General features: G+C 63.8%; 54 protein-coding genes and 1 pseudogene (1 of these 55 only partly in view). 31 read left to right on the top strand and 24 right to left on the bottom strand.

The genetic code is table 11. From position 1 onward, the window contains the following. The 12 genes from NKH91_RS13890 to NKH91_RS13835 form a co-directional block, all read left to right on the top strand. Positions 1-772 carry the end of a sensor histidine kinase gene (locus NKH91_RS13890; RefSeq protein ID WP_352484482.1) on the top strand. It extends 1013 nt beyond the left edge of the window, so only the last 772 of its 1785 coding nucleotides appear in the window; its start codon lies beyond the left edge, outside the window; it ends in the stop codon at positions 770-772. Positions 773-803: 31 nt separating this feature from the next. Next, positions 804-1250, top strand: coding sequence for an HPr kinase/phosphorylase (locus NKH91_RS13885; protein WP_023718279.1), 447 nt, complete (start codon positions 804-806; stop codon positions 1248-1250). 164 nt (positions 1251-1414) lie between these two features. Then, positions 1415-1816 (top strand): PTS sugar transporter subunit IIA, encoded by a 402-nt coding sequence (locus NKH91_RS13880; RefSeq protein WP_023718280.1) that lies wholly within the window; start codon positions 1415-1417, stop codon positions 1814-1816. After that, positions 1813-2109: an HPr family phosphocarrier protein gene (locus tag NKH91_RS13875; RefSeq protein ID WP_023718281.1), complete on the top strand. Its 297-nt coding sequence runs from the start codon at positions 1813-1815 to the stop codon at positions 2107-2109. Before NKH91_RS13880 ends, NKH91_RS13875 begins: the two co-directional genes overlap by 4 nt. Positions 2110-2277: 168 nt before the next feature. Further along, positions 2278-3678 carry an adenosylhomocysteinase gene (gene ahcY, locus NKH91_RS13870; protein WP_352495247.1) on the top strand — a complete coding sequence of 467 codons (1401 nt, stop codon included), beginning with the start codon at positions 2278-2280 and terminating at the stop codon, positions 3676-3678. A 188-nt stretch (positions 3679-3866) separates the two neighbouring features. Next, on the top strand, positions 3867-6428 hold the full coding sequence (locus NKH91_RS13865; protein WP_352484479.1) for a sensor histidine kinase: 2562 nt from the start codon (positions 3867-3869) through the stop codon (positions 6426-6428). Between the two features lie 8 nt (positions 6429-6436). Further along, on the top strand, positions 6437-7948 hold the full coding sequence (gene tsaE / locus NKH91_RS13860) for a tRNA (adenosine(37)-N6)-threonylcarbamoyltransferase complex ATPase subunit type 1 TsaE (RefSeq protein ID WP_352847667.1): 1512 nt from the start codon (positions 6437-6439) through the stop codon (positions 7946-7948). A gap of 35 nt (positions 7949-7983) precedes the next feature. Continuing rightward, a complete protein-coding gene (locus NKH91_RS13855; protein ID WP_352847670.1) occupies positions 7984-8742 on the top strand; it encodes a nucleotidyltransferase family protein in 759 nt (252 codons plus the stop codon). After that, positions 8739-11876 (top strand): double-strand break repair protein AddB, encoded by a 3138-nt coding sequence (addB, locus tag NKH91_RS13850; RefSeq protein WP_352847673.1) that lies wholly within the window; start codon positions 8739-8741, stop codon positions 11874-11876. The genes NKH91_RS13855 and addB overlap by 4 nt, the downstream gene beginning before the upstream one ends. Next, entirely contained in the window at positions 11873-15385 is a 3513-nt protein-coding gene (addA, locus tag NKH91_RS13845) for a double-strand break repair helicase AddA (protein WP_352847675.1), read from the top strand. The genes addB and addA overlap by 4 nt, the downstream gene beginning before the upstream one ends. Before the next feature lie 73 nt (positions 15386-15458). After that, complete coding sequence (gene trxA, locus NKH91_RS13840; protein WP_023677558.1) at positions 15459-15782, top strand: thioredoxin; 324 nt, start codon at positions 15459-15461, stop codon at positions 15780-15782. 133 nt (positions 15783-15915) lie between these two features. Continuing rightward, positions 15916-16197 (top strand): cupin domain-containing protein, encoded by a 282-nt coding sequence (locus NKH91_RS13835; RefSeq protein ID WP_023718287.1) that lies wholly within the window; start codon positions 15916-15918, stop codon positions 16195-16197. Positions 16198-16243: 46 nt separating this feature from the next. Here the strand turns inward: NKH91_RS13835 and NKH91_RS13830 are convergent, their stop codons facing one another. From NKH91_RS13830 to NKH91_RS13800, 7 genes are all read right to left on the bottom strand, one after another. Beyond that, positions 16244-16495 (bottom strand): VOC family protein, encoded by a 252-nt coding sequence (locus tag NKH91_RS13830; RefSeq protein WP_352884844.1) that lies wholly within the window; start codon positions 16493-16495, stop codon positions 16244-16246. Next, the gene (locus NKH91_RS13825; protein ID WP_352950977.1) at positions 16459-16662 is read right to left on the bottom strand and encodes a VOC family protein; all 204 of its coding nucleotides are present in this window, start codon (positions 16660-16662) and stop codon (positions 16459-16461) included. The genes NKH91_RS13830 and NKH91_RS13825 overlap by 37 nt, the downstream gene beginning before the upstream one ends. A 62-nt stretch (positions 16663-16724) precedes the next feature. After that, complete coding sequence (locus tag NKH91_RS13820; protein ID WP_352847680.1) at positions 16725-18050, bottom strand: bifunctional folylpolyglutamate synthase/dihydrofolate synthase; 1326 nt, start codon at positions 18048-18050, stop codon at positions 16725-16727. 62 nt (positions 18051-18112) lie between these two features. Beyond that, positions 18113-19039 (bottom strand): acetyl-CoA carboxylase, carboxyltransferase subunit beta, encoded by a 927-nt coding sequence (gene accD, locus NKH91_RS13815; RefSeq protein ID WP_352847682.1) that lies wholly within the window; start codon positions 19037-19039, stop codon positions 18113-18115. 95 nt (positions 19040-19134) lie between these two features. Continuing rightward, the gene (trpA, locus tag NKH91_RS13810) at positions 19135-19974 is read right to left on the bottom strand and encodes a tryptophan synthase subunit alpha (protein ID WP_352484473.1); all 840 of its coding nucleotides are present in this window, start codon (positions 19972-19974) and stop codon (positions 19135-19137) included. Positions 19975-19976: 2 nt separating this feature from the next. Further along, the gene (gene trpB / locus NKH91_RS13805) at positions 19977-21227 is read right to left on the bottom strand and encodes a tryptophan synthase subunit beta (RefSeq protein ID WP_352847685.1); all 1251 of its coding nucleotides are present in this window, start codon (positions 21225-21227) and stop codon (positions 19977-19979) included. Between the two features lie 33 nt (positions 21228-21260). Next, positions 21261-21920: a phosphoribosylanthranilate isomerase gene (locus tag NKH91_RS13800; protein WP_352847788.1), complete on the bottom strand. Its 660-nt coding sequence runs from the start codon at positions 21918-21920 to the stop codon at positions 21261-21263. 167 nt (positions 21921-22087) lie between these two features. Here NKH91_RS13800 and NKH91_RS13795 point away from each other — a divergent pair, with 167 nt between their 5' ends. Further along, a complete protein-coding gene (locus tag NKH91_RS13795; protein ID WP_023718294.1) occupies positions 22088-22306 on the top strand; it encodes a hypothetical protein in 219 nt (72 codons plus the stop codon). Positions 22307-22314: 8 nt separating this feature from the next. On the opposite strand, the gene NKH91_RS13790 is transcribed toward NKH91_RS13795, so the two are convergent. From NKH91_RS13790 to NKH91_RS13775, 4 genes are all read right to left on the bottom strand, one after another. Next, positions 22315-23073, bottom strand: coding sequence for a M48 family metallopeptidase (locus NKH91_RS13790; RefSeq protein ID WP_352847687.1), 759 nt, complete (start codon positions 23071-23073; stop codon positions 22315-22317). A 98-nt stretch (positions 23074-23171) separates the two neighbouring features. Beyond that, complete coding sequence (locus NKH91_RS13785; RefSeq protein WP_352495238.1) at positions 23172-23648, bottom strand: DUF2852 domain-containing protein; 477 nt, start codon at positions 23646-23648, stop codon at positions 23172-23174. 116 nt (positions 23649-23764) lie between these two features. Further along, the gene (locus tag NKH91_RS13780; protein WP_352847690.1) at positions 23765-24907 is read right to left on the bottom strand and encodes a benzoate/H(+) symporter BenE family transporter; all 1143 of its coding nucleotides are present in this window, start codon (positions 24905-24907) and stop codon (positions 23765-23767) included. A gap of 4 nt (positions 24908-24911) precedes the next feature. Further along, positions 24912-25682: an alpha/beta hydrolase gene (locus tag NKH91_RS13775; protein ID WP_352484469.1), complete on the bottom strand. Its 771-nt coding sequence runs from the start codon at positions 25680-25682 to the stop codon at positions 24912-24914. A 214-nt stretch (positions 25683-25896) separates the two neighbouring features. Between NKH91_RS13775 and infC the strand changes: the two genes are divergently transcribed. The 7 genes from infC (at position 25897) to NKH91_RS13740 (ending at position 32547) form a co-directional block, all read left to right on the top strand. Beyond that, positions 25897-26433, top strand: coding sequence for a translation initiation factor IF-3 (gene infC / locus NKH91_RS13770; protein WP_023677573.1), 537 nt, complete (start codon positions 25897-25899; stop codon positions 26431-26433). A 202-nt stretch (positions 26434-26635) separates the two neighbouring features. Continuing rightward, positions 26636-27277, top strand: coding sequence for a methyltransferase family protein (locus NKH91_RS13765; protein WP_023718299.1), 642 nt, complete (start codon positions 26636-26638; stop codon positions 27275-27277). A 178-nt stretch (positions 27278-27455) separates the two neighbouring features. Further along, a complete protein-coding gene (rpmI, locus tag NKH91_RS13760) occupies positions 27456-27659 on the top strand; it encodes a 50S ribosomal protein L35 (protein ID WP_006201248.1) in 204 nt (67 codons plus the stop codon). A gap of 147 nt (positions 27660-27806) precedes the next feature. After that, on the top strand, positions 27807-28208 hold the full coding sequence (gene rplT / locus NKH91_RS13755; protein WP_006201247.1) for a 50S ribosomal protein L20: 402 nt from the start codon (positions 27807-27809) through the stop codon (positions 28206-28208). 96 nt (positions 28209-28304) lie between these two features. Beyond that, complete coding sequence (pheS, locus tag NKH91_RS13750) at positions 28305-29390, top strand: phenylalanine--tRNA ligase subunit alpha (protein ID WP_352847692.1); 1086 nt, start codon at positions 28305-28307, stop codon at positions 29388-29390. Between the two features lie 106 nt (positions 29391-29496). Next, complete coding sequence (pheT, locus tag NKH91_RS13745) at positions 29497-31905, top strand: phenylalanine--tRNA ligase subunit beta (RefSeq protein WP_352847694.1); 2409 nt, start codon at positions 29497-29499, stop codon at positions 31903-31905. 39 nt (positions 31906-31944) lie between these two features. Continuing rightward, positions 31945-32547: a nucleotidyltransferase family protein gene (locus tag NKH91_RS13740; RefSeq protein WP_352484467.1), complete on the top strand. Its 603-nt coding sequence runs from the start codon at positions 31945-31947 to the stop codon at positions 32545-32547. A 269-nt stretch (positions 32548-32816) separates the two neighbouring features. On the opposite strand, the gene NKH91_RS13735 is transcribed toward NKH91_RS13740, so the two are convergent. Further along, positions 32817-33812 (bottom strand): aldo/keto reductase, encoded by a 996-nt coding sequence (locus NKH91_RS13735; protein ID WP_352847696.1) that lies wholly within the window; start codon positions 33810-33812, stop codon positions 32817-32819. A 105-nt stretch (positions 33813-33917) separates the two neighbouring features. Here NKH91_RS13735 and NKH91_RS13730 point away from each other — a divergent pair, with 105 nt between their 5' ends. The 5 genes and pseudogenes from NKH91_RS13730 to NKH91_RS13710 all read left to right on the top strand — a co-directional run bounded on the left by NKH91_RS13730 (position 33918) and on the right by NKH91_RS13710 (position 38950). Further along, a complete protein-coding gene (locus tag NKH91_RS13730) occupies positions 33918-34808 on the top strand; it encodes a LysR family transcriptional regulator (RefSeq protein ID WP_352847698.1) in 891 nt (296 codons plus the stop codon). 60 nt (positions 34809-34868) lie between these two features. Beyond that, a complete protein-coding gene (locus NKH91_RS13725) occupies positions 34869-35447 on the top strand; it encodes a cytochrome b (protein WP_352847700.1) in 579 nt (192 codons plus the stop codon). A 68-nt stretch (positions 35448-35515) separates the two neighbouring features. Beyond that, positions 35516-36091 (top strand): YceI family protein, encoded by a 576-nt coding sequence (locus tag NKH91_RS13720; protein ID WP_352484690.1) that lies wholly within the window; start codon positions 35516-35518, stop codon positions 36089-36091. 154 nt (positions 36092-36245) lie between these two features. Next, positions 36246-37232, top strand: coding sequence for a Gfo/Idh/MocA family protein (locus NKH91_RS13715; protein ID WP_352484691.1), 987 nt, complete (start codon positions 36246-36248; stop codon positions 37230-37232). Between the two features lie 59 nt (positions 37233-37291). Next, positions 37292-38950: pseudogene (locus tag NKH91_RS13710) on the top strand (FAD-binding dehydrogenase). Between the two features lie 11 nt (positions 38951-38961). Here NKH91_RS13710 and NKH91_RS13705 read toward each other — a convergent pair. Then, on the bottom strand, positions 38962-39708 hold the full coding sequence (locus NKH91_RS13705) for a GntR family transcriptional regulator (RefSeq protein WP_352847704.1): 747 nt from the start codon (positions 39706-39708) through the stop codon (positions 38962-38964). A 99-nt stretch (positions 39709-39807) separates the two neighbouring features. On the opposite strand from NKH91_RS13705, the gene NKH91_RS13700 reads away from it, so the two are divergent. The 3 genes from NKH91_RS13700 (at position 39808) to NKH91_RS13690 (ending at position 41668) form a co-directional block, all read left to right on the top strand. Further along, positions 39808-40362 (top strand): autotransporter, encoded by a 555-nt coding sequence (locus NKH91_RS13700; protein ID WP_023718309.1) that lies wholly within the window; start codon positions 39808-39810, stop codon positions 40360-40362. Between the two features lie 155 nt (positions 40363-40517). Continuing rightward, positions 40518-41303 (top strand): DUF899 domain-containing protein, encoded by a 786-nt coding sequence (locus tag NKH91_RS13695; protein ID WP_352484694.1) that lies wholly within the window; start codon positions 40518-40520, stop codon positions 41301-41303. A gap of 98 nt (positions 41304-41401) precedes the next feature. Then, on the top strand, positions 41402-41668 hold the full coding sequence (locus NKH91_RS13690; RefSeq protein ID WP_352495233.1) for a hypothetical protein: 267 nt from the start codon (positions 41402-41404) through the stop codon (positions 41666-41668). Between the two features lie 46 nt (positions 41669-41714). Here the strand turns inward: NKH91_RS13690 and NKH91_RS13685 are convergent, their stop codons facing one another. The 7 genes from NKH91_RS13685 to bcoG all read right to left on the bottom strand — a co-directional run bounded on the left by NKH91_RS13685 (position 41715) and on the right by bcoG (position 49607). Then, positions 41715-42653 (bottom strand): alpha/beta hydrolase, encoded by a 939-nt coding sequence (locus tag NKH91_RS13685; RefSeq protein ID WP_352847709.1) that lies wholly within the window; start codon positions 42651-42653, stop codon positions 41715-41717. 219 nt (positions 42654-42872) lie between these two features. Then, positions 42873-43655 (bottom strand): carnitinyl-CoA dehydratase, encoded by a 783-nt coding sequence (locus NKH91_RS13680; RefSeq protein WP_352484699.1) that lies wholly within the window; start codon positions 43653-43655, stop codon positions 42873-42875. Next, on the bottom strand, positions 43648-45726 hold the full coding sequence (locus NKH91_RS13675; RefSeq protein ID WP_352484700.1) for an acetate--CoA ligase family protein: 2079 nt from the start codon (positions 45724-45726) through the stop codon (positions 43648-43650). Before NKH91_RS13675 ends, NKH91_RS13680 begins: the two co-directional genes overlap by 8 nt. A 64-nt stretch (positions 45727-45790) precedes the next feature. Beyond that, complete coding sequence (locus NKH91_RS13670) at positions 45791-46954, bottom strand: acyl-CoA dehydrogenase family protein (RefSeq protein WP_023718315.1); 1164 nt, start codon at positions 46952-46954, stop codon at positions 45791-45793. A 4-nt stretch (positions 46955-46958) separates the two neighbouring features. Continuing rightward, positions 46959-48032, bottom strand: coding sequence for a carnitine 3-dehydrogenase (locus NKH91_RS13665; protein ID WP_352847711.1), 1074 nt, complete (start codon positions 48030-48032; stop codon positions 46959-46961). Then, entirely contained in the window at positions 48029-48658 is a 630-nt protein-coding gene (locus NKH91_RS13660; RefSeq protein ID WP_352847714.1) for an HD domain-containing protein, read from the bottom strand. The genes NKH91_RS13665 and NKH91_RS13660 overlap by 4 nt, the downstream gene beginning before the upstream one ends. Positions 48659-48695: 37 nt before the next feature. Beyond that, complete coding sequence (gene bcoG, locus NKH91_RS13655) at positions 48696-49607, bottom strand: 3-dehydrocarnitine:acetyl-CoA trimethylamine transferase BcoG (RefSeq protein WP_352847717.1); 912 nt, start codon at positions 49605-49607, stop codon at positions 48696-48698. Between the two features lie 76 nt (positions 49608-49683). Here bcoG and NKH91_RS13650 point away from each other — a divergent pair, with 76 nt between their 5' ends. Beyond that, positions 49684-50664, top strand: a complete 981-nt coding sequence (locus NKH91_RS13650) for a GlxA family transcriptional regulator (RefSeq protein WP_352847719.1) — start codon at positions 49684-49686, stop codon at positions 50662-50664. Positions 50665-50670: 6 nt separating this feature from the next. On the opposite strand, the gene NKH91_RS13645 is transcribed toward NKH91_RS13650, so the two are convergent. Together NKH91_RS13645 and NKH91_RS13640 are read right to left on the bottom strand one after the other, a co-directional pair. Further along, entirely contained in the window at positions 50671-50880 is a 210-nt protein-coding gene (locus NKH91_RS13645) for a hypothetical protein (protein WP_023718320.1), read from the bottom strand. Positions 50881-51046: 166 nt separating this feature from the next. Then, positions 51047-51703 (bottom strand): O-methyltransferase, encoded by a 657-nt coding sequence (locus NKH91_RS13640; protein ID WP_352847722.1) that lies wholly within the window; start codon positions 51701-51703, stop codon positions 51047-51049. Positions 51704-51796: 93 nt separating this feature from the next. On the opposite strand from NKH91_RS13640, the gene NKH91_RS13635 reads away from it, so the two are divergent. Beyond that, on the top strand, positions 51797-52429 hold the full coding sequence (locus tag NKH91_RS13635; protein WP_352484707.1) for a TetR/AcrR family transcriptional regulator: 633 nt from the start codon (positions 51797-51799) through the stop codon (positions 52427-52429). A gap of 126 nt (positions 52430-52555) precedes the next feature. Here the strand turns inward: NKH91_RS13635 and xylA are convergent, their stop codons facing one another. After that, positions 52556-53881 (bottom strand): xylose isomerase, encoded by a 1326-nt coding sequence (gene xylA, locus NKH91_RS13630; protein WP_352847725.1) that lies wholly within the window; start codon positions 53879-53881, stop codon positions 52556-52558. A gap of 111 nt (positions 53882-53992) precedes the next feature. On the opposite strand from xylA, the gene NKH91_RS13625 reads away from it, so the two are divergent. Continuing rightward, positions 53993-54355, top strand: coding sequence for a nuclear transport factor 2 family protein (locus tag NKH91_RS13625; RefSeq protein WP_352847727.1), 363 nt, complete (start codon positions 53993-53995; stop codon positions 54353-54355). A 209-nt stretch (positions 54356-54564) separates the two neighbouring features. Here the strand turns inward: NKH91_RS13625 and xylB are convergent, their stop codons facing one another. Next, complete coding sequence (gene xylB / locus NKH91_RS13620) at positions 54565-56019, bottom strand: xylulokinase (protein ID WP_352847730.1); 1455 nt, start codon at positions 56017-56019, stop codon at positions 54565-54567. Positions 56020-56159: the final 140 nt, after the last annotated feature.

The following is a 56159-nucleotide window of genomic DNA, read 5'->3' as shown; positions in this document are numbered from 1 at the left end:
CGGCAATTTGTCGATCGCCGTGCGCGACATGACCAATGCGCTCTACGCCCGCATTGAGGCGATCGAAAGTTTTGCCGCGGATGTCTCGCATGAATTGAAGAACCCACTCACCTCGCTGCGCAGCGCGGTGGAGACATTGCCGCTGGCCAAGAACGACAATTCGCGCAGCCGGCTGATGGATATCATCCAGCACGATGTGAGGCGCCTGGACCGCCTGATCACCGATATTTCCGATGCCTCCCGTCTCGATGCCGAACTGGCGCGGGAAGACGCGGGAACTGTCGACCTGAAGAAGTTCATCACCGATCTGGTCGCCGTCTCGCGCGAGGCCACACGCAACAAGAAGGCGGTCGAGATCGAATTCAAGGTCGCCAAACTGCCGCAGGGCGTGAAAGGCTACTTCGTCGTCGGCCATGATCTAAGGATCGGCCAGGTGATCACCAACCTGATCGAGAATGCCCGCTCGTTCGTTCCCGAAGAACGTGGCCACATCACCATATCGCTGGCGCGCGCCGGCAAGTTCAACATCGTCACCGTCGACGACAATGGCCCCGGCATCCGGGCCGACAACATCGATCGCATTTTCGAGCGGTTCTATACCGACCGGCCGGCCGGCGAGGCGTTCGGCCAGAACTCGGGCCTTGGCCTGTCGATATCCCGGCAGATCGTCGAAGCCCATGGCGGCACGTTGAGCGCCGAGAACATCCCGGGCACCAAGCCTGGCGAGATCAAGGGCGCCCGCTTCGTGGTGACGCTGCCGGCCGAAGGCTGACGGATGAATTCCAATCACGCCTGGTCCTATTGTGCAGCCTGAAAACATTCACGGCACCGCCATCCTGATAGGTGATTGCGGCATTCTCATCACCGGACCGTCCGGCTTGGGCAAAACGACGCTGGCGCTCGCCTTGATCGATCATTGCAGCCAGCGCGGGCTGTTTTCGCGGCTGATCGGCGATGACCAGCTCTATGCTGCCGATTGCGAGGGGCGGCTGGTCTGCCGCGCACCAGTCAGCATAGCCGGCCTCGTCGAGGTGCCGGGATTCGGCCCCAAGCCGATACCATTCGAGCCAAGCTGCGTGATCGACCTCATTATCCGGCTGGTGCCAGCCGGCAAAATGGCCCGCTTCCAGGAAGACTGCAGCGAACTCGTTTTCGGCGTACCAGTGCCGCGCATCGATCTTGCCGGGCGCAATGTCGCGGCGGCCTTGCCGGCAGTGATGTCGCGCCTGTCGATTGCGCCTTTCCTTTGATCCGATTTGGATTTTTTGCTGCAATGCGTCAAATTGGTCTGGGCCGGCGCAATTTTGGGCTTGTCAACGGGCCTTGCGTCGACAAGATAGCGCTCCCGCCACCTGGAACGGTCGGCGAGCATAAAATGCGCCTGTGAAGCGGCGATGACGGGAGCCACCAAAGAATGATCGGACTCGTGCTTGTAACGCACGGTCAACTGGCCGCCGAGTTCCGCAATGCCGTGGAACATGTCGTTGGGCCACAAGACAATTTCGAGACCGTGGCGATCGGTGCCGACGACGATATGGAACAACGCCGCCGCGACATTATCGACGCAGTCGGCCGCGTCGATACCGGATCAGGCGTCATCGTTTTGACCGACATGTTCGGCGGCACGCCCTCCAACCTCGCCATTTCCGTGATGGAATCCGGCCGCATCGAGGTCATTGCCGGCATGAACCTGCCGATGCTGATCAAGCTGTCCAGCGTTCGCAAAGGCGACAACATGGCGGCCGCGCTGGATGAGGCGCAGGCTGCCGGCCGCAAATACATCAACGTCGCCAGTCAGCTCCTGAGCAGCAAATGAGCGCGCTGTTGCCGGAAAAGGACAAGATCGTTCGCGACTTTCCGATCGTCAACCAGCGCGGCCTGCACGCGCGCGCCTCGGCCAAGTTCGTTCAAATTGCCAGCGGCTTCAATGCCACGGTCCAGGTCGAGAAGGACGGCGTCAAGGTCGGCGGCACCTCGATCATGGGCCTGATGATGCTGGCGGCGAGCCCCGGCTATTCGATCCGCGTCACCGCCAGCGGCCCGCAGGCCGAAGAGGTCATCGATGCGCTGGAGCAACTGGTTGCTTCCCGTTTTGGCGAGGAATGCTGACGGCGCTCTCTCGTGTTGGTTGCCGCTGAAGACATGCACGGATAAAGATTTCTTTATATCCCATTGTCGTCCGACTCCCGATCTGCTAGTCAGGCCGGCAACTCGCGCCCTCCCACACGCCTTCGGGGCGGGGCGCGTCCCGCAATCAATTCGCATCGGAGCACTGCCATGACGGGTAGCAAGGATTATGTGGTCGCCGACATCGCGCTTGCCGGCTGGGGCCGCAAGGAGATCGAGATCGCCGAAACCGAAATGCCGGGCCTGATGGCCTGCCGCGAGGAATTCGGCGACAAGAAGCCGCTCAGGGGCGCGCGCATCACCGGCTCGCTGCACATGACCATCCAGACCGCGGTGCTGATCGAAACGCTTAAGGCGCTCGGCGCCGATATCCGCTGGGCTTCCTGCAACATCTTCTCGACCCAGGACCACGCTGCCGCGGCCATTGCCGAGGCCGGAATTCCGGTGTTTGCCGTCAAGGGCGAGACGCTGGAGGATTATTGGGTCTACACCGACAAGATCTTCCAGTGGGCCGATGGCGGCACCTCCAACATGATCCTCGACGACGGTGGCGATGCCACCATGTACATCCTGATCGGCGCCCGCGCCGAGGCCGGCGAGGATGTGCTGTCCAATCCGGGCAGCGAAGAGGAAGAGATCCTGTTTGCCCAGATCAAGAAACGCATGCAGGCATCGCCCGGCTTCTTCACCAAGCAGAAGGAAGCGATCCGCGGCGTCACCGAAGAGACGACGACCGGCGTCAACCGGCTCTATCAGTTGCAGAAAAAAGGCCTGCTGCCGTTCCCGGCGATCAACGTCAATGATTCCGTCACCAAGTCGAAATTCGACAACAAATATGGCTGCAAGGAATCGCTTGTCGACGGCATTCGCCGCGGCACCGACACGATGATGGCCGGCAAGGTCGCGGTCGTCTGCGGCTATGGCGACGTCGGCAAGGGCTCGTCGGCTTCGCTCAAGGGTGCCGGTGCCCGCGTCAAGGTCACCGAGGTCGATCCGATCTGCGCGCTGCAGGCAGCGATGGACGGTTTCGAGGTGGTCACGCTCGAAGACGCGGCACCGACGGCCGACATCGTCATCACCACCACCGGCAACAAGGACGTCGTTACCCTCGACCACATGCGCCTGATGAAGGACATGGTGATCGTCGGCAACATCGGTCACTTCGACAACGAGATCCAGGTGGCGTCGCTGCGCAACCTGAAATGGACCAACATCAAGCCGCAGGTCGATATGATCACCTTCCCGGACGGCAAGCGGATGATCCTTTTGTCGGAAGGCCGTCTGCTCAACCTCGGCAACGCCACCGGCCACCCGAGCTTCGTCATGTCGGCGTCCTTCACCAACCAGGTGTTGGCCCAGATCGAGCTGTACACCAAGCCCGGTCAGTACGAGAACCAGGTCTATGTCCTGCCGAAGCATCTCGACGAAAAGGTCGCGCGCCTGCATCTCGACAAGCTCGGTGCCCGCCTGACCGAACTGTCCGGCGAACAGGCCGCCTATATCGGCGTCACCCCGCAGGGACCGTTCAAGCCGGAACACTACCGCTATTAACCACGGCGAAACTTGCCACTAGATATTGAAGCCGGGCGATTGACTTTTCGCCCGGCTTTATTTTTGCGCTGATTGATTCTTCACGCCGATTCGCGCAAGCGCTATGGTGCTGATTCGCGGTCCGGGGACGAGGCCCGGGCGCACGCATCAGGGCGGTCCTGCATTCAGGCGGCGAAGAGGACCAAGACATGCCGGGGGATAACCCGCCTTGCGCGGGACAGGCCGTTTCCGGCGGCCATAACGATTCGATCACGGGCTCCGCTGCCAGAGGCGGCAGCCTTTTATGCCGTGCCGGCAGCCGTGTCGGGGTGCTGCTTGCTTCTTCCGCGCTGGTTGGTCCGCTGCTTGGCTTTGCCGCACATGCCCAAACCCGCGTGGCGCAAAAGGCCGGGCTGTCGGTCAGCACGGTCGAGGTCATGCAACTCGCCATGTTTGTCGGCGTCATGGGGGCGGCATTGCTGTCGGCCATCTTTCTGATCCGCGAAAGGGCGCGCACCGCGGCGGAAAATGCCGAGCTCAGGACCCGCATCGCCGACGTCAATGCCGCGCTGCAGCGCTCCGAGGCGCTGCTCCATTCCCGCGACCAGCGCGTGGTCGTATGGGCCGCCGAAAACAAGAAACCCGAGCTTGTCGGAACATTGCCGATCGAGAGCGGCGCGCCGGAGGACCGGGCGGCCTTCCTGGCTTTCGGCCGCTGGCTGATGCCGCGTTCGGCGGCCGCGTTGGAACATGCCGTGGCGGCGCTGCGGGACAAGGCAAAGCCCTTCGATCTGGTCATCGAATCGCAGGCCGGCCAGCCGCTCGAGGTTCACGGCCGCAAGAGTGCGGCGCATGTATTGGTTCGCTTCGTCTCGCTTTCGGAGACACAGCGAAGCCAGGCCAGGCTGAAGATCGAGAACCAGCGCTTGGCCGCCGACCATGAGACGCTGATCGGACTTCTCGATGCGCTCAAGATGCCGTCATGGCTACGCACCGTCGACGGGCGGCTGAAATGGGTCAACCGGGCCTATGCCGAAGCGGTCGAGGCCGAGAATGCCGAATCGGCGGTTCGTGACAGCAAGGAATTCCTCGGCGGCCAGGCGCGCGACACGATTGCTGCGCAGCACAAGTCGCACCCCGTCTTCGAACAGACGCTCTCCACTGTGATCGAAGGCGACCGCCGTATGTTTGCCGTGACCGACTTTGCCGGGGCGGATGGTTCGGCTGGTCTTGCCTGCGACATCAGCGCCATCGAGGCCATTCGCGCCGAGTATGAGCGGACCGTGCAGAGCCACGCCGATACGCTCGATCAGCTCAACACTGCCGTGGCGATTTTCGATACCGACGAGAAATTGCGGTTTTTCAATCAGGCGTTCCAGAAACTATGGGGCCTCGACAGCGGCTTCCTGCACAGCGCGCCGGACAACGCCTTGCTGCTCGACCGCCTGCGCAGCGAAGGCAAGATTGCCGAGCAGCCCGAATGGCGGCGCTGGAAAGAGAGCTTGCTCGGCGCTTATCGCGCGGTTGAATCGCAGGAGCATTGGTGGCATCTGCCGGACGGCAAGACCATTCGCGTCGTCGCCAACCCGCAGCCCAAGGGCGGCGTCACCTGGGTGTTCGAGAACCTGACCGAGAAGATGGACCTTGAAAGCCGCTACCAGACCGCCGTCCGGGTTCAGGGCGAGACGCTCGACAACCTTGCCGAAGGCGTCGCTGTATTCGGTCCCGACGGCAGGCTGAGATTGTCCAACCCGGCCTTCGCAGCACTGTGGGGGCTGGATGCCGATGCCTCAAAACCCAACGTCCATGTCTCGACGATCCGCGACCTTTGCGACCGCCGTGCCGTCGACAGTCCGTGGGGCGGGTTCGTTGCCGCCATCACCGGCTTCGACGACGAGCGCCGCGACCGCCACGGCCAGACCGAATTGAACAACGGCACCGTTTTGCGCTACGCCGTCATCCCCTTGCCCAACGGCCAGGTGATGATGACCTTCGTCGACGTTACCGACAGCGTCAATGTCGAGCGGGCGCTGAAGGACAAGAATGAGGCGCTGCAAAAGTCCGACCAGATCAAGAACGAATTCGTGCAGCACGTCTCGTATGAGCTGCGCTCGCCACTCACCAACATCATCGGCTTTACCGAGCTTCTTTCACTGCCGTCGACTGGTCCGTTGAACCAGAAGCAACGCGAATATATCGGGCATGTCGGCTCGTCCTCCTCGGTCCTGCTCACCATCGTCAACGACATCCTCGATCTGGCGACGGTGGATGCCGGCATCATGGAACTCGACATTTCCGAAGTTCACATCGATCGAACCATTACAGCCGCCGCCGAACTGGTCGCCGACCGACTGGAGGAACATGCGATCAAGCTTAGGATCGACGCAGCGGCCGCGCCGAAAACCTTCCACGGCGACGAAATCCGGGTCCGCCAGATCCTCTACAATCTGCTCAGCAATGCCGCCAATTACGCGCCGGAGGCGAGCACCATAACGCTCGCCTGCCGCCAACTTGCCGACGGCGTGGAATTTTCCGTTCACGATGACGGCCCTGGCATGCCGCCGGACCTGCTTGACTCGGTGTTCCGGCGCTTCGAGCCGCGCACCAATGGCGGCCGCCGCCGCGGCGCCGGGCTCGGCCTGTCGATCGTCAAGAGCTTTGTCGAACTGCATGGCGGCAGCGTCCGCATCGAGACCGGCAGGGACAAGGGCACTACGGTTGTTTGCGCCTTTCCCGACACGCCGTCCGGCATCCGCGCGGCGGCCGAGTAGCGCGTTCGATGGCGGTATTTGTGCTGGAGCGTTTTCTCGCCGACGAGGCTGCGACGGCAAGGCTTGGTGAGGACCTCGCCATGTCGCTGCGCATTGGCGACGTGCTCGCTCTCAAGGGCGATCTCGGCGCCGGCAAGTCGACCTTGGCGCGGGCGCTGGTCAAGGCACTGGCCGACGATGCCGGCCTCGACGTGCCGAGCCCGACCTTTACGCTGGTCCAGAGTTACGACACGCGTGTGCCGGTCCATCATTTCGATCTCTACCGCTTGGGCGCGGCATCCGAGTTGGACGAGCTGGGTTTCGACGAGGCGCTGACGCAAGGGGCCGCACTGGTCGAATGGCCGGAACGGGCAGAGGCATATTTGCCGAAAACCTCGGTGCTGGTCGAACTTCTCCAGCAGGGCGACGGCCGATTGGCGAGACTATCGGGAGGGGGCGCCGCCTTCGAGCGCGCGGCGCGATCGCTGGCCATGCGCGATTTTCTCGGCCAGGCCGGTTGGGGCGAAGCGCAGCGGCGATATTTCATCGGTGATGCCTCGGCTCGCTCCTACGAGATCGTCACGCTCGCCGGATTTCCGCCGCGCGTGCTGATGAACTCGCCAAGGCTGGTGCTCGGACCGCCAGTCCGCGACGGCAAACCCTATGCCGAGATCGCCCACACCGCGCAATCCGTTTCGGCGTTCGTCGCCATTGACCGTGCCTTGCGGGCCGGCGGCGTCAGCGTCCCGGAAATCCATGCCCAGGATCTCGACCAGGGTTTTCTGCTGCTGGAGCATCTCGGGTCCCAAGGGTTCCTGGACAAGCGCGGCCAGCCGGTGGCCGAGCGCTACGCGGCGGCGGCCGAACTGCTTGCCATGATGCACGGCAAAACATGGCCGGCCAGCATGCAGGCCGGCCCCGGCGTCTTCCACGAGGTGCCGCCTTTCGATCGCGACGCCATGATGATCGAGGCCGAATTGCTGGTCGACTGGTATGTCCCTGCGATATCAGGCGCTCCGCCAAGCGAGGCGTTGCGCGCCGGTTATCGCAGCGAATGGAATGCGGTGCTCGATCGGCTCGAGGGGCGCGAATACACGCTAATGCTGCGCGACTTCCATTCGCCCAACCTGATCTGGCGCGGTGACCGTTCCGGTCACGATCGTCTCGGCGTCGTCGATGTCCAGGATGCGCTCATCGGTCCGTCAGCCTACGACGTCGCCTCGCTCGCCATGGACGCGCGCGTCACCATTTCACCTGAAATCGAAAAGCACACGCTCGCCGCCTATATCGCCGCGCGACGCGACGCCGGCGTCTTCGACGAAGACGAATTCCGCGAAACCTATGCAATCATGGCCGCACAGCGCAATTCCAAGATCCTCGGCATTTTCGTGCGGCTCGAAAAACGCGACAGCAAGCCTTATTATCTGAAGCATCTGCCGCGCATCCGCGATTATCTTCGCCGGGCGCTGGCGCATCCGGCGCTGGCCGGGCTGCAGGATTTCTACATCGCCCACGGCTTGCTGGAGGAACGCTCGATTTGAAGGCTAAGGATTTGGGCCTGAAAGCGTCGGGACCGATGCCGACGACCGCCATGGTGCTTGCCGCCGGGCTCGGCAAGCGCATGCGGCCGATCACCGAGACCATGCCGAAGCCGCTGGTCAAGGTCGCCGGCAAGACATTGCTCGACTGGGGGCTGGACAGCCTAGCCGAAGCCGGTGTCGCCAAGGCCGTCGTCAACGTCCATTACCTGCCGCAACAGATCGTGGACCATGTAGCCCGCCGCAGTGCGCCGAGAATCGTCATCTCGGATGAGAGCAGCGGCCTGCTCGACTCTGCCGGCGGCATCGTCAAGGCATTGCCCAAGTTAGGGGCACCCTTCTATGTGCTCAACGCCGACACCTTCTGGATCGACAGCGGCGTTTCCAATCTCAGGCGACTTGCCCTTGCATGGGAGGGCGCGACAATGGACATTCTGCTGATGCTTGCGGATCTCCAGTCGGCAACCGGACATAGCGGCGGCACCGATTTCCTGATGGCGCCGGACGGCGCGTTGCGGCGTGCGAACAACGATCCGGCCGGCCTGATCTATGCCGGCGCCGCAATCGTCCATCCGCGCATCTTCAAGGACGCGCCGGCCGGCCCGCTGTCGCTCAACGCCTATTTCGATGCGGCAATCGCCGCCGGCCGCCTGTTCGGCATGACGATGCGTGGCCATTGGATCACTGTCGGTACACCCGACGCGATCCCGCGGGCGGAAGCAGCGGTCGCCGCCGCGCTTGCCGGCACGCCCGATGCTCTTGCTGAGGCACCCGGCGCTCTTACCGAGTCGAAATGAGCGGCTCCCGCCGCGTTTTCTCGATCCCGCCCGGAGCGCCGTTCCTGCCGACGCTGGCCGAGGCGCTGCTTGCAGGGCGCCTGGTTCCCGGCTTTGCCTATGATGGCGATCCGCTGGTGCTGGCCGATCTCACCATCTACGTGCCGACGCGCCGTGCAGCGCGGGCGCTTCGCGGCGTCTTCGTCGATGCTCTCTCGCGCTCGGGAAGCCGTTCGGCGATCCTGCCGGTCATCCGCCCACTTGGTGAGTTTGATGAAGATGAAGCCGCCTTCGAGACGGAAGCTTCGGCCGCCATCGACTTTGCGCCGCCGATCGCCGCGGTCGAGCGTCTTCTGCTGCTTGCGCCGCTGGTGCGGGCGTGGAAACGCCGCCTGCCGGCACATGTCGCGGCATTGTTCGACGAGGAGATCGTCATCCCGGCCTCCGCCGCCGACGCCATCTGGCTGGCGCGCGACCTTGCACGGCTGATGGATGAGATCGAGACGGAAGGCACGGATTGGGCGAGGCTCGCCGACCTTGTAACCGGCAACCTTGCAGGCTGGTGGCAGGTGACGCTCGATTTCCTGACCATCGTGACTGAGAACTGGCCGAAGCTGCTCGAGGAACGCCGTCGCTCCAATCCGGCAGCGCATCGCAATGCCCTGATAAGGCTGGAAGCGGCGCGGCTGAAGCGCAATCCACCCGCCGGGCCGGTGATCGCCGCCGGCTCTACCGGCTCCATCCCCGCTACGGCCGAGCTGCTTGCCGTAATCGCCGGTCTGCCCAATGGCGCTGTTGTGCTGCCCGGCCTCGACCGGACGCTGGACGAGCCGTCCTTTGCCGCCGTCAGTGCACCTGGTGCGCGGCCGGCTTTGCTTGGCCATCCGCAATACGGCCTGGCAAAGTTGATCGGCAAGATCGGGGTGCTTCGGGCCGATGTCGGGGAGCTTGCTGTTGCGCCGCGGCCACTTGCGCTGCGCGCCGCACTTGTCGGCGAGGCGCTGCGGCCGGCGGAGACCACCGAGCTCTGGGCCGAGACGCGCGCGCGCTTCACCGCTGGCGATAGTGCCGAGGCCTTCGCTGGTGTGACGCTTCTCGAGGCCGCCAGCGAACGCGACGAAGCCGTGGCGATCGCCGTTGCGCTCAAACAGGCCGTCGAACGGCCCGGCCAGCGCGCCGCACTGGTCACCGGCGACCGCGCGCTGGCGCGACGCGTCTCGGTCGAGCTGTTGCGCTTCGGCGTCGCCGCCGACGATTCCGGCGGCACGCCGCTCATCAACACGCCAGCCGCCAGCCTGCTCCGGCTGGCGCTTCAGGCGGCGTTCCGCCCGGGCGATCCGGTCGCCCTGCTGTCACTGCTCAAGCATCCCTTGCTTGGCCTCGGCCTGGAGCGGGCAAGCGTCCGCCATGCGGCCGAAATCGTCGAACTCGTGGCGCTGCGCGGCGGCACCGGTCGCCCGGACGTCGCGTCGCTGCCGCAACTCTTCGGTGCCCGGCTTGCCGAATTCGACGACGGCGGCAATCGCCGCCCGCCTTTCTGGCGATCGCGCCTCTCGGTCAGGCGCATCGAACAGGCGCGCGATCTGCTGATCCGGCTAACGGCTGCGCTGGCGCCGCTGGTTGCCTTTCGCGGCGAGGAGAATGCCGATCTTGCCACACTTGTGCGCGCCAGTGTCGGCGTGCTCGAAAGCCTCGGCCGCGCTGCTGACGGAAGCCTCAGCGAACTCTATGCCGGCGATGCCGGTGAAAAGCTTGCCGAGCTCTTGCGCGGTCTGGTCGCGGCCTCGGTGTCGTTCTCCTTCGCCGCGGACGAATGGCCCGATGTGATGGAGGCGCTGATTGCGCCCGAAATGGTCAAGCCGGCGCAGGGCACCGACAGGAGCATCGCCATCTGGGGCGTGCTGGAAGCGCGGCTTCAGGATATCGACACGCTGGTCGTCGGCGGACTCAACGAAGGCGTGTGGCCGCGCAAGCCGGAGAGTGACCGCTTTATGTCGCGGCTGATGAAGACCGGCATCGATCTTGAACCGCCGGAGCGGCGCATCGGCCTTGCCGCCCATGATTTCCAGATGGCCATGGGCGCCAAAAAAGTGGTGCTGGCTCGCTCCGCCCGTTCCGGCGACGCTCCGTCGGTGCCGTCGCGCTGGCTGCAGCGTATCCTTACCTTCGTCGGCGAGGACCATGCTGTGGCACTTCGCCGGCGCGGCGATGAACTGCTTGCCTGGGCGCGTGCGCTTGATGCCGGCGAAAAGCAGGACTTTGCGCCGAGGCCGCAGCCGAAACCGCCGCTCGCCCTGCGGCCGCACCACTTCTCGGTCACCGAGATCGAGACGCTACGTCGCGACCCATATGCGGTCTATGCCAGAAGGATACTCGGCCTGATGCCACTCGATCCGGTCGTTCGTGATCCGGGCGCTGCCGAGCGCGGCACGCTGTTTCACGCCATTCTGCACCTCTTCTCAGCGAGGGTGGCCGACCCGCGCGCGCCGGAGGCGCTGGACGGGCTCATCGCCGCCGGCCGGTCCTGCTTTGCCGAGGCTGCCCTGCCCGCCGATGTCGAGGCGGTGTGGTGGCCGCGCTTCGAAAAGCTTGCCGCCGGCATTATCGAATGGGAGCGCGGCCGGGCCGCCGCCGTGGTACGGCGGCACGCCGAGGAACGCGCCGAAAAGACCGGCGTCGGCCGATCCGGCGTGACCCTGTCCGGCTATGCCGATCGCATCGATCTGCTGGCCGGCGGCATGGCCGACATCCTCGATTACAAGACCGGCTCCTCGCCATCCAAAGCGCAGGCGCACACGCTGCTCGCGCCGCAACTGGCGCTGGAGGGCGCGCTGCTGCGTCGCGGCGCCTTCAAGGAGCTTGGCGCATGCGAGCCGTCGCAATTGGCCTTCGTGCGGCTGAAGCCGAACGGAGAGGTGTTCGAGGAATCGATCCTCGAATACAACCGCAAGCCGCGAACCGCCGCCGATCTCGCCGAAGAGGCTTGGGCGCGGCTGGAAAAACTGCTGATCCACTACGCCGACCCGGCGACCGGCTATCTGTCGCGGGCGCTGCCGTTCCGCGAAGGTGAGACCGACGGCGCCTACGACCATCTCGCCCGCGTGCTGGAATGGTCCGCCGGCGGCGACGCCGACGAGGAGGGAGGGGAGGCGTGAAGAAGGCCTATCCCATCCCGAGCGACACCGCCGCCAGCCAAGCGAGCGCCTCCGACCCGCATAACTCCGCATGGGTGTCGGCAAACGCCGGATCGGGCAAGACCCATGTGCTCGCCCAGCGCGTCATCCGGCTTTTGCTGCGCGGCACCGATCCGTCCAAGATCCTGTGCTTGACCTATACGCGCGCCGCCGCCGCCAACATGTCGAACCGGGTGTTTTCGACCCTGTCGCAATGGACGGCGCTTGGTGATGCCGAGCTCTCGACACGGATAGAGGCGCTGGACAGCCGCCAGCCCGACCGCGAAACCATGCGCCAGGCGCGGCGGCTGTTTGCCGAGGCGCTGGAAACACCGGGCGGGCTGAAGATCCAGACCATTCACGCCTTCTGCGAATCGGTGCTGCATCAGTTCCCGCTGGAAGCCAACATCCCGGCGCATTTCGAAATGCTTGATCCGCAAATGGAGGCTTCGCTGTTCGCCGCCGCCCGCCGCGACATGATCTCCGGCGGCGTTGCAGGCGATGCGGCACTGGCCGAGGCTTTCGCCACCGTGCTGGAGCGCGGCGGCGAACATGGGCTCGACGCGTTGCTAGGCGAGATCGTGCGCAAGCGCGACGGTTTGCGCACCTTCATCGCCGCGGCCGGCGGCGATGGTTTTCAGGCGCTGTTCGACGAGTTCCATTTCCGCGCCGGCCAGACCGCCGAAGGCATCGCCGCCTCGGTCTGGCCGCTGCCCGGCTTCCTGCCGGATTATCTCGTCACCTTTTCACGGGCGGCCGAGGCCGCCGATGCGCGCATCGTGCTGAACAATCTGCTGCCATACGCCCGTCTTGCCTTTGCCGAGGACGATCCGGTCCGACGCCTGAATTTGCTCTCCAAGGCTTTCTTGAGGGCCGATGGCGAGCCTTATGATCCGGCAAAGACGTTCAAGAAGGCGCTGCTCGACCGGCTGCCCGATCTTGCCGAACGTTATCTCGTGGCGGTCGACGCCATTCTCGAAATCTCCGACCGCCTGGCCTTGTTCAGGATGTTGGAAGGCACGCGTGCCGCGCTGACCATCGCCGACTGGCTGATCGCCCGCTACGAGCAATTGAAGCGCGCCCGCGGCTTCCTCGACTTCAACGACCTGATCACCCGCACTGTCAATCTACTGGCGCGGCCCGACGCCGGCCCATGGGTGCAATACAAGCTCGACCAGGGCATCGACCACATCCTCCTCGACGAGGCGCAGGACACCAGTCCCGACCAGTGGGACGTGGTCAAGCGGCTGGCGGAGGAGTTCTTTGCCGGGCTCGGCGCCCGCGACGCCGTCCACCGCACCATCTTTGCGGTCGGTGACGAAAAGCAGTCGATCTATTCCTTTCAGGGGGCCGCCCCGGATTCCTTTGCTGACAGCCGGCTTTTGTTTGCCGGCAAAGTTAGAAGCGCCGCCGCCGCCTTCGCCGATCTCAAGCTGACCTGGTCGTTCCGCTCGACCGACGACGTGCTTGCGGCGGTGGATCGTGTCTTTGCCGACCCGAACGTGCGGCGCGGCATCAGCCACGATCCCGATCCGCTCGACCACAAGGCGATCCGCACCGATGCGCCGGGTTATGTCGAGGTCTGGCCGTCGATCGGCGCCGATGTCGTCGACGAACCAGACGATTGGACGCAAGCGGTCGACCATGCCCATGCGCCGGCAGTACGCGTCGCTGAAAACGTCGCGGCAACCATTGCCGGCTGGATCGGCGGCGGCGAGACTATCGAAGGCCGCGGCAAGAAACTGCGGCCCGGCGACGTGCTGGTGCTGGTGCGCAAGCGCGATCGCTTCGTCCATGCGCTGACGCGGGCGCTGAAGCGCCGCGACATTCCGGTGGCCGGCGCCGACCGGCTCAGCCTGCCCGGCCACATCGCGGTGAAGGACCTGATCGCACTCGGCCATTTTCTCATCCAGCCGCAGGACGATCTGTCGCTGGCCGCCGTGCTGCGCAGCCCGATCTTCGATGTCTCGGAAGAGCAGCTTTTCGCGCTTGCTGCCGAGAGGCCGTCGGGCGTCTCGCTGTTCGCCTCGCTGCGCCGGCATGCCGGCGAAAGCGAGGCGTTGGCCGCCGTCGTCAGCCGGCTCGACACATGGTCGAACGAAGTCGCATTCAAGCCGGTGTTCGAATTTTACGCCGGAGCTCTCGCCCGCGACGGCCTGCGCAAGAAGATGATCGCGCGGCTCGGTCCGGAGGCCGGCGACATCCTCGACGAATTCCTGAATTTCTGCCTGGCCGAGGAGCGGACCGGCCTGCCGGGACTGGAATCCTTCCTGTCGACATTGGAAAACGCCGGCCCCGAGATCAAGCGCGAAATGGACCAGACCCGCGACGAGGTTCGCGTCATGACCGTGCATGCCGCCAAGGGCCTGGAAGCGCCGGTGGTATTCCTGGTCGATGGCGGCTCCGCGCCGTTCAGCGACCAGCACCTGCCGAGATTGATGCCGTTCGAAGGGTCGGGCGACTGCTGGGAGGGCAAGGGCTATCTCTGGCGGTCGGCCAGCGATGTCGCCAATGGATTTTCACGCGCCGCATCGGCCCGCGCCCGCGAGCTCGCCGACGACGAATACCGCCGGCTGCTCTATGTCGGCATGACTCGCGCCGAGGATCGGCTGATCGTCTGCGGCTACCATGGCAAGCGGGCGCAGAATATCGGCACCTGGCATTCGGTCGTCAGCCGCGCGCTGGTCGGCGCCGCTGAAAGCGCGGAACGCCGGCATCCCGCCACTGGCGAGACCGTGCATCGTTTCCAGGTGACGAAGCTGCCGCCCATGCCGCTGGCGACAGTGGATGAGGCACGGCAGGCGGAACGCTTTGCGCCACTGCCGGAAACCCTGTTCCAGCCTTTGCCGCCTTTCGAGGAACTGCCGCGGCCGCTCTCGCCGTCCGGCGCCTCGGTGCTGATCGACGAGGCGCGGCAAGCGGTGGCCGACACGCGTTCGCCGGTATTGGATGCCGACGCCGAGCCCGGCTTTGCCGTGATTCGCGGGTTGGCGCTGCACAAATTGCTGCAGATGCTGCCCGGCATCGCCGAGGGAAAACGCCAGGATGCCGCCGAGCGCTATTTGGCGCGCGCCGGAGCTCAATGGCCTGAAGACGAGCGCGACAAAGCCTTGGCTGGCGTTTCCAGAATTCTTGCCGACAGCCGCTTCGCGCCGCTGTTTGCACCAAACTCGCGCGCTGAAGTCGCCATCATGGGCAGCTTGGAGGTGAGGGGCAAACTGCGCTCGATCTCCGGCAAGATCGACCGGCTGGCAGTAACGCCGGACAAGGTTTCGATCGTCGACTACAAGACCAATCGGCCAGCGCCAGCTACGCTCGCCGAAGTGCCGCAAGCCTATGTTCTGCAACTCGCACTTTATCGCGCGCTGCTTCAGCCGCTCTATCCGGGACGCGAGGTCTCGGCGGCGCTGCTGTTCACCGAGGCGCCGCGGCTGATCGAACTGCCGGCGGCCGCAATGGACGACGCGCTTGCTAGACTCACGGGAGCGTGACACAACACTTGCTTGAAGACGGACACGATCACCACCACATTTGGTCCGACGAACAAATCGAAAGGATCTCAGCATGGCCACCGTCAAGGTCGACAAGAGCAATTTCCAGGCCGACGTGCTCAACGCCAAGGAGCCGGTCGTGGTCGATTTCTGGGCGGAATGGTGCGGCCCGTGCAAGATGATCGCCCCGGCGCTTGAGGATATCGCCATCGAACTCGGTAGCAAGATAAAGATCGCCAAGCTCAACATCGACGAGAATCCTGAGCTGGCTGCGCAGTTCGGCGTGCGCTCGATCCCGACACTGATGATCTTCAAGGGCGGCGAAGTCGCCGATATGAAGGTCGGTGCTGCGCCGAAAACGGCATTGTCGCACTGGATCAACGGCAGTCTCGCCTGATCCGATCAAAGTTTTGCAGAAAAGCCCGGCCTCGTGCCGGGCTTTCTTTTTGCTGGCGTCATTGGTGGGCCGCTCTGGCACTCGCGGCTTGCCGCCCCGTATTCTTCTCTTCTGAATACAAAGGAGAAGCGATATGACCGGATCCGCCAAGGCCACCGTCTTCATCGACAATGAGCGCGTCATCGTCACCGAATACCGCTTCGCCCCGGGCGACAACACCGGCTGGCACCGCCATGGCCACGACTATGTGATCGTGCCGTTGACCGACGGCAAGGTGAAGCTCCTGACCAAGGATGGCGAATCCTTCGCCGAAATGAAGAAGGGCGCGCCGTATTTCCGCAACGAGGGCGTCGAACATGACGTCATCAGCGCGAACGACGGCGAATTCGCCTTTATCGAGGTCGAGCTGAAGTAATCCACCAAGCATCGGCTGCGCCGCCACATTGTCCGGCGACGCGCGATCACCAATCCGCGATACGATCGCCGCCGACGAATTGTGCGCTTTTCTCAGTGTATTCGAACAGTTCGATCTTCACGCCGTTGGGGTCGCGGATCCAAGCCTGGTAGGTGTCATCGCACCCGCGTTTCTTTGAGGTGACATCAACCCCCTTTGACCTCAGGTGGGCGATCGCGGCGTCGATGTTTTCCACTTCGAGGCAGAAGTGGTTGATCTGGTTCAAGTCGCTATAGCTCGCGCCGTCTTTCTGGAACACCTCGACATGGCTACGGCTGCCGCAATTGAGATAGAAGCCGAAAATCTTGCCGTCGCGCAGGAATTTAACTGCGTATCCATGCCGAGGACGTCCCGATAGAAGCTTCGCGTCTTCTCTAGGTCATTCGCGAAAATGCAAACGTGAGCGAGCTGCTTTACCTTGACCATGATTGGCTCCTCGCGGTGATCTGATAGGTGTGGCGTCATCATGGCCCGGGTGGAGGCACGCCTCAAACCGGCGGTGTGCCGTTTTCGGCCAATACCGCACCGGCCAGGTAAAGCGATCCGCCGATCAGGATTCGCGGCGACGGTCCGTCCCACGTGTCGCGCAGCAGCATCAGCGCATTGGCGACGGAACTGACGGGTTCGGCCGACAGGCCGGCCTCGATGGCGCGCGTCGCCAGTTCGTCGTTCGGCACGCCCGCGTCGCTCGTGCTCACCGGCACGGTGTAAACGTGCCGCACCAGCCCTTTGAAGGCACGGAAATAGCCGCTTTGGTCCTTGGTGTTGATCATGCCCGAGATCAGGAACAGCGGCCGCGGGTTCTTGTCCTCTTGCTCGGCCAGCGCCTCGGCGACGACCACGCCAGCGCCGGGATTGTGGCCGCCGTCGAGCCAGATGTCGGCGCCCTTCGGCGCCAGTTCGCTCAGCCGGCCCTGAGGCAGCTTTTGCATGCGGCCCGGCCAGGCGACATTCGTCATCGCCTTCTCGGCGGCGCGGTGGCTGATCTCGAAGCCCGCCGCCTTGACCGCTGCGATCGCCGCTGCCGCATTGGCGAATTGATGGCGCCCCGGCAGGCGCGGCGGCGGCAGGTCCATCAATCCGTCTTCGTCCTGATAGACCATGCGCCCGTTTTCCTCATAGGCAAGGAAATCCTGGCCATAGACGAAGGCGGGGCAGTCGAGCCGTTCGGCGGTTTCGATGAGCACCTGCTGCGCCGTCTCGCTTTCCTGCGCGCCGATGACGACCGGGCATCCACGCTTGATGATGCCGGCCTTTTCGGCGGCGATCAGTTCAACGCGGTCGCCGAGATAGGCTTCGTGGTCGAGCGAGACCGGCATGATCACCGACACGGCCGGCTCGGCGATGACATTGGTTGCGTCGAATCGGCCGCCAAGGCCGACCTCGAGGATGACGGCATCGGCCGGATATTCGGAAAACAGCACGAAGGTGACTGCGGTGAGGATTTCGAACACGGTGATCTTCTGGCCTTGATTGGCCTTGGCGACGCGGGCGATGGCTTCGGCGAAGACCTTGTCGTCCACCAGCCTGCCGCCGCCATCGGCGGCCAGTCGGTAGCGCTCATGCCAGTTCACCAGATGTGGCGATGTGTGGACATGGACGCGGTAGCCGGCGGCTTCGAGCAGCGCCCGTGAAAAGGCGGCACAGGAGCCCTTGCCGTTGGTGCCGGCGATGTGGATGACCGGCGGCAGCTGGTCCTGCGGGTTGCCGAGGCGCTCGAGTAGCCGCGAAATGCGGTCAAGCGAAAGGTCGAAGCCCTTCGGGTGAAGCGCCATCAGGCTTTCGATTTCGCGGTCGGCGGCAAGCGTGGTCATGAAGGAATCCTAAGCGTGCGCACAACGGCACACAACAGCCGCCCGCGCCGCATGATGTCGTGTCAGGCTTGCGGCCTGGCCTCGACCGGGATCACCGACGGCGGCAGGATTTCCGGCTCCTGCGATTTTTGCTCTTCCGGCAGCTTGAGCAGCATTCTCAGCAGCCGCGCAATCGTCTGGCGCATCTCCAGCCGTGACACCACCATGTCGACCATGCCGTGTTCCATCAGATATTCGGCGCGCTGGAAGCCGTCGGGCAGCTTTTCCCTGATGGTCTGCTCGATGACGCGCGGGCCGGCAAAGCCGATCAGGGCGCCGGGCTCCGCAATGTGCACGTCACCCAGCATGGCGTAGGAGGCGGTGACGCCGCCGGTCGTCGGGTTGGTCAGGACGACGATGTAGGGAAGGCCGGCCTCCTTCAGTCTGTCGACGCCGACCGTGGTCCGCGGCAACTGCATCAGCGACAGGATGCCTTCCTGCATACGGGCGCCGCCGGAGGCCGCAAACAGGATCAGCGGCCGCTTGTGCTGCAGGGCGACCTCAAAGCCATGCACGATGGCGTCACCGGCCGCCATGCCGAGCGAGCCGCCCATGAAGGCAAAATCCTGCACCGTCACCACCACCGGCAGGCCTTCGACGGTACCCAGCGCATTGATGATGGCGTCTTCCATGCCGGTCTTGGCCTTGGCATCCTTCAGCCGGTCTACATAGCGCTTCTCGTCGCGGAACTTGAGTGGATCCTGCACCACCTTGGGGTTTTCCAGCGTTTCGTATTTGCCGTCGTCGAGGAAGAACTTCAGCCGTTCCTTGGCCGATATCTTCATATGGTGGCCGGAGGACGGGATGACGAACTGGTTCTGCTCCAGATCCTTGTGGAACACCATTTCGCCGGTCTCGGGATCCTTGATCCACAGGTTTTCCGGCATGTCGGTGCGGCGGCCGAGCATCGAATTGATCTTCGGGCGGACGTAATTGGTGATCCAGTTCATCGCTTCGGCTCCTGTCCTTACGAAGAGTTAGACCATGATCCCGAAAAGTGGAAACCGGTTTTCGGCAAAGATCATGGTCAACCAGATGATCAAGACTATTCGGCGGCAGCAAGGCGAGCCGCGCGAACCCCTTGCGACAGCCCGCTGACCAGCGTGGCGACAGCTTCTGCCGGATCGGCGGTCTTTTCGCCCTTCGGCCCGAGCACGTTGGCGACCGCATTGACGATCGCCGTGCCGACGACGACGCCGTCGGCCGAGGCACCGATGGTGCGCGCCTGCTCGGCGGTCTTGACGCCGAAGCCGACGCAGACGGGCAGGTCGGTATGGCTCTTGATGCGCTTGACCGCTGCCGCCACCTTGCCGGTGTCGGCCAGCGCCGAGCCGGTAATGCCGGTCATCGAGACATAGTAGACGAAGCCCGACGTGTTCTGCAGCACCTTGCGCAGGCGCTTGTCGTCGGTGGTCGGGGTCGCCAGCCGGATGAAGTTGATGCCGGCCTTGAGTGCCGGGATGCAAAGCTCCTCGTCCATCTCCGGTGGCAGGTCGACGACGATCAGCCCGTCTATGCCGCTGGCCAGCGCGTCGCTCAGGAAGCGCTTGACGCCGTAGATGTAGATCGGATTGTAGTAGCCCATCAAGACAATCGGCGTTTCATTGTCGCCGGCGCGGAATTCCGAGGCCATCTTCAGCGTCTTGACCAGTGTCTGGCCGCCCTTCAGCGCCCGCAGGCCGGCCGCCTGGATCGCCGGGCCGTCGGCCATTGGATCAGAAAACGGCATGCCGAGCTCGATGATGTCGCTGCCGGCGCCAGGCAGCGCCTTCATGATCGACAGCGACGTGTCGTAGTCGGGGTCGCCGCCCATGAAATAGGTGACGAGTGCCGGTCGGCCTTCGGCCTTCAGCTTCGCCATGCGGCGGTCGATACGGGTGGTCATGATCAGATCTCCATGCCCAGCATATTGGCCACCGTATGCACGTCCTTGTCGCCGCGGCCGGACAGATTGACGATGACGATCTGGTCCTTGTCCATATCAGGCACGATCTTCACCGCCTGCGCGATAGCGTGGGCGGATTCCAGCGCCGGAATGATGCCCTCGACGCGCGTCGTCAGCTGAAACGCCTCGAGCGCCTCGTCGTCGAGGATCGGCACATAGTCGACGCGGCCGGAATCGCGCAGCCACGAGTGCTCCGGCCCGACGCCGGGATAGTCGAGCCCGGCCGAGATCGAGTGGCCGTCCATGATCTGGCCGTCGGCGTTCTGCAGGAGGTAGGTACGGTTGCCATGCAGCACGCCGGGCGCGCCGGCACTCATCGAAGCGCAATGCTCGATGCCATCGAGGCCGCGGCCGCCGGCTTCGACGCCGATGATGCGAACCTCTTTGTCGTCGAGGAAGGGATGGAACAGGCCGATGGCGTTGGAACCGCCGCCGACAGAAGCGATGATGGTGTCCGGCAGCCGGCCTTCCTGCTCGAGGATCTGGGCGCGTGCCTCGGTGCCGATCACCGATTGGAAGTCGCGCACCAGCTCTGGATAGGGGTGGGGGCCGGCGGCGGTGCCGATCAGGTAATAGGTGTCCTCGACATTGGTCACCCAGTCGCGCAACGCCTCGTTCATGGCGTCCTTCAGCGTGCCGTGGCCGGCGGTCACCGGCCGCACTTCCGCGCCCAGAAGCTTCATGCGAAAGACGTTGGGGCTTTGCCGGGCGACATCGGTCGCGCCCATATAGACGATACAGGGAAGCCCAAAGCGCGCCGCCACTGTAGCGGAAGCGACGCCATGCTGGCCGGCTCCGGTCTCGGCGATGATCCTCGTCTTGCCCATGCGCTTGGCGAGCAGGATCTGGCCGAGGCAGTTGTTGATCTTGTGCGAGCCGGTGTGGTTCAGATCCTCGCGCTTGAAATAGACCTTTGCGCCCCCGCCGAGGCCCTTCGCTGCGGAAACCTCGCGAAGATGCCTGGTCAAGCCTTCGGCGAAATAGAGCTTCGACGGCCGCCCGGCGTAATGCGTCGAGAGATCGGTCAGTTCGGCCTTGAAGTCCGGATCGTTCTTGACCTCGTTCCAGTGCCGCTCCAGCTCAAGGATCAGCGGCATCAGCGTTTCGGCAACGAAACGACCGCCAAAAATGCCGAACATGCCCTGCTCGTCGGGGCCGGTGCGGAAGGAATTCGGTATCGCCGGCTTATCCATCGCCGATCTCCTGGTCTGTGGTTTGAAGCGTGGTCAGGCGGCGCGGTTGTCGCGTGCTGCCCCGACGGCCCGGAAAAATTGTTCGATCAGCGCCGGTTCCTTGACCCCCGGCGCGCTTTCCACGCCCGAGGAAAGATCTATTCCGGGCGGGTTCGCCAGCCCAAGGGCGTCGCCGATATTGCCGGCATTGAGCCCACCGGAAAGCATGTAATCGACGCCGGCGTCAAGGCCGGCCAGAATGCGCCAGTCGAAGGCAAGACCGTTGCCGCCCGGCAGTTCCGAACCCTTAGGCGGCTTGGCATCGAACAGGAAACGGTCGGCAATGCCGACGAAGGGTTTAACCCGCTCGAGATCGGCAGCCTCGCTGACCGGCAAGGCCTTCATCACCGGCAAGCCGTAGCGCGCCTTCACCTCAGCCACCCGGTCGGGCGTTTCGGCGCCGTGAAGCTGCAGCATGTCGGGCTGCATTTTTTCGACGATCTCGTCCAGGAACGCGTCGCTGGCGTCGACCGTCACCGCAACCGCCTTGGTCTTGCCGCGCGCCGCTTCGCGCAGGCGGCCGGCTTCCACCGGCTCGACATAGCGCGGGCTTTTGGCAAAGAAATTGAAGCCGACATGGCTGGCGCCGCCGGCCAATGCCGCGGCCAGTGCCTTGTCAGTCTTCAATCCGCATATCTTGATGTCCAGCGCCATGGCGCGGGATTGGCACGAAACGACCAAAGAGTCGAGAAAAAGCATCCTGTTTGCCGCCGGCGCGGAACGCGCTACCTTGCTAATGTAAGAGCGGAACGCGCCACCTTGCTAATATAAGAGCGCAACGCGCTACCTTGCTCAGGCACAAAGGCGGGAGAACAAAGACCATGCCGGAAAAGACCGTCGCGGAACTCAGGCAAAAGCTGGCGCAGGCCCATGAGGTCATCGCTCATTTGATGGACAAGGCAGCCTTCAACGGCGCGGAGGCGCATCGGGCGCTGGCTTATTTCAGCAACGATGGCTTCGAGAAGGATTTTCTGCCTTGGCCGCGCCATGTCGATGAGGGGTTGCGGCCGGAGGAGTTGAACGCGGCGAATGACGATTGATCGGACAACTACTCGAACGTGATCGCCTGCAGCGCGCCGCCATTGCGCTTGAGCCAATCCTTGCAGCGCTCGGTGTCCGGGCACAGCTGCTCGCATAATTTCCAGAATTTCGGGCCGTGGTTCATCTCCTTGAGATGCGCCACCTCGTGCGCCACGAGGTAGTTTATCACCGGCCGCGGCGCCATCATGATGCGCCAGGAAAACGACAGATTGCCGTCCGACGTGCAGGACCCCCAGCGGCTCGACGTATCCTTGAAGCGGATCGCCTTGGCGCGCTTGCCGACCGCAGCACTGTGCTTGGTCACCAGCGCCTCGATCTCGCGCTTGGCTTCGCGCTTGAGGAAATCGGCGATGCGGCGCGGCAGATGCAGGCGCTCACCATGCACGATCATCAGCGGACCGCGCTCGTCGCGCGACAGCGTGACTGTACCGCGTTTCGACGGTTCATGGACGATGCGATGCGACACACCGCGCACCGGTATCTTGATGCCGGGCCGCACCTGCGGCCGGTTGGGCACCTTGGCCAGCCTTTGCTCCAGCCAGTCCTGATGACGGTCGAGGAATTTTTCCACCTCGCCGCGCCGCAGCCCCGGCGGCACGGTGATGCGCAGGCCGCGGCCGCCGGAATCGATGCGCAGCGTCAGGCGCCGCGCCCTGTCGTTCTCGACGATCTTGAGTGGCAGCGTGCGGCCGGCAACGCAATGCTCGCGCTCCACGACGGGCGTGGGCTTGGGTTTCGTCGGGGTGCGAAAGAAGCCGAAGGACATTCCGGGACGATACGTGATTCGAGGGAAACGACTAGAACAAAAAAGAAACGGCGCCGCTGACGCGACGCCGTTGGATTATCTATCTGGGCACGGGACCCTTACTCGTCGAGCAGGCCTGGCGTGGACTTGCCGGTGGTTTTGTTGTTCGTCGTCGACCCGGTCGTGGGAGACGTCGACTTGTTGCGGTTGGCCATGAAACGATCGAACTCTTCCTGGTCCTTGGCGCGGCGCAATTCGCGGGCATATTCGTCGAACTCGCTCAGCATCTCGTCGAGCTTGCGGCGTTCCTCGGCAAGCCGCTCGAGTTCCTTTTCGCGCCAGTCGTCGAAAGCGACGTTGCCGGTGCGGGCGGAGCCATGGCCCCAGCGCGCGGCCTTGTCGGAACCGCGGCGGCAGCCGGCGAAGATGCCGTCGGTGGCGCGGTTGACGTCACGCTTGAAGCCGTCGAGCCGGTCGCCCCAGATGATGTAGGCGAGCATGGCGAAGCCGAGCGGCCAGAACACCATGAACCCGATCACCATCAGCGCGATGGTCGCCGGCGTCCAGGCCGGACGGATCAATGCAGATGTGTTCATTTCTCCCAATCCTTCAGTTGGAGACAGCCAAATCCGGCTGCGTGGAATCGAAATGGGATGGAGAAAACGGCGATTCAAGACAGCAACCGCCAAAACCGGACAAGCGGCTGAAATGATTATCGCTTTTTGAGCATTTCAAGGAAAAGCACGACCAATCCGGCGATCAGGCCCCAGAACGCCGCACCGACGCCGAACAGCGTCAGCCCTGATGCGGTGACGGCGAAGGTGACGGTAGCGGCCATCCGCTCGTCCTCGTCTTTCAAGGCGATCGACAGCGCATTGGCGAGCGGTGCCATCAGCGCCAGGCCGGCGACCAGCGCGATCAGGCTCTGCGGCAATACGGCGAAGATCGCCACCAGCGAGGCGCCGAACAGGGCAAAGACAAGATAGGCCAGCGCATAGAACGGGCCGGTCTTCCAGCGCTCGGCCGGATCGGGATGCACGTCGGGTCCGGTGCAGATCGCCGCCGAGATCGCCGCAAGATTGGTCGTCGAGGCGCCGAACGGCGCCGTCAGCAGCGAAAACAGGCCGGTGACGCCGATCAGCGGCCCGGGTTCGGGATGATAGCCGGCTGCCCTCAGCACGGCGAGGCCGGATAGGTTCTGCGAGGCCATGGTGACCAGATAGAGCGGCAATGCCAGGCCGATGATCGAAGCGGCGGTGAACTGCGGCATTACCAGCGTCAAGCTCGAGAGTTCCGGTGCCGGCAGACCGCCGACCCGGTCGGTAAGAAAGGCCGCGAGACCGCCGCCGATCAGCACCAACAGCACCGACAGCGCCGGGTTGAACAGGCGGATGACGAAGAAGACCGCAACCAGCGGCAGGATCAGCCAGGGGTCGACGGGCACGGCCTTCACCGCATTGATGGCGAAGGTTACGACGATGCCGGCCAGCATTCCGGACGCGACCGAAGCCGGTATTCTGGCGATCAGCTTGGTCAATGGCCCGAACAGGCCGGTGGCGACCAGCAGGACCCCGGTGACGATGAAGGCGCCAACCGCCTCGCCCATCGAAAAGCCGGTCGATGCGGCGATCAGCGCGACGCCCGGCGTCGACCATGCGGTGATGACCGGCATTTTCGTGCGCCAGGACAGCCACAGGCTCTCGATGGCCATCGCCAGGCAGAGTGCCGTCACCCAGCTTGCGGTCTCGACCTGCGTTGCGCCGACCGCCTTGGCGGCGGCAATGACGATGGCCAGCGTACCGCCGAAGCCGACGATCGCCGCCACAAAGGCGGACACCGGAATGGAAATGCGCATGTTTCTATCCCGCCTGCCGCACCATCGCGTCCACCGCCCGCACCAGCATGTCGAGATCCTGAGGCCGCGACAGGCGGTGGTCGCCGTCCGGAATGAGCGACAGCGTGACGTCGTCGGCCGGCAGCAGGCCGACCAGCTTGAGCGCATGGCTCGACGGCACGTCGGGATCGGCCAGGCCTTGCAGGATATGGACCGGACAGTGCGTGTCGACCGGCCCGGTCATCACCCGGTTGCTGCGGCCGTCCTCGATCAGAGCGCGCGTGTAGATGTAAGGCTCGGCTGAATAATCCGACGGCTCTTCGAAAAAACCCTTTTTCCTGAGGTCGCGCTTCTGCGCTCCGGTCAGCACCGGCTCCACCAGTTCGAACGTGAAATCGGGCGCCGGGGCCAGCAGCACAAGGCCGGCGACGCTGTTCTCGCCCGCCTTACGCAATTCCTGCACCATGCGCAGCGCGATCCACGCGCCCATCGACGAACCAACCAGGATTTGCCTGCCCTGGGTGAAGCGGCGGAAAACCGCCAGGCTCTCGCCTAGCCATTTCGAGATGGTGCCGTCGGCAAAGGCGCCACCCGATTCGCCATGGCCGGAATAATCGTGGCGCAGGAAGGCCCGGCTTTCTTTGCGCGTCCATTCCGACAGGGTTTCGGCCTTGGTGCCCAGCATGTCGGATTTGTAGCCGCCAAGCCAGACGATGCCGGGCTCGGCACCTGCCGCATGCCTGACGGCGATGCTCGTCCCGTCGACGTCTAGGAAGATCGGGGTGGTGGTGCTCATGGTGTATTCCCTCGCGCCGGTCTTTTGGCACAAGCGGGGGTTCAACGAAAAGTGCTCTGTTACTTTCTTCGCTTGGTGCAGAGGAGCATTCATCGAGCAGGTGATTTCCTGAGAATGCTGTGCTATTGACTCCGACCGCGCACTCACCACATTGCGCGTTCGCAATTCTGAACTGAAGAACCCCTTAACGAAACGGCTCAAGGAGACCACGACCATTCGCAGACCTTTCAAAGCAGCGGCGCCCACCAAGGAAGGCCCGCGCTCCAACCGTGATATCCGGGTTCCCCGGGTCCAGCTAATCGACGCCGAAGGCCAGAACCGGGGCGATGTCTCCATCAACGACGCATTGCTGCTCGCCGAAGAGGCTGGGCTCGATCTGGTCGAGATATCGCCCAATGCAGTGCCGCCCGTCGTAAAGATCCTCGATCTCGGGAAGCTGAAATACGCCAACCAGAAGAAGGCGGCCGAGGCGCGCAAGAACCAGAAGGTCATCGAGATCAAGGAGATCAAGATGCGCCCGAACATCGACAGCCACGACTATGAGACCAAGATGAAGGCCGTCCGGCGCTTTTTCGAGGAAGGCGATAAGGTCAAGCTGACATTGCGCTTCCGCGGTCGCGAGATGGCGCACATGGAACTCGGCATGCAGCTTCTGAATAAGGTTCGCGAGGAAGTGGCGCCCATCGCCAAGGTCGAAGCCGAACCGAAGCTCGAAGGCCGCCAGATGATGATGGTGCTGGCGCCCCGCTAAAGCGCGTTGCGCTTTAGTTCTGTTTTGTGCATGTCGTTGTCCCAAAACCGCTGCGCACTTTTGGGCGACATGCATTAAATCCGCCTGAATCATGTTGCAAGGCGTCCCGGCGATCGGCGGGGCGCCTGTTTTCTTGGCCAGACGCTGCGATCGCCGGCGAGAGCAACGACGCTCTGGTTCCCTCGACGATCGGATTCCCGACATGGTCAATGAAGTCAGATACGCGCAAGTTAAGCACGGGCTTGGCAGCTACCAGCATATGCGCAGGATGGTACTTGCCGTTCTCATCATGGTGATGTTCGCGGCGCTGCTGTTCGGCCAGTCGGTTTTCCCTCCCGATACGCCAGTGCATGAAACGATCGAAATGGTCGGCGTCGTGCTGATCTTTCTCGGCATCGTCGGGCGCTTGTGGTCAACGCTTTACATCGGCGGACGCAAATCCTCCGAAGTGGTGACCGGCGGACCCTATTCGATCACGCGCAACCCACTCTACCTTTTCTCCACTTTAGCTGCCGCTGGTGTCGGCGCACAGATCGGCTCCATCGCGGCCACGATCGGCTTTGGAGCGCTCTGCGCGGGTGCCTTTTACATCGTTATCCTGCGCGAGGAGAAATTCCTCAAGGAGGTTCTCGGCGCGCCATACCAGGCCTATCTGGCGAAAGTGCCGCGCTTCTTCCCGAAACTGTCACTGTATCAGGAAGGCGACACCGGCAGCTTCAAGCCGCGCCTGCTGCGAACCACGTTACTGGACGGGCTGGTGTTCCTCCTTGCCTTGCCGGCTTTCGAACTGATCGACGGCGCCCAGCAGTCGGGCATATTACCGGTGCTGTTCCGTTTCCCCTGAGCACTACAAGGTTGCTGAGCGCTGGGTGTTGCGCGCGCCCTCGCTTTGACGTATATGACCGCGTTCCAAAAAAACCGCCCGGCAGGGCATGCCGTGGCGGTTTCATTTGCTTTTCGGGCTTTGGTCGGCCTGAAGCGAACAAAAAGCGCATTGGTGCGCATATATACGGAGTAGCAAAATGCCCAAGATGAAGACCAAATCGGCCGCCAAGAAGCGGTTCAAGATCACAGGTACGGGTAAAGTTCTGTCGGCTGCGGCCGGCAAGCGTCACGGCATGATCAAGCGTTCCAACAAGTTCATTCGAAATGCCCGCGGCACGATGGTTCTGGCTGAACCGGATGGCAAGAAGGTCATCAAGAATTTTCTGCCGAACGGCCTCTAGGGCATGATGCCAAAAAGTTGCAAACTTTTTGGAAAACATCATGCGCCAAATAAGGGCATTCGGTCTGGACACGCATTTGTTTTACGCAATTCCGAACGGAAAACCGCTAGGCACTTTTCCTGGAATTGCTTTTAAGGAGATCATGACATGGCACGCGTAAAGAGAGGCGTCACCTCGCACGCCAAGCACAAGAAGGTCCTGAAAGCCGCCAAGGGTTTTTACGGCCGCCGCAAGAACACCATTCGCATCGCCAAGCAGGCGGTGGAAAAGTCGCTGCAGTACGCCTATCGCGACCGCAAGAATCGCAAGCGTTCGTTCCGCGCGCTGTGGATCCAGCGCATCAATGCGGCGACGCATGAGCATGGCTTGACCTATGGCCGTTTCATCGACGGTCTCAACAAGGCCGGCATCGAGATCGATCGCAAGATCCTGTCGGACATGGCCATCCACGAGCCGCAGGCTTTTGCCGCACTCGTGGCCAAGGCCAAGGTCGCGCTCGAATACCTCAAGAACACCACGCCGAACGCTTTTGAAAGCGCTGTCGCTTAAGACCAGCGCTTCCCAAGCTATTCGACACTTGATTTGGGAAACCCGCGCTGGCAGGGCTGGCGCGGGTTTTTCTTTGCTTCCAATCGGGTCTGGAACATGAGTGACATGGAAACTCTCGAAAATTCCCTGATGGCCGAGATCGCCTCTGCCGCCGACGAGCAAGCAATCGAGGCGGTGCGTGTCTCTGCCCTCGGCAAGAAGGGTTCGGTCTCCGAGATACTGAAGACACTCGGCTCGATGAGCGCCGAGGAGCGCCAGGTCAAAGGCCCGGCAATCAACGGCCTCAAGAACCGCGTCACCGAGGCACTTTCGGCCCGTCGCGCCGAGCTGAAAGATGTGGCGATCACGGCACGGCTTGCCGCCGAGAAGGTCGACGTCACCTTGCCGGTGCGACAATCGCCGGCCGAGCGCGGCCGCATCCATCCGATCAGCCAGGTTATCGACGAGATCGCGGCGATCTTCGGCGATCTCGGCTTTGCCATCGCCGAAGGTCCCGACATCGAGACCGACTATTACAATTTCACCTCGCTGAACTTCCCGGAAGGCCACCCGGCGCGCGAGATGCACGACACCTTCTTCTTCCAGCCGGACGAGCAGGGCGAACGCAAGCTTTTGCGCACCCACACCTCGCCGGTGCAGATCCGCACCATGGAGATGCAGAAGCCGCCAATCCGCATTGTCATTCCTGGCAAGACCTACCGGCAGGATTCCGATGCCACCCACTCACCGATGTTCCATCAGGTCGAGGGGCTGGTGATCGACAAATCGGCCAACGTCGCCAACATGAAGTGGGTACTGGAGGAGTTCTGTAAGGCCTTCTTCGAGGTGCCGAGCGTCAAGATGCGCTTCCGGCCGTCCTTCTTCCCCTTCACCGAGCCCAGCCTCGAGGTCGACATCCAGTGCGACCGTTCGCGGCCGGGCGAGGTGCGCTTCGGCGAAGGCTCAGATTGGATGGAGATCCTCGGCTGCGGCATGGTCCACCCCAATGTGCTCCGTTACGGCGGGCTCGATCCCGACGAATACCAGGGCTTTGCCTGGGGCATGGGCATCGACCGCATCGCCATGCTGAAATACGGCATGCCCGACTTGCGCGCCTTCTTCGACGCGGATGTGCGCTGGCTGTCGCATTACGGTTTTAGGCCGCTCGACATGCCGACGCTGTTTGGCGGGCTAAGCGCGTGACAATCGGGCCGCAGCAAATCCGCGGGCAGGTCGCCTTCCTGCACATGTCCGACGCGCGGCCGCATAGCTTCAAGTGCAGCGTGCCCAGACCAGACGGAACACAGTCATGAAACTCACCCTCTCCTGGCTCAAGGATCACCTCGAGACCGATGCCTCGCTGGCGGAAATCGTCGAACGTCTCACCTCGATCGGCCTCGAGGTCGAGCATGTCGACGACCGGGCGAGCCTGGCCCCCTTCGTCATCGCCAAGGTGCTGGCGGCGGTCCAGCATCCCGACGCCGACCGGCTTCGCGTGCTGACCGTCGACACCGGCGACGGCAGGGCGCCAGTGCAGGTCGTGTGTGGAGCGCCGAACGCCCGCGCCGGCCTGATCGGCGCCTTTGCAGCACCCGGCACCTATATTCCCGGCATCGACGTGACGCTGGCCGTCGGCAAGATCCGCGGCGTCGAAAGCCACGGCATGATGTGCTCCGAGCGCGAGCTCGAACTGTCCGAGGAGCATGACGGCATCATCGACCTGCCGGCCGATGCGCCGGTCGGCACCAGTTTCGCCGCCTATGCCCATCTCGACGATCCGCTGATCGAAATCAATCTGACGCCGAACCGGCCGGATGCGACCAGCGTTTATGGCATCGCCCGCGATCTGGCGGCGAGCGGGCTCGGCACGCTGAAGAGCGCGCCGATAGAGCCGATCCCGGGCAAGGGCGAGACGCCGGTCAAGGTGACGATCGAAGCGCCGGAGCTCTGTCTCGGCTTTGCGCTGCGCCTGGTGCGCGGCGTCAAGAACGGACCGTCGCCGAAATGGTTGCAGCAAAGGCTTCTCGCCATCGGCTTGAGGCCGATCAGTGCGCTGGTCGACATCACCAATTATGTCACCTTCGATCGCGGCCGGCCGCTGCATGTCTTCGACGCTGCGAAGGTCACCGGCAATCTCACCGTGCGCCGGGCACGCGACGGCGAAAAGGTGCTGGCGCTCGACGGCCGCGAATACACGCTGACGCCGGAGATGTGCGTCATCGCCGACCAGGATGGTATCGAGTCGATCGCCGGCATCATGGGTGGCGAGCATTCCGGCTGCGACGAGAACACCACCGACGTGCTGATCGAGTCGGCACTTTGGGACCCGATCGCCACCGCCCGCACCGGCCGCACGCTCGGCATCATCACCGATGCACGCTACCGCTTCGAGCGTGGCGTCGACCCGGAAATGATGATTCCCGGTGTGGAGCTGGCGACGAGGCTGGTGCTCGATTTCTGCGGCGGTACGCCGACGCAAACCGAAGTCGTCGGCTATGCCGGCCATCGGCCGAAGATCGTCTCGTTCCCATTGTCGGACGTGAAGCGGCTGACCGGCATCGAAGTGCCGCGCTCGACGAGCCTCGACATTCTTGCCCGCCTCGGCTTCAAGCCGGAGGGCACGGGCGATGTCGTCAATGTGGCGGTCCCGTCCTGGCGGCCGGATGTCGACGGCAAGGCCGACCTGGTTGAGGAGGTCATGCGCATCCACGGCGTCGACAATATCGCGCCGCAGCCGCTCGGCAGCCACGACGCGGTCAACGCCAAGATCCTGACTGTGCTGCAGATCCGCACCCGCGCCGCCAAGCGGGCACTTGCCGTGCGCGGCATGATGGAGGCCGTCACCTGGTCGTTCATTCCGGCAAAACACGCCGATTTGTTCGGCGGCGGCCAGCAGGCGCTGAAGCTTGCCAACCCGATCGCCGCCGATATGTCGGACATGCGGCCGTCGCTGCTGCCGGGCCTGATCGCGGCCGCGCAGCGCAACGCCGACAAGGGCATCGGCGATGTCGCGCTGTTCGAAGTGTCGGGCACTTACGAGGGCGACGGCGCCGACCAGCAGCGGCGTGTTGCCGCCGGCGTTCGGCGCGGCACCGCCAAGCTCGAGGGCTCCGGCCGTCATTGGGCCGGCAACGCCGGCGCCGTCGGCGTCTTCGACGCCAAAGCCGATGCGATCGCAGCACTCGAAGCCTGCGGCGCGCCGGTCGAGCGGCTGCAGATCGAGGCCGGCAGCCCGGCCTGGTATCACCCCGGCCGCTCCGGCACGATCAAGCTCGGGCCGAAGGTAATCCTTGGCACGTTCGGCGAGTTCCACCCGAAGACGCTGGAGGGGCTTGACGTCTCCGGTCCGCTTTGCGGGTTTGAGGTGTTCATCGATGCCGTGCCCGAGCCGAAGGCCAAGCCGACGCGGACAAAGCCGAGGCTCGATCTGTCCGCCTTCCAGGCGGTCAAGCGCGATTTCGCCTTCGTCGTCGACAAGGCGGTCGAAGCCGGCACACTCGTTCGCGCCGCCCTTGCCGCAGACCGGAAGCTGATTTCCGGCGTCTCGGTGTTCGATGTTTTCGAGGGTGCAGCGCTCGGCGCGGCGAAGAAGTCGATCGCCATCGAAGTTTCGATCCAGCCGGTCGAAAAGACGCTGACCGACGAGGATTTCGAGGCGCTGGCCAAGCGCATCGTCGAGAATGTCGGCAAACAGACCGGCGGCGTGCTGCGCGGCTGAGGGATTGCGGACGCATGGCGAATCGCCCTCCAAAGGGCGATGAACCATTTGCGCTATTCAGGGCTGCCCTTCGAGGAACAGCGTGCAGCCTTTCTCGATATCGTCTCGGCCGATCCGCTGGTCGGCGAGACGCTGTCGCGGGTACGGGCGCTCGACCTCCCCGACTGGCTGGTCGTGTCCGGCGCGCTTTACAACAGCGTCTGGAATCATCTGACGGCGAAGCCTTCGGGATATGGCATTCGTGATGTCGATCTGTTCTATTTCGATGAGAGCGATCTGTCTTACGAGGCCGAGGACACGGTCATCCGCCGGGCGGCGAAGCAGTTCGAAGGACTGACGCTGCCGGTCGAAGTGCGCAACCAGGCGCGGGTGCATCTGTGGTTTGAGGCGCGCTTTGGCGGTTCCTATCCCAGACTGTCGTCGTCCGCCGAGGCGCTGTCCTATTTCGCTTCGAAAACCCATGCGGTCGGCGTTAGATTCGGCACCGATGGGCAACTCGCGCTCGTGGCGCCGTTCGGGCTCGACGACATCTTCTCGTTTCGCGTTACCCCGAACCGTGCACTGGATAATCAGCAGACGCACGAGATGAAGGGCGCGCGTGCGAGGGAGAACTGGCCGGAGATCAGTGTCGTGCCTTGGTAGGAAATATCGGCGGGACAGCACCCCCCTCTGTCCTGCCGGACATCTCCCCCTCAAGGGGGGAGATCGGCAGCTTCGGCGATCCGCTCGCTCCTGCAACGTCCGTGATTGGCGAAAGCCGAGGTGACGTCCAATCTCCCCCCTTGAGGGGGAGATGTCCGGCAGGACAGAGGGGGGTGCCTCGCGCCAATATCTCGCAATTATTTGCATTGCGGTGCGACCGAAAACGGGTCGCCGAAACGCCCCGTTTCGATTACGCCGTCGATCGCCGTTCAACCGTTGACCAGGGCCAGCAGCTCCTCGGTATAGCGCTTGCCGACCACCTTTTCCGGCGACAGCGCGTCGCCGATGGACGCCACTTCGGCCTGGCTCAGCACAATATCGGCTGCCGCCGTATTCTGCTCCAGATGGCGGATTTTTCGCGCACCGGGGATCGGGACAATGAAGTCGCCCTGATGCAGCACCCAGGCGAGCGCCAGCTGCGCCGGCGTTACGCCCTTCTCGGCAGCAATCTTTTCCAGCACCGCGATGACCACCGCATTGGCCGCCATGGCGTCGGCCTGGAAGCGCGGCAACCCGCGGCGCCAGTCGTCGGCGCCGAGAACATCGGGCTTGGCGATCGTGCCGGTGAGCAGGCCGCGGCCGAGCGGGCTATAGGGGACAAAGCCGATGCCGAGCTCGCGACAGACGGCAAACACCTCTTCCTCCGGATCGCGGCTCCACAGCGAATATTCGCTCTGCACCGCGGCGATCGGATGCACCGCATGCGCCCGGCGGATGGTCGCCGCACTCGCCTCCGACAGGCCGAGCGCCCGCACCTTGCCCTCGCGCACCAGCTCGGCCATGGCGCCGACCGTATCCTCGATCGGCACGTTGGGATCGACGCGGTGCTGGTAATAGAGGTCGATGACCTCCGTATCCAGCCGCTTCAACGACGCTTCGGCAACCGCCTTGACGTGTTCCGGGCGGCTGTCGACGCCGGCCATGCGCTCCATGCCGCTGCCTTCTTCCAGGATCTTGAAGCCGAATTTCGTCGCAATCGTCACCTTGTCACGCACAGGCTTCAGCGCCTTGCCAACCAGGATCTCGTTCTCGTAGGGGCCGTAAACCTCGGCCGTGTCGAAGAAATTGACGCCGATGTCGACAGCGTGGCGCAGCGTGGCGATCGCGTCCGCCTCCGGCTGGCCGCCATAGGCAAAGCTCATCCCCATGCAGCCGAGGCCGACCGGGTAGACGTCAAGTTCATTGCCGAGCTTGCGGGTTTGCATCACGTATCTCCTTGTTGTGATGGTTGTGATGCCGCAGAGATAGCGTCTTGCGCTGCGTTCGATAATCGGCTCTCATTTGCACAGGCTGTTCCAAAAAATAGATCAATGAAGCGAACCCATCTTTCACAGCTCGCTGTACTGGCAACGGTCGCCCAATGCGGCAGTTTTCGCGGCGCGGCCAAGGAGCTGGCAATCGCGCCATCGGCGGTCAGCCACGCGGTTTCCAGCCTGGAAGCGCGCCTCGGCGTCCGCCTTCTGGCGCGCAGCACGCGCAGCGTCGCTCCGACCGAGGAGGGCGCGCAGCTGCTCGAGCGCCTCAGGCCGGCGCTGTCGGAAATCGACCTGGCGCTGGAATCGGCGATCGAGGCGCGCGACCGGCCGGCCGGCAATCTCAGGCTGACCGTGCCGCGCACCGCGGCCCACCTGACGCTGACGCCAAGGCTCGGCGCCTTTGCCGCTGCCTATCCCGACATCGTGCTGGAGATCGTCATCGAGGACCGCTTCACCGATGTGGTCAAGGGCGGCTTCGATGCCGGCGTGCGGCTGGGCGAGAGCCTGCAGCGCGACATGATCGCCGTGCGCATCGGGCCGGACCTTCGCGGCGCAGTCGTCGGCGCGCCATCCTATTTCGAGACCATGCCCAAGCCGCAGCATCCGCGCGATCTTGCCGGTCACCGCTGCATCCGCTTCCGCTTCTCCAGCGGCATTCTCTATCGCTGGGAATTCGAGAAGAACGGCGAGGAGATCGAAATCCCGGTGAAAGGGCCGCTGATCCTCGACGAGGACCATCTGATTGCCAACGCCGCGGTCGACGGCGCCGGGCTCGCCTTCGTGTTCGAGGACTATGTCCGCGACGCGCTCGCCGCCGGCAAGCTTGTTCGCGTGCTGGAGGACTGGTGCCCGCTTTTCGACGGCTTCTTCGTCTATTACCCAAGCCGCCGCCAGATGCGGCCGGCGCTCAGGGCCTTTGTCGATTTCTTCAAGGTCGGCGAGTAAGCCAACCCTCCCCACAAGGGAGAGGTGGAAGAAAGCCGACCTGGCATTCGTTCACCGACCATGTCAGCACTGCCCAAAAACCAGGCCACCGGCTACGGCTGGACGGCGATCATCCTTCACTGGCTGATCGCGGCGCTCTTTATCGGCCAGTTCGTGCTCGGCTTCGTCATGGTGCGACTGTCCAGCCAGCGCACCGCCTTCGAACTGATCCAGCTGCATAAATCCTTCGGCTTCCTGCTGCTTGGGCTGGTCATCCTGCGCATCGCCTGGCGCCTTGGCAGACCGGCCCCGCCGCTGCCGCGCTCGGTCGGCCCGTTCGAGCGCCGCATCGCGCCACTTGTCCATCTTGCGCTTTATGCGTTTCAGCTCGCTCTGCCGCTGTCCGGCTGGGCGCTGGTCTCGGTCTCGGTGCTGGAGATCCCGAGCGTGCCGTTCAATCTGTTTGTTATGCCCAATCTGCCGCTTGGCGAATCGGACGTGGCTGAAAGCTTCTGGGCAGCGACGCACTGGTATCTCGCCTATGCCGGCATCGGACTTGTCGCTTTGCATCTGGCCGCGGCGCTGCGTCATCATTTCTGGCTGAGGGATACCGTGCTGCTGCGCATGATCACGGCTTCGTCACATCGCGACACGGAATAGAGCGGGCGGCTCATTCGTTCATGGGGCGAGGACGCAAGAAAGCGTTGCCTGCCAAGAGGACCATTTCCATGTACGCGCGCATCTTCGGATTTGCGGCAGCCGCCGCTTGTTTTGCTATGCCTGTTTTCGCCGCCGTCGCCCTTGGCGACGCGGCCGGCAGCTACACCATCAGCCCGGGGAGTTCCAGCATCCACTTCTCGATCGGCAAGCTCGGCGGCGGAGGGCTCGACGGTGCTTTCTCCCGCTTCAAGGGCAGTATCCTCATCGACAACAGCGATGTCGGCCGGTCCCAGGTCAATTTCACCATCTTCCCCGAAAGCGTCGGTACCGGCCAAAGTCGCATCGACGCCTTTCTTCGCTCGGACGCGGTTTTCGACGCGGCCAACAATCCGGAGATCCAGTTCCGTTCGACCAGCGTCAAACGCACCGGCGCCACGTCAGCCCTTGTCACCGGCCGGCTGACGGCGCGCGGCAAGACCTTTCAGGAAAAGTTCACGGCCGAGCTCGGCGGCCTCAGGGCGGGCACGATAAAATTCCATGTCACCGGCAAGGTGTTGCGGTCGCGCTACGGCATGGATGTCGGCACGCCGATTTACTCCAACGTCGTCGACTTCGACATGACGCTGACGGGTAGAAGGGGATAGTCTTTGCAGGACCTGGGTTCGTCGCCCCCGCAAGGGCAGCGCCGGCATCCGGAAAAGCCGCAGATGATCGCCCTGTTCGCCGCCAGGCTCCCGCATTGGCTTTTCTCCTGAATTAGGGCAAACCTCCAGGCCTGCAATCGAGAGGAGAAATCTGATGTTCCGATGGGGTGTTTTGTCGACGGCCAAGATCGGCCGCGAGCAGCTTTTGCCGGCAATCGTCGAGGCGGAGAACGGCGTGCTGTCGGCGATCGCCAGCCGCGATCTGTCGAAAGCCCGGGCACTGGGCGAACGCTTCGGCGCGCGCCACGCTTTCGGCTCCTATGAGGAGCTGCTCGCCTCCAGCGACATCGACGGCGTCTACATTCCGCTGCCGACCTCGCAGCATGTCGAATGGACGGCCAAGGCGATCGAGGCCGGCAAGCATGTTCTGGTCGAAAAGCCGCTGGCGCTCGATGCCAAGGATATTCCGCCGCTGATCAAGCTGCGCGATGCCAGGAAGGTGCTGGTCTGCGAAGCTTTCATGGTCGTCTACCATCCGCAATGGATCAAGGTGCGCGAGCTGATCGCCAACGGCGCCATCGGCCGGCTGCGCCATGTCCAGGGCGCGTTCTCCTATTACAATGTCGACCCCAACAACATGCGCAACAAGCTCGATCTCGGCGGCGGCGCGCTGCCCGACATCGGTGTCTACCCGACGGTGTCGACACGCTTTTCGACGGGCAAGGAGCCGCTGCGCGTCCAGGCGACGATCGAGCGCGACAAGACGTTCGGCACCGACATCTATTCCTCGATCCGCGCCGATTTCGGCGATTTCGAGCTGTCGTTTTACCTGTCGACGCAGATGGCGGCACGCCAGGTGATGGTGTTCCACGGCGAGAAGGGATTCATCGAGGTGTTCTCACCGTTCAACGCCGGGCTCTATGACCATCACCGCGTCGAGCTGCACAACCAGAACCACAGCGAGGCGCAGGTATTCCGCTTTCCCGGCACGCAGCAATACCGGCTGGAAGTCGAGGCCTTCGCGCGGGCGGCACAGGGCGGCAAGGACCGCGTTTTCACCCTGGAAGAATCGGTGCTCAACCAGAAGGTCATCGATGCCATCTTCCGCGCCGGCGAGAAGGAAGGCTGGGAGACAGTCTAGGCCGGCCATGATCCCAAAAAATGAGGGACCGGTTTTTGGACGAGATCATGGCCAAATAGATGCCAAACGACGCGGATGTGATCATTGTCGGCGCCGGCCTTGCCGGTCTTGTCGCGGCGGCCGAACTGACTGAGGCCGGCAAGAAGACCATCATCGTCGAGCAGGAGCCGGAGCAGTCGCTTGGCGGCCAGGCGTTCTGGTCGCTCGGCGGCATCTTCCTTGTCGATTCGCCCGAACAGCGGCGCATGCGCATCCGCGATTCGTATGAGCTGGCGCTCGAGGATTGGCTGGGCACTGCAGCCTTCGACCGCACGGAAGATCTCTGGCCGCGCCGCTGGGCTGAGGCCTATGTCGGCTTCGCCGCCGGCGAGAAGCGCTCCTAGCTCGGGCAGCGCGGCCTGAAATTCTTTCCGGTGGTCGGCTGGGCCGAGCGCGGCGGTGGCAATGCCGCCGGCCACGGCAATTCGGTGCCGCGCTTCCACATCACCTGGGGCACCGGGCCTGGTGTGCTCGAACCGTTCGTGCAGCGCGTGCGCGAGGCCGAGAAGCGCGGATTGATCCACTTCAAATTCCGTCACCGGGTCAACGAATTGACCCGGACGGGCGGCGTCGTCGACGGCGTGCGCGGCGACGTATTGGCGGCGAGCGATGCCGAGCGCGGTCGCAAGAGCTCGCGCGAGATCACAGCCGATTTCGAGTTGAAGGCGCAGGCCGTCATCGTCGCCTCCGGCGGCATCGGCGCCAATCACCAGCTGGTCCGGGAGAATTGGCCGCAGCGGCTGGGTTCGCCGCCAAAACGCATGATCACCGGCGTTCCCGACCATGTCGACGGCCGCATGCTGGCGATCGCCGAGGCTGCCGGCGGCAGGCTCATCAACCGCGACCGCATGTGGCACTATGTCGAGGGCATCAGGAACTGGGCGCCGCTCTGGACCGACCATGCGATCCGCATCCTGCCCGGCCCGTCATCGCTGTGGCTCGATGCGCGCGGCAAACGCCTGCCGGTGCCGCTCTATCCCGGCTTCGATACGCTGGCGACGCTCAGCCACATCATGAGCACCGGATACGACTATTCCTGGTTCATCCTGACCAAAAAGATCATCCAGAAGGAGTTCGCGCTGTCCGGCTCCGAGCAGAACCCCGATCTGACCGGGAAGAGCTGGCGCCAGGTGCTTGGCCGTGCCACCAGCGGCGTGCCCGCGCCGGTCAAGGCGTTCATGGAGAAGGGTGAGGATTTCATCGTCGAGGCCGAACTGCCGGCGCTGGTCGCCCGCATGAACGCACTGGCCGGCGGCGAGCCGCTGCTCGAACTGGCGCAGGTCGAGCGCGAAATCCGCGCTCGCGACCGGCAGCTCGACAATCCGTTCTCCAAGGACATGCAGATTACCGCGCTGCGCGGCGCGCGCGCCTATCTCGGCGACCGGCTGATCCGTACCGCAAGGCCGCACAAGCTGCTCGATCCCGCCAATGGCCCGCTGATCGCGGTCAGGCTCGGCATCCTGACCCGCAAGACGCTCGGCGGGCTTGAGACGGACCTCGACAGCCGCGTGCTGGGCGCCGGCGGCCAACCGGTCGAAGGGCTGTACGCGGTGGGCGAGGCAGCCGGTTTCGGCGGCGGCGGCATGCACGGCTATGCAGCGCTCGAAGGTACGTTTCTCGGCGGCTGCATCTTTTCCGGCCGCAGTGCCGGACGGGCAGCGGCGCGAGCGGTGGGGTGAAACAAGGCGCTTTAGGCGAAGGGTTGCAAATTGACGTCTTGAAGCTTGGAACCGGCAAGCAAAGCCTCGAGCACCTGCTTCTTGAGGAACAGGCACTGCGCACGGGCAAGTTTCACGATGGCGGAAACGTCGCCTGCCTCGCAGGCAAGAACCAGTTCCTTTTGCTGGGCGATGATCAACTGGGTGAAGTCGCGCGACTTGAAGCCGAGGTGGAGAACCCGCGCCGACTGGTCGAGTATCTGGTCCAGGAGATGCGCCAGCCGCAAATTTCCCGAGAGCTCCGCAAGGGCCAGGCGAAAAGCACGATCGGCCGCAAGGAAGGCAATGTGGCTGCGTAGCGTCTCCGGCTTCAGCACTTTTTGCGCTGCCAGCCTAACATCCTCGAGCCCGCGCTCGGTCATGTTCGATGCCGCCACCCTGAACACTTCCGGTTCGATCAAGCTGCGGACATCGAAGATCTCGTTGACGTCGCGCAGGCTGAGCGTCGCAACGACGTAGCCGCGGCGCGGCTCGCTCCTGACCAGCCCTTCCTGCATCAGGCGGGCCAACGCCGCGCGGATGGTAGCCTTTTTGATCAGGTATCGATCGCCGATCTGTTTCTCGGTGAGCGCTTCGCCGGGGCGCAGCACACAGGCTATGATGTCGTTCCTCAGCTGCTCATATGCCTGTTCCCTGCGAAGGACGTCGGCGGCTGACAGTGCTGTCGCCTCGGCCGTGGCCGGCCCTGCCGGTTCGGCGGTCAACTTCGTCGTTTTCATATTCTGTCCGTCTGGCTGTCCCGTTGACGCTGGCCTCAGCATTCGCTAGCGTGAGCACATCAGATTGATAATCTGAGCATCTCAGGGAGGATAACTGATATGCCTTTAGCCGCCAACTCACCTCTCTACGCCGTTGCCGATGATATCGTCAATGCCGCGAGAGGCCCAGATCCCCTCGAAGCGGTAAGGACGGTCCTGGGCGACTACACGAACCGTTTTCACGCATCGGGAACACTCGCTCACGAAGAAGACGACGACGAGGTGCTTCTGCATGCGAGCCCTAACCTGACGATCTATCACATCACGCTGTCGCCCGGCCTGCAGTACCCGCCTCATAACCACCTGATGGATGCCTTGATCGGCATCTACAAGGGCAGCGAGACGAACTTCATCTATCCTGTTGCCGGCAGCGAACTCGATGTCCCGGAAAGGCAGGACATCGCAGCGCCTGCCGTGGTGCACATGGCCTCAAATACCGTGCATGCGGTTGCGAATACCGGCAGCGCGCGATCGGGTGCGCTGCATGTCTACCTCGGCGATCTCACACGAACCCACCGGCAGCTGTGGAGCCCGGAAAGCAACCAGGCCGAGCCGTTTGACAATGACCGCTACCTGGCCGGCGCACGGCCCATTCAGCAGTCCGGGCGCGAATGAGCGCAGAGGCGTCGCGGGCGGCGAAATTGGCCGTGATCAGCGAACCCGTCGGAATCGCGTCACACTTGTCACTCTCGCCAATCCGCTATCACCCCTATCCTATCTCACGACCCAACACGTCGCGCCGGTGCGGCGACCAGCAAGGGAGATGCACAATGACGGCACATCAGAATGGCACAGGCGAGCAGGCGACGCGGCTCGCGATGAAGACACCACCGGTCGTTTCGCCTGACGCATGGGAGGCCGCGCGCCAGCAGCTGCTCGTGAAGGAGAAGACCATGACCCGGGCTCGCGACGCACTGGCCGCCGAGCGCCGGCGGATGCCATGGGTGGCGGTGGAGAAGTCCTATATGTTCGAAGGGCCTGACGGAAAGGTGAGCCTGCTCGACCTGTTCGAGGGCCGCCGCCAGCTGGTCGTCTACCGTGCCTTCTTCGAGCCCGGCGTATTTGGCTGGCCCGATCACGCCTGCCGCGGCTGTTCGCTGGGGGCGGATCAGGTCGGCAATCTCGCCCATTTGAACGCGCGCGACACCACGCTTGCCTACGCCTCGCGCGCACCGCAGGCCGACATTGCGCGGCTAAAGGCGCGGATGGACTGGAAGATGCCCTGGTACACCATCACCGACAGCTTCGATGCTGATTTCGGCGTTGACGAGTGGCACGGCCACAACGTGTTCATCCGCGACGGCGATCGCGTGTTCCGCACCTACTTCATCAACAACCGCGGCGACGAGGCGATGGGGACCGTATGGAGCTACCTCGACCTGACGCCGCTCGGCCGCCAGGAGGTTTGGGAGGATTCGCCCGAGGGCTATCCGCAGACGCCGACATACAAGTGGTGGAACTGGCACGACAATTACGGCGCCGAAGCCGTCCCCGACAAAAAATGGGTCGAGATATCGGACGCCGGAGAGGCCGCGTTCCGGAATCGCACCGAATAGAACATCTTTGGCGTCGCAGAAATGCGGCTAAGACAAATGGAGGAGCGGGATGCGCTGTTCATTCGAACGCATCCCGCTCACTACCAGGGACAACGGACATGAGCGAGATTCATGCAGGCGGATCCGGCGGCGATGCGAGCCCGGCCGCCCTTGGCGCAGCCGACTGGCTGTCCTTCGCCGCCGCGCCGACCTTCGCAACCATGGCGTTGTTGACACTGCTCGGCGGCGCGCCGGATATGATGTGCTCGACCGGGCAAGAGACCTCACCGCTGGGCGGCATGGTCCCGATGTACCTGCTGATGAGCGCCTTTCATTTGGGGCCTTGGCTGAGGCGGGTTTCCGGGCGGCGACGCAGCCGCAAGTAGAGCTATCCCGGCGGATAAAAGCCCGTCGGGGTGAGGAGGACATCCCTCACCAGATCCATTCGCCCTTCCCCAGAACCGTCACTGCATCGACAATCCGGGTAAAGCTCGAGCGGGCGCGGCCGACCGTGTGCCTGGCGCGCAAATAGCCATGCACCAGCCCCGGCTCCTCGAGCCACCAGGCACGTCCGCCCGCGGCAACGATGCGGTCGCGATAGGCTTCGCCGTCCGACGACAGCGGGTCGCATTCGGCGGTGATCACGACGGTGGGCGGCAGATTGGCAAAGTCGGCGTCGGCGAGCGGCGACAAGGTGAGATCGCCGGTGCGGTCCTCGCCCCCGGTCCTGATGTCCCTGTAGAAAACGAGGTCGCGCACGTTAAGCATCGGCGCTTCCGCGTGGGGGACGTAGGAGCCGGCGGAGCTGTCGCCGCCAAGGCCGGGATAGACCAGAATCTGGCCGATCGGCTTGCGCGCATGGCCGCGCGTCGCGTGGCTGACGGCGGCGGCGAGATTGCCGCCGGCGCTATCGCCGCACAGCAGGATAGGACGCTCGTAGGTGGTCGACGCCCATTCGAAGGCGCTGATGGCATCGTCGAAGGCGGCCGGATGAAGGTGTTCCGGCGCCAGCCGGTAGTCGACCGAAACCACTTCGTAGCCGGTGCGGCTGCAAAGCTCGGCGCAGAGGTCGTCATGGCTATCGAGCCCGCCGAGGACAAAACCGCCGCCATGGAAATAAAGCACCATCGCCGCTGTTTCCGGCGCCGGGGCGCGGTAGACGCGGATCGGGATGTGCCAGGGTGTGGCAATGGCGGTGGTTTCCGCCGTGACGCCTTGGGGATAGCCGGCAAAGAACTCGCGGCACATCTGGTTATAGATCTCGCGCTGCTCGGCGATGGTGTAGTCGATCGTATCGGGTGGATAATAGGAATTGGTCCGCTCGATGAAGGCCCAGGTCTCGGCGTCGATGAGGGTTTTGTAGTTGGTCATGGGCGCCGAATGGGCCGCCAAGGTTGAGCTTGGACACCCCCCTCTGGCCTGCCGGCCATCTCCCCCGCAAGGGGGGAGATCGGCAGCTTTGGCCTTGCCGCTTGTCCTGCAACGCTGGAAATTGGCGAAATCCGATGCGACATCCGATCTCCCCACTTGCGGGGGAGATGCCCGGCAGGGCAGAGGGGGGTGTGAAGGATCGCCATCATCTCCGCAGCGTCACTTCCCCTTCCACACCGGGTCGCGCTTCTCGGCGAAGGCGCGAAAACCCTCGAGATTGTCCTCCGAGCCGTAGAGTGCGTCAACCGTTGGCAGCTGCCGGCGCGTCACCCGGTTCATCGCGTCCTGGAACGTCAGCGATTCAGCGACCCGAGCCGTCTCCTTGATCGCGGCGAAGACCAGCGGCGGGCCGCTGGCGAGCAGCCGCGCGATCTCCCAGACGTGGTCCTCCAGTCTTTCCTTGGGCAGCACCTCGTTGACCAGGCCCCAGCGATGCGCCTCGGCGACATCCATCCAGCGGCCGGTGAGCAGAAGGTCCATTGCGACATGGTAAGGGATGCGCTTCGGCAGCTTGATCGTCGCCGCATCGGCCAGCGTGCCGGCGCGGATTTCGGGCAGCGCGAAGGAGGAGTGGTCCGACGCATAGATGAGGTCGCAGGACAGCGCCAGCTCGAAGCCGCCGCCGACCGCCATGCCGTTGACGCAGGCTATCACCGGCTTGTTGAGGTCGCGCAGTTCCTGCAGCCCGCCGAAGCCGCCGACGCCATAGTCGCCGTCGACCGCGTCGCCGCCGGCCGCGGCCTTCAGGTCCCAGCCGGCGCAGAAGAACTTGTCGCCGGCGGTCTTGACGATGGCGACGCGCAGCTCGGGATCGTCGCGGAACGCCTTGAACGTCTCGCCCATCAGCCGCGACGTCTTCAGGTCGATGGCGTTGGCCTTGGGCCGGTCGAGCGTGACTTCGAGGATCGTGCCCTCGCGGCGGGTGGTGATGATTTCAGCCATTCTTCTTGCCTCCCAGCACCAGCAGCGCATCGGCGATCCAGGCGCCCTTGCCCTCGGCGCAGACGATCAGCGGATTGATGTCGAGTTCCTCGATCTCGCCGGCATTTTGCTGCACGAAGCCGGCAATGCCCGATATCGCCTCTATTGCCGCCGTGACATCGGCCTTCGGCCGGCCGCGATAGCCGTCGAGCAGCGGGAACAGTTTCAGCCCGCGCAAAGCGGCCTCGATGTCGTCACGGGTCGCCGGCAGCATCAGCGTGACGCTGTCGCGCAACAGCTCGACCAGCACGCCGCCGGTGCCGAGCGTCATCACCGCGCCGAACATCGGGTCGCGGGTGAAGCCGACCAGCAGCTCGGCGACGCCATCGCGCACCATGCGCTCGACATAAAGGCCGGTGCCGAGCGGGCCGAGATCATGGGCGGCGGTGCTGACGGATTCGGCATCCCTCAAATTGAGCCGGACCGCGTCGAGCTCGGATTTGTGGATGACGCCAAGAGCCTTCAGCGCTACCGGGAAGCCGAGCGCCATCGAGGAGATCACAGCCTCGACCGCGTTGCCGGCGCGCTCGCCCTTCGGCACCGGGAGCCCGGCCTCGATGAGCCGCGCTTTCGCCTCCGCCTCGTCCGGGGTGACATGGTCGCCGGCCGGCGCGCCAGACGCCGAGGTGTCGATCGGCTGCGCCAGCGGCTCGCGCCACGCCCAGCCGATGAAGGCTGCCGCCTGGGCGGCGTCCATGGCCTCGGAAATGCCGAACAGCGGCACCATGCCCCGCGCCATCAGCCCTGCAGTGTATTCCTCGGGCAGGTTCTCCGGCAGCGAGGAGACGATCGCGCCTTGCGCGCTGTTGGTCTTCAGCGCCGCTTCGAAGGCGCGCAGCGTCGCCCACCAGTCGGTGTCGGAGCAGCGGTCGGGGCGCGGAAAGTCGAGCACCAGCATGTTGAGGTCGAAGCCGCCAGACACCATGGCGGTGAAGGTGGCGGTCATCGCCGGCTCGTTGTTCCAGATGAAGGTATGGTAGTCGAGCGGGTTGGCCACCGCGACCAGCGGGCCGAGCGTCGATTTGACCTGAATGCGATGCTCGGCGGTGAGAGGCGGAAAGGTCACCCAGCGGCCTTCGGCGCTGTCGGCCATGACGGACGCCTCGCCGCCCGAACAGCTCATCGACGACAGCCGGTAGCCGGGCAGGGGACCGGTGACGTGCAGCAGCTTCAGCGCCTCGATGAAGGCCGGGATCGAATCGATGCGGGCGATGCCGAGCCGCTTCAGGAACGCGCCGGACGCTGCGTCCGAGCCGGCCAGCGACGCGGTATGCGAGACGGTCGCCTGCCGCGCCTGCTCGGAGCGGCCGACCTTCATGGCGATAACAGGCTTCTTCAGCTCTCGTGCCCGTGCCGCCAGCCTTTCGAAGCCGGCTACCGAGTCGAAGGCCTCGATATGCAGGCCGAGCGCGGTGACGCGGTCGTCCTCGATCAGGCCGAGCGCCATTTCGGAAAGCCCGGTCTGCGCCTGGTTGCCGGCGGTCATCAGAAAGGCGATCGGCAGGCCGCGCTTCTGCATCGTCATGTTGATGGCGATGTTCGACGACTGGGTGATGATGGCAACGCCGCGACCGCCTTCAGGCAGCCTGATGCCGCCATGCTGGTCGGGCCACAAAAGCGCGCCGTCGGCGTAATTGATCAGCCCATAGCAGTTCGGCCCGATGATCGGCATGGGACCCGCCGCCGCGACCAGCTCGGCCTGCAGCCGCTCGCCGTCCTCGTCATAGGCCTCGGTTTCGAGGAAGCCGGCGGCGAAGCAGACCGCACCGCCGGCGCCGCGCTCGGCCAGCGCCTTGACCACTTCGATGGTCAAGTGCCGGTTGACGCCGATGAAAGCGGCATCCGGCGCACCGGGCAATTCGGCCACCGAGCGATACGCCTTGCGGCCGGCGACCTCGTCCTTGCTCGGATGCACGGGCCAGATCTCGCCGGCAAAGCCCATCTTGATCGACTGCGCGACGACGGCAGCAGCCTGCACGCCACCGAAGACTGCGATCGTTCGTGGGCGCAAAAGCCGCTCAAGTTTGTGCATCGTCATCTTTTCGTTTGAGCATGATCTTTTCCAAAAACCGGATTCCACTTTTTGGGATCATGCTCTAGCCCCCGAACGGGCGCAGCAGCGCCCGCGAAATGATGTGGCGCTGGATTTCCGAGGTGCCTTCCCAGATGCGCTCGACGCGGGCGTCGCGCCAGATGCGTTCCAGCGGCAGATCGTCCATCAGCCCCATGCCGCCATGGATCTGGATCGCCTCGTCGGCGACGAAGGCGAGCATCTCGGTGGCCTTCAGCTTGGCCATGGCCATGTCCTGATCGGTGACGGTGCCCTGATCGTACTTCCAGCCGGCTTCGAACACCATCAGGTCGGCGGCCTTCAGCTCGGTCGCCATGTCGGCGAGCTTGAACGACACGCCCTGGAACTTGCCGATCGGCTGGCCGAATTGCTGGCGCTGCGCGGCGTATTCGATGGCGTGGCCAAGCGCCCGTTCGGCGCGGCCGAGGCAGGTGGCGCCGACCTGCAGGCGCGTCGCGCCAAGCCATGAATTGGCGACGTCGAAGCCCTTGTGCACCTCGCCCAGAACCTGAGTGGCCGGCAGACGGCAATCGTCGAATTCGAGGATGGCATTGGTGTAGCCGCGATGCGAGACGTTGCGGTAGCCGTCGCGCACGGTAAAGCCCTTGGTGCCCTTGTCGACGAAGAAGGCGGTGATCTTCTTGCGTTTTCCACGCGAAGACTCTTCCTCCCCCGAGGCCATGAAGACGATGGCGAAATCGGCGAGGTCGGCGTGGCTTATGAAATGCTTGGTGCCGTTCAGCACCCAGTCGTCGCCGTCCTGCACGGCGGTTGCCTTCATGCCGCGCAAATCGGAGCCGGCGCCCGGCTCGGTCATTGCCAGGCAATCCCATTTTTCGCCGCGAATGCACGGGAACAGATACTTCTCGCGCTGCTCCGGCGTGCCGGCAAGGAGGATGTTGGAAGGCCGCGCCACGCAGGTCCAGTGCAGCGCGTAATTGGCGCGGCCGAGCTCCTTTTCATAGAGCAGCCAGGTCACCGTATCGAGCCCGGCGCCGCCGACATCGGCCGGCATGTTGGCGGCATAGAGACCAGCTTCGATCGCCTTGGCCTTGATCTCCTCGATCAGCTCACGGCGCAGCACGCCGGTGCGCTCCACTTCGCGCTCATGCGGGTAAAGCTCGTTCTCGACGAAGGCCCGCGTCGTCTCGACGATGAGCTTCTGTTCCTCCGAAAGACCAAAATCCATGGTCTCAGCCTTTCTTCTTTTTCTTCGGCTTTTCAGCCTTGGCCTTCTCGGCAGCCTTGGAGGCGGTGGGCTTCTTCGCCGCAAGCTTGGCCAGCTGCCTGGTATAGTCCTTATGCAGGGCGCCGGCGCCCCAGCCTTTGCCTTTGTTCTGCTTCGACAGTGCCTCCATGATCGCGACCAGATTGTCGTCGCGGATCTTTTCGAGTTCGCGGATCGACAGACCGTGCGCCTGGTCGTCCGACTGGGTCGCGATCAGCTCGACCAATTCGTCGTTGAACTCCGGCACATCCATCAGCTTGGTCCATGGCCATTTCAGGCACGGGCCGAACTGCGCCATGAAGTGGCGCATGCCGGCCTCGCCGCCGGCGACACGATAGACCTGGAACATGCCCATCTGCGCCCAGCGCAGGCCGAAGCCATAGCGCATGATGTCGTCAAGCTCCTCGACCGTGCAGATGCCGTCCTTGACCAGCCACAGCGCCTCGCGCCAGGCCGCTTCGAGCAGGCGGTCGCCGACAAAGGCTTCGATCTCCTTGCGGATCACCACCGGCTTCATGCCGATCGAGGCATACATCTCCTTGGCGACTTCGATCGCCTCGGGAAAGGTCTGTTCGCCGCCGACGATTTCGACCAGTGGCAAGAGATAGACGGGGTTGAACGGATGGCCGACCACCAACCGCTCCGGATGCTTCTTCATCGCCACCTGCATGTCGGTCGGCTTGATGCCGGAGGTGGAGGAGCCGACAATGGCGTTGGCCGGCGCATAAAGGTCGATCTCGGCCAGCACGCGGTGCTTGAGGTCGAGCCGCTCCGGCACGCTTTCCTGGATGAAGTCGGCATCGGCGACCGCCTCGGCGATCGTCTTGGCGAAAGTGAGCTTGCCCTCTTTCGGCAGGCCGCCGGGCAGCATCTGCTTGTAGGCGCGTCGCGCTCCCTTCATCACCTCGCCGACCTTGCGTGACGCCTCGGGGTCGGGATCGAAGATCGACACGTCGATGCCGTTGAGCAGCAGCCGCGCGACCCAGCCGGCGCCGATGACGCCGCCGCCGACGGCTGCCGCCTTGTTGATGATGCTCATGCGGAGGCTCCGGTTCTTGTGCTGGCTGTTGCGGGGTCGGTGAGGGCGACACGCTCGCCGGCACGGATCACGGACGCGTCATAGGCCTTGCGCGCGAACACTTCGAGCACCAAGGGCCGGAAGAAATCGATCGGCAATGTCTCGTAGTCGGGATCGAAGCTCGACCGGTCCCAGCGCTCGCAAAACTCATCGCAATCGTGGAAATAAATGTGCCCGGCGAAGCGGTCGCGGGCGTGCGGGTTGCCGCCGAGGTGATGTGCGTAATAGAGGCGCTGGAAGTCGCCGTGCTTTTCCACCACCCAGGTGCATTGCTCGCGCACAAAAGGCTTCAGGATCGACGCTGCATATTCGTCGTGATTATAGGGCGCGTAGATGTCGCCGATGTCGTGCAGCAAGGCGCAGGCAATCCAGTCGGTGTCGGCGCCGTCGCGCCAGGCCCGCGTCGCCGCCTGCAGCGAATGGCCGAGCCGGGTGATCTTGTAGCCCGACAGCCCTTCGTCGAGCTGGACAAGCGCGTCGAGCAGACGCTCGCCGGTCTTTGCCGCATGGTCGATCTCATGCTCGGTGAGGAAGGCATAATCCTCGCGGTCGCCGTCCTTCATGGCGGTGAACTTCACGGTCTTCATCGGCGGCTCCTCCCAACCGGGTTCTTCCCGCCCTTGCTCAAAGCGGTGCGCGCTTCGTCAGGTTCAGCTTCTTTCGCACCTCATCCGGGCCGATGACCCTGGCGCCCATATTCGACACGATACTGACCGCCCGCTCGACCAGCTGCGCATTGGTCGCCAGCACCCCCTTGTCGAGCCAGAGATTATCCTCCAGCCCGACACGGACATTGCCGCCGGCCAGCACCGCGGCAGCGACATAGGCCATCTGGTTTCGGCCAATGGCGAACGCCGACCAGTTCCAGGTCGACGGTACATTGTTGACCATGGCCATGAAGGTGTTGAGGTCGTCCGGCGCCCCCCACGGCACACCCATGCACAATTGCACCAGCGCGTCCGGCTTCAGCACTTGTTCCTCGACCAATTGCTTGGCAAACCACAGATGCCCGGTGTCGAAGGCCTCGATCTCCGGCTTGACGCCGAGCGTCGTCATCATGCCGCCCATGGCGCGCAGCATGCCGGGCGTGTTGGTCATGACATAGTCGGCTTCGGCGAAATTCATCGTGCCGCAGTCGAGCGTACAGATTTCCGGCAAGCACTGGCGAACATGTTCCACGCGGTTGGTCGCACCGCCCATATCCGTGCCTTTTTCGTTCAGCGGCAGGGGGGTTTCCGGCGGGCCGAATACCATGTCGCCGCCCATGCCGGCGGTCAGGTTCAAAACGACATCAACGTTTGCCGCGCGGATGCGCTCGGTTACCTCGCGGTAGAGATGCACGTCGCGCCTAGGCTTGCCGGTCTCGGGATCGCGCACATGGCAGTGCACGATCGCAGCCCCTGCCTTTGCCGCCTCGATGGCCGAATCGGCGATCTGCTTGGGCGAGCGCGGCACGTGCGGGCTGCGGTCCTGCGAACTGCCGGACCCGGTCACGGCACAGGTAATGAAGACCTCACGGTTCATCCCTAACGGCATCGGACTCTCTCCCAATAGAACATAGGGCAAGAATGCCTGACTTGCCGGAAACTGTTTTGCGTTTTACGAAGATCATGTGACCAAAACCGAAAAACCGACGATCTTTCGTGCCGAACGTTTGTCGCTCAAGGTGACGCTGCTGGTATTCTCCGGCTCGTCGATCATGTGTGTTGCGTCGGCTGTCGATCCGTTGCGCGCCGCCAACCGTATTGCCGGTGAGACCCTGTTCGATTTCAGGCTGGTCTCGGTCACAGGCGAGGCGCCGGTCACCACATGCGGCCTGCCGGTGGCGGTCAGCGGCCGCTTCGATGCGGCTGACACAACCGACATGCTGGTCGTCGTCGCCGGCTTCGGCACGCAGAATTATGCCACTTCAGCCTTGCTTTCCGGACTGCGCCGGGCGGCGCGCGCGGCACGCGCCTGCGGCGGCGTCGAGGCCGGCACCTGGCTGGTGGCGCGCGCGGGCTTGCTGGAGGGGCGCAGCGCCACCACCCACTGGGAGGATATGGAGGATTTTTCTTCGGCCTTTCCCGGCGTAGACGTGCGCCCCGACCGCTACGTCATCGACGGTCCCGTATTCACCTCCGGCGGTGCCTCACCGACTTTCGACCTGATGCTGCATCTGATCCGCACGCGGCTCGGCATGGCCGTGGCGCTCGATGTCGCGAGCGTCTTCATCTACGACCAGGCGCGCGCCGCGACGGACGCGCAGCCGCTGGTCTCGCTCGGCCGTCTTGACGGCTACGATCCCAGGCTCGCGCAAGCCATCCGGCTGATGGAAGCGCATGTCGACCAGCCCCTGACTGTCGCCGCCGTGGCCAAGCGCGCCGGGGTGACGGCGCGGACGCTGGAAAGTATCTTTCGCAAGTCGATCGGCGAAACGCCGGGCGCCTATTATCTCAGGCTGCGCCTCGGCGCCGCGCGCCGGCTGGTGGTCGATACGCGCATCGCCATGGCGGACATTGCCGGGCGAACGGGGTTTTCGTCCGCCGCGGCATTTTCCAGAGCGTTTTCAAGAGCGTTCGGCGAAGCGCCGGTCAGGCTGCGCCTGAGATAGTGGGGATCAGGCAGCGTCTTGGCGGACGCTGTTGCCGTCGATCTGCGAGCGCATCTGTCTCGCCAGATGGGTCTCGAAGCGGCTGGCGACCGCGCGATCCCATTCGTTTGCACTCAGCGCACCATGCTTAGGGTGCGGCAGCGCCATCAGCCGGTCGATGATCGATCCGGCCTCGCCAGATGAGAGCAGGGCGTCGATTTCGCGTTCGTGCTGCATATCGTTTCGCCTCCTTCTTTCTGATTCCCGCCACGAACCACACTATAGGAACTCCGTGACGGCTGTTTGAAGGCAAGAGCGAGGCGATTGATGGGCGATGCCGGGCAAAGTTTTGTCCGCCGCCGCCCATCTTGGGCACGATCTTTCCGACAGATCAGGCGGTGCGTCAGCCGAGCCGCATGGACAGTTCGACATCCTCGCCGAACGGCGTGGACATGTAGCCGCTTCCGGTCGAGCGCACCCGCGAGAGGTATTCGGGGCAAAGATCGGCATTGTCGGCAACGACCAAGGCGCCCGGCCTGAGGCGACTTTCAACTAGGGTCAAGACCTCGGGATAGAGCGCTTTGGCGCCATCGAGCAGCAGCAGGTCGACCGTTTCGGGAAGATCGACGCTTAATGTTTGCAGCGCGTCTCCCTCTCGGATTTCCACCATGTCGATGAGACCGCCTGCTGTTAGGTTGCTCCTGGCGCGCGCCACCTTGGATGGCTCGAACTCGCTGGTGATCAGGCGGCCGCCGCCATTGTCCCGCAAGGCTGCGGCAAGGTGCAGGGTCGAGATGCCGAACGAGGTTCCAAATTCGACGATCGTCCGGGCGCCGCTGCTCCGTGCCAGCATGTAGAGCAGCATGCCGGTCTCTCGCGAAACGGGAAGCCAGAGATCCTTTAGCCGCCCGTAGAAATCGAGGTATTCGGTCTTGCTCCGAATGAAGCGGCTCCGCTCCTCGGCGGAGAGCTCCGCCACGGCAGGGCTCGTTGCCGCAGCGGCTTCCTCGAACAGGCGGTCCAGCAGGGGCGCCAGCGGCGTTGTCGTCAGTGTGGTCATATTGGTCTCCAGTCAAAATTGAATGCGTTCTTGTGCGGCATTTAAAATACGACTAATCATTCGCATTCACCAATCGCATTGGCGCGCCTCTCAATGAGCGATCACCGAAGTCCGCGGATTTCCTCGCGAAAACAGCCCAAGCAGGCCCGCTCGGCGGAGCTCGTTGCTGCGATTTTGGAGGCTGCTGTTCAGGTTTTGGCGAGGGAAGGCGCGCAGCGCTTCACCACGGCGCGGGTGGCCGAGAAGGCCGGTGTCAGCGTCGGATCGCTGTATCAGTATTTTCCGAACAAGGCGGCGATCCTGTTCCGGCTCCAGAGTGACGAATGGCGGCAGACGACCGATTTGCTGCGCGACATCCTCGAGGATATCAGGAAACCGCCGCTTGAAAGGCTGCGTGGCCTGGTCCACGCCTTCCTCCGCTCGGAGTGTGACGAGGCCGCGGTGCGTGTGGCGCTCGACGACGCCGCACCGCTTTACCGCGACGCGCCTGAGGCGCGGGCGGCAAGGGCGTCCGGAGACCGCACCATCCAGCTCTTCATGCAGGAGGCGTTGCCCAACGCCGCGCAAGTGACCCGCGAATTGGCCGGCGACCTCGTCATGACGACGCTGAGCACGGTGGGGAAGCAGTTCTCGGAGGCGCCTCGAACCGCCACGGAGATTGAAGCCTACGCCGACGCCATGGCCGACATGTTCTGCGCCTATTTGAGAGGCCTCGATCACGGCTAGGGCAAATGCCAGGCCCGGTCAGCAAGCAGACCGAAAGTTTCGCAGGGGCAAACCTTGTCGGTTTCAGCCCCGCGGAAGCCGCCTTTATCCGCGGCCGCTGAAAATGCGGCCGCGAAACGGCACGCCTCAGACGTACCGGTTGACGATGTTCTCGAGCAGTTCCTGGCGGCCGGATCGGGGCTGCGGCTCGATCTTCTCCTTGACGACGCGATCAGCAATTTCCTCCAGCGTGCGCTTGCCGGCAAGCATCGCCTTGGCCTCGGCCGAATCCCAGCCGGCATAGCGCTCGGCGAGCGGCGCCGACAGCGCCTTGTCCTCGACCATGCGTGCCGCTGCCTTGAGGCCTCGAGCGCAGCAATCCATGCCGCCGATATGACCGATCAGCAGATCCTGCGGATCGAGCGACTGGCGCCTGAGCTTGGCGTCGAAATTGGTGCCGCCGGTCTTGAAGCCGCCCGCCTGCAGTACGTGATAATAGGCGAGCGCCATCTCCGGTACATTGTTTGGGAACTGGTCGGTGTCCCAGCCCGATTGGTAGTCGTTGCGGTTCATGTCGATCGAGCCGAAAATGCCGAGCGCATTGGCCAGCGCCAGTTCATGCTCGAACGAATGGCCGGCCAGGATGGCGTGGCCTTGCTCGATGTTGAGCTTGACCTCGTTCTCCAGTCCGAAACGCTTGAGGAAGCCATAGACGGTGGCGACGTCGTAATCATACTGGTGCTTGGTCGGTTCCTGAGGCTTCGGCTCGATCAGGATGGTGCCTTCGAAGCCGATCCTGTGCTTGTAGTCGACGACCAGATTGAGAAAGCGGCCGGCCTGTTCCTGCTCGCGGGCAAGGTCGGTGTTGAGCAGCGTCTCATAGCCCTCGCGGCCGCCCCACAGCACGTAGTTCTCGCCGTTCAGCCGCTTGGTGATGTCGATGCAGTGTTTCACCGTCGCGGCCGAATAGGCAAAGACGTCCGGATCGGGATTGGTGGCGGCGCCCGACATGAAGCGGCGGTTGGAGAACAGGTTGGCCGTGCCCCACAACAGCTTGACGCCAGTCTGCTTCATCTTTCCCGAGAAATAATCGGCGATCTCGTCGAGCCGCGCCGCACTTTCGGAAAAGTCCCGGCCCTCCGGCCGCACATCGGCATCGTGGAAGCAGAAATAAGGCGCGCCCAGCAGCGAAAACATCTCGAAGGCGACGTCGGCCTTGAGCTTGGCCAGCTCCATCGTGTCGGTACCGCCGGCCTTGGGGAACCACGGCCGGTCAAACGTCTGGCCGCCGAACGGATCGCCGCCTGGCCAGGCAAAGGAATGCCAGTAGGCGACGGCAAAGCGCAGATGGTCTTCCAGCCGCTTGCCGGCGACGATCTCGTCGGGATTGTAGAACCGGTAGGCCAGCGGATTGGTCGAATCCGGTCCCTCATATTTGATCTGTTGGATGTCGCCGAAAAAACTGCTCGTCATGTTCTTTTCCTCTCGCATGGTTCGGCCTGATTACCTCAAGCGTAATTGGTTTCGCGCTGGCGCTTGGTCGAAAAGGCTCATGTCAAGAGCATCCAACGAAGGAGACAGACCATGACCGACCTCAACACCATTGCCGAAAACTACATCGCCGCCTGGAACGAGAGTGACGCCGCGCGCAGGAAAGCCTTGCTCAAGACGACCTTCACCGAGGATGTCGGCTACCGCGATCCGATCATGCAGGGCGACGGCCATGACGGCATCGCCGCGCTGATCGAAGGCGTGCAGCAGCGCTTTACCGGCTTCAGGTTCTCGCTGAAAGGCGAGCCGGACGGCTTCGCTGACGCCATCCGCTTTTCGTGGAACCTTGGGCCGGACGGCACCGAGCCCGTCATCGAAGGCACCGATATCGGCGTCATCGAAAATGGCCGGCTGAAAAGCGTCACCGGCTTTCTCGACAAGGTGCCGGCACAGTGAGGAAATTTCGGCAAAGTGGGGGCCAAGCACCCCCCTCTGCCCTACCGTGCATCTCCCCCTCAAGGGGGGAGATTGGCTGGCCTTTCCGCCTTCGCCAATCACCGATCTTGCAAGACTTGCATAGCCGTCGACGCTGCCGATCTCCCCCCTTGAGGGGGAGATGCCAAATGGTGGCAAAGACGGCAGGCCAGAGGGGGGTAAGCGCCAGCTCACGCGGTTACAGTCCTGATCGCCGGGTAAAGCTGGCGGTAGCGCTGATAGGCCTGCGCATAGGCGTCGCCGAGGGCGGCGACCGGCTCGACCGTGGCGTCCGTCGCCGGCGCCGTGCACACGGCGCGCGGATCGGCAGCGGTCGCCGCGATCAGGCCAAGCCGGGCCGCACCGAACGCGGCGCCGAAATCGCCGTCGGCGGGAATATCGATGGGCAGGCCAAGCGCGGTGGCGATGGCCTTCAACCAGTAGCGCGAACGCGAGCCGCCGCCGATCGCCGTCACCCGGGTCAGCGTCGTGCCGGCCTTGGCCAGAGCTTCCAGGCTGTCGCGGAAAGCGAAAGCGACGCCTTCGAGCACGGCCTGGGTCAGCGCCGCGCGGCCGGATTCGTGTGCAAGCCCCGTAAACGCGCCGCGAATGGCGGAATCATTGTGCGGCGTCCGTTCGCCTGAGAGATAGGGCAGGAAGGAGACACCGGTCGGCGCCTGCAGCGCATCGCCGAGTTCGGCGGTCAACTCGCCAGCACCTTTGCCCGCGATTGCCGATAGCCAGTTGAGCGAATCGGTTGCCGACAGGATGACGCCCATCTGATGCCAGGTGCCGGGCAGGGCATGGCAGAATGTATGCACGGCGCTTTCCGGGTTGGGCAGATAGGCCGCGTTGGCGGCAAAAAGCACGCCGGACGTGCCGAGTGAGACGAAAGCCTGGCCGGCGCCGACCGTGCCCATGCCGCAGGCCGAGGCTGCGTTGTCGCCGGCGCCGCCGGCGATCGGGATGCCCGCCTGCATACCCCATTTCGTAGCCAGTTCGCTGCGCAAGGTACCGGCCTTTGCCGTGCCTTCGACCAATGACGGCATCTGCCTTTCGTCGAGCGACGTGGCGGCGAGCAGTTCGGCGGACCAGGCTCGTTTGCCGACGTCGAGCCACGACGTGCCAGCCGAATCCGACATTTCCGAAATATGCTCGCCGGCGAGCCAGAGCCGCAAAAAGTCCTTCGGCAGCAGGACCTTTGCCACCTTGGCGAAAACAGCCGGTTCGTTGTTTTTCACCCAGGCGAGCTTTGGCGCGGTGAAGCCGGGAAAGACGATGTTGCCGGTCAGCTTGCGAAAGCGCGGGTCGGCGTCGAGTGCGGCCGCCTCGGCGTGGCTGCGTGTGTCGTTCCACAGGATGCAGGGGCGCAGCACCTGGTCGGCGGCGTCGAGCAGGGTGGCGCCATGCATATGGCCGGAAAGGCCGATGCCTTTGACCGCCGCGAGCTCCTTCGCATGCGCGGATCGCAGCTCGGCGATCGCCGCTTCGCAGGCGCGGATCCACTCGGCCGGGTTCTGCTCGGACCAGCTGGGATGCGGGCGCGACACGTCGAGCGACGCGTGGCCGGAACCGACGATGCTCTGCTTTGCATCGATCAGCAGCGCCTTGACGCCCGACGTGCCGAGATCGAGGCCGAGATACATGTTTCCTCCCATGTCCGTCAGGCCTGGCGGCGACGGTCTTTCTTGCTCCCCCGCCTCTGCCTGCGACAGAGGCGGCGAAGATATCCCGGCAATCGTGCCGCCGGACAAGCGCTCCGGTCAACACGTGAAGATTTTTTCGA

This window comes from Mesorhizobium sp. M0894 (assembly GCF_040319725.1).
In the GTDB taxonomy this organism is placed as follows: Bacteria; Pseudomonadota; Alphaproteobacteria; order Rhizobiales; family Rhizobiaceae; genus Mesorhizobium.
This window is presented reverse-complemented; position numbering and strand designations above follow the sequence as displayed.

Excerpts from the sequence above, each read along its gene's own strand:
- NKH91_RS13880 (WP_023718280.1), top strand. The coding sequence starts at position 1,415 with ATGATCGGACTCGTGCTTGTAACGCACGGTCAACTGGCCGCCGAGTTC.
- NKH91_RS13875 (WP_023718281.1), top strand. The coding sequence starts at position 1,813 with ATGAGCGCGCTGTTGCCGGAAAAGGACAAGATCGTTCGCGACTTTCCG.
- ahcY (WP_352495247.1), top strand. The coding sequence starts at position 2,278 with ATGACGGGTAGCAAGGATTATGTGGTCGCCGACATCGCGCTTGCCGGC.
- NKH91_RS13865 (WP_352484479.1), top strand. The coding sequence starts at position 3,867 with ATGCCGGGGGATAACCCGCCTTGCGCGGGACAGGCCGTTTCCGGCGGC.
- tsaE (WP_352847667.1), top strand. The coding sequence starts at position 6,437 with ATGGCGGTATTTGTGCTGGAGCGTTTTCTCGCCGACGAGGCTGCGACG.
- NKH91_RS13855 (WP_352847670.1), top strand. The coding sequence starts at position 7,984 with ATGCCGACGACCGCCATGGTGCTTGCCGCCGGGCTCGGCAAGCGCATG.
- addB (WP_352847673.1), top strand. The coding sequence starts at position 8,739 with ATGAGCGGCTCCCGCCGCGTTTTCTCGATCCCGCCCGGAGCGCCGTTC.
- trxA (WP_023677558.1), top strand. The coding sequence starts at position 15,459 with ATGGCCACCGTCAAGGTCGACAAGAGCAATTTCCAGGCCGACGTGCTC.
- NKH91_RS13835 (WP_023718287.1), top strand. The coding sequence starts at position 15,916 with ATGACCGGATCCGCCAAGGCCACCGTCTTCATCGACAATGAGCGCGTC.
- NKH91_RS13825 (WP_352950977.1), bottom strand. The coding sequence starts at position 16,662 with ATGGTCAAGGTAAAGCAGCTCGCTCACGTTTGCATTTTCGCGAATGAC.
- NKH91_RS13820 (WP_352847680.1), bottom strand. The coding sequence starts at position 18,050 with ATGACCACGCTTGCCGCCGACCGCGAAATCGAAAGCCTGATGGCGCTT.
- accD (WP_352847682.1), bottom strand. The coding sequence starts at position 19,039 with ATGAACTGGATCACCAATTACGTCCGCCCGAAGATCAATTCGATGCTC.
- trpA (WP_352484473.1), bottom strand. The coding sequence starts at position 19,974 with ATGACCACCCGTATCGACCGCCGCATGGCGAAGCTGAAGGCCGAAGGC.
- trpB (WP_352847685.1), bottom strand. The coding sequence starts at position 21,227 with ATGGATAAGCCGGCGATACCGAATTCCTTCCGCACCGGCCCCGACGAG.
- NKH91_RS13800 (WP_352847788.1), bottom strand. The coding sequence starts at position 21,920 with ATGGCGCTGGACATCAAGATATGCGGATTGAAGACTGACAAGGCACTG.
- NKH91_RS13795 (WP_023718294.1), top strand. The coding sequence starts at position 22,088 with ATGCCGGAAAAGACCGTCGCGGAACTCAGGCAAAAGCTGGCGCAGGCC.
- NKH91_RS13790 (WP_352847687.1), bottom strand. The coding sequence starts at position 23,073 with ATGTCCTTCGGCTTCTTTCGCACCCCGACGAAACCCAAGCCCACGCCC.
- NKH91_RS13785 (WP_352495238.1), bottom strand. The coding sequence starts at position 23,648 with ATGAACACATCTGCATTGATCCGTCCGGCCTGGACGCCGGCGACCATC.
- NKH91_RS13780 (WP_352847690.1), bottom strand. The coding sequence starts at position 24,907 with ATGCGCATTTCCATTCCGGTGTCCGCCTTTGTGGCGGCGATCGTCGGC.
- NKH91_RS13775 (WP_352484469.1), bottom strand. The coding sequence starts at position 25,682 with ATGAGCACCACCACCCCGATCTTCCTAGACGTCGACGGGACGAGCATC.
- NKH91_RS13765 (WP_023718299.1), top strand. The coding sequence starts at position 26,636 with ATGGTCAATGAAGTCAGATACGCGCAAGTTAAGCACGGGCTTGGCAGC.
- rpmI (WP_006201248.1), top strand. The coding sequence starts at position 27,456 with ATGCCCAAGATGAAGACCAAATCGGCCGCCAAGAAGCGGTTCAAGATC.
- rplT (WP_006201247.1), top strand. The coding sequence starts at position 27,807 with ATGGCACGCGTAAAGAGAGGCGTCACCTCGCACGCCAAGCACAAGAAG.
- pheS (WP_352847692.1), top strand. The coding sequence starts at position 28,305 with ATGAGTGACATGGAAACTCTCGAAAATTCCCTGATGGCCGAGATCGCC.
- pheT (WP_352847694.1), top strand. The coding sequence starts at position 29,497 with ATGAAACTCACCCTCTCCTGGCTCAAGGATCACCTCGAGACCGATGCC.
- NKH91_RS13740 (WP_352484467.1), top strand. The coding sequence starts at position 31,945 with ATGAACCATTTGCGCTATTCAGGGCTGCCCTTCGAGGAACAGCGTGCA.
- NKH91_RS13735 (WP_352847696.1), bottom strand. The coding sequence starts at position 33,812 with ATGCAAACCCGCAAGCTCGGCAATGAACTTGACGTCTACCCGGTCGGC.
- NKH91_RS13730 (WP_352847698.1), top strand. The coding sequence starts at position 33,918 with ATGAAGCGAACCCATCTTTCACAGCTCGCTGTACTGGCAACGGTCGCC.
- NKH91_RS13725 (WP_352847700.1), top strand. The coding sequence starts at position 34,869 with ATGTCAGCACTGCCCAAAAACCAGGCCACCGGCTACGGCTGGACGGCG.
- NKH91_RS13720 (WP_352484690.1), top strand. The coding sequence starts at position 35,516 with ATGTACGCGCGCATCTTCGGATTTGCGGCAGCCGCCGCTTGTTTTGCT.
- NKH91_RS13715 (WP_352484691.1), top strand. The coding sequence starts at position 36,246 with ATGTTCCGATGGGGTGTTTTGTCGACGGCCAAGATCGGCCGCGAGCAG.
- NKH91_RS13705 (WP_352847704.1), bottom strand. The coding sequence starts at position 39,708 with ATGAAAACGACGAAGTTGACCGCCGAACCGGCAGGGCCGGCCACGGCC.
- NKH91_RS13700 (WP_023718309.1), top strand. The coding sequence starts at position 39,808 with ATGCCTTTAGCCGCCAACTCACCTCTCTACGCCGTTGCCGATGATATC.
- NKH91_RS13695 (WP_352484694.1), top strand. The coding sequence starts at position 40,518 with ATGACGGCACATCAGAATGGCACAGGCGAGCAGGCGACGCGGCTCGCG.
- NKH91_RS13690 (WP_352495233.1), top strand. The coding sequence starts at position 41,402 with ATGAGCGAGATTCATGCAGGCGGATCCGGCGGCGATGCGAGCCCGGCC.
- NKH91_RS13685 (WP_352847709.1), bottom strand. The coding sequence starts at position 42,653 with ATGACCAACTACAAAACCCTCATCGACGCCGAGACCTGGGCCTTCATC.
- NKH91_RS13680 (WP_352484699.1), bottom strand. The coding sequence starts at position 43,655 with ATGGCTGAAATCATCACCACCCGCCGCGAGGGCACGATCCTCGAAGTC.
- NKH91_RS13675 (WP_352484700.1), bottom strand. The coding sequence starts at position 45,726 with ATGCACAAACTTGAGCGGCTTTTGCGCCCACGAACGATCGCAGTCTTC.
- NKH91_RS13670 (WP_023718315.1), bottom strand. The coding sequence starts at position 46,954 with ATGGATTTTGGTCTTTCGGAGGAACAGAAGCTCATCGTCGAGACGACG.
- NKH91_RS13665 (WP_352847711.1), bottom strand. The coding sequence starts at position 48,032 with ATGAGCATCATCAACAAGGCGGCAGCCGTCGGCGGCGGCGTCATCGGC.
- NKH91_RS13660 (WP_352847714.1), bottom strand. The coding sequence starts at position 48,658 with ATGAAGACCGTGAAGTTCACCGCCATGAAGGACGGCGACCGCGAGGAT.
- bcoG (WP_352847717.1), bottom strand. The coding sequence starts at position 49,607 with ATGCCGTTAGGGATGAACCGTGAGGTCTTCATTACCTGTGCCGTGACC.
- NKH91_RS13645 (WP_023718320.1), bottom strand. The coding sequence starts at position 50,880 with ATGCAGCACGAACGCGAAATCGACGCCCTGCTCTCATCTGGCGAGGCC.
- NKH91_RS13640 (WP_352847722.1), bottom strand. The coding sequence starts at position 51,703 with ATGACCACACTGACGACAACGCCGCTGGCGCCCCTGCTGGACCGCCTG.
- NKH91_RS13635 (WP_352484707.1), top strand. The coding sequence starts at position 51,797 with ATGAGCGATCACCGAAGTCCGCGGATTTCCTCGCGAAAACAGCCCAAG.
- xylA (WP_352847725.1), bottom strand. The coding sequence starts at position 53,881 with ATGACGAGCAGTTTTTTCGGCGACATCCAACAGATCAAATATGAGGGA.
- NKH91_RS13625 (WP_352847727.1), top strand. The coding sequence starts at position 53,993 with ATGACCGACCTCAACACCATTGCCGAAAACTACATCGCCGCCTGGAAC.
- xylB (WP_352847730.1), bottom strand. The coding sequence starts at position 56,019 with ATGTATCTCGGCCTCGATCTCGGCACGTCGGGCGTCAAGGCGCTGCTG.